We start from the raw sequence: 43,621 nt of genomic DNA on the forward strand, positions 1-43,621 counted from the left end.
GATGATGGCGCCGGTGCGCTCGCGGCGGTTGGATGTGACCGCGCCGCCTGCGCCGCCGCCAACGGCACCGCCGATTACCGCACCGGTCGAGCCGCCGAGCGCGCCACCGACCGCCGCGCCGGCGACACCGCCGAGTGCGCCGCCGAGGGCATTATTCATATCGCCCGCAAACACCGGCAGGGCGGATGCCGCCAGGGCGATGGCCAGGGTGAAACTGCGAACGGGGTGCCGAGACATGTTCTTCTTCCTTGGGTTGAGCAACTGTGACGCAAGTGTAGAGATGTAGCCGCGACCTTGCTGTAACCACGTGTAAGGCGCTGTAACCGCTGCAGAAACGTCAAACGGTCCGCCAGTATTGGCGGACCGTTCTTTAACGGCGTGAAGCGCGGAGTTACTGCGGGGTTAGGATGGTTGTGCGGCTATGCGCACTCACATTCCTGTGTGCGTGCCGCACGCCACGTGCAGATCAGCAACATTTTCCCTGCCCCCCGCCGTAGCGGGCCTCCTGCCGTTCGCGAAAGAATGCCTCGTAGGTCATGGGTTCGCGGTCGGGGTGGGTGGCCTCCATGTGCGCCACATAGGTCTGGTAATCCGGCAAACCCACCATCAGGCGCAGGGACTGGCCCAGGTAGCGTCCCATGGTTCCAAGTTGCTCAAGCATGATGGATCTCCTGTTTCCAAATCCAAGCCCGATATCGGGTTAGCGCTGGCCGGTGGCCAGCGCACCCACTCAATGCTGCGCCGAAGCCGAAGCCGGCATCGCTTCGAACGGCGTTTCGCGGTCGCTCGGGCGGCTCTGCGTGCGAGCCTTCATCGCGGTCTTGAAGCCGTAGAACACGATCGACAGCACCACGAACATGAACAGCGCGCACAGCCCGGCATCCAGGTAGTCGTTGAAGACGATGCGATGCATCTGCTCCATCGACTTGGCCGGAGCCAGCACCTTGCCTTGGGCGATGGCGTCGCTGAACTTGGCCGCGTGGGTCAGGAAGCTGACCTTGGGGTCGGCGTCGAACAGCTTTTGCCAGCCGGCGGTCAGCGTGCAGATCAGCAGCCAGATGGTGGGCACCAGGGTGACCCAGGCGTACTGGCCGCGCTTCATCTTGACCAGCACGCAGGTGCCGAGCACCAGCGCCACCGAAGCCAGCATCTGGTTGGAGATGCCGAACAGCGGCCACAGCGTGTTGATGCCGCCCAGCGGGTCAACCACGCCCTGGTACAGGAAATAGCCCCAGAACGATACGGTCAGCGCGGTGGCGATCAGGTTGGCCGGCAGCGAGTCGGTGCGGCGAAACGACGGCACGAAGCTGCCCAGCAGGTCCTGCAGCATGAAGCGGCCCGCGCGGGTGCCCGCATCTACCGCGGTCAGGATGAACAGCGCCTCGAACAGGATGGCGAAGTGGTACCAGAAGGCCATCATGGCCTGGCCGCCCACCACCTGGTGCAGGATGTGGGCAATGCCCACGGCCAGCGTCGGTGCGCCGCCGGCGCGCGAGATGATGGAGTTCTCGCCAACGTCCTTGGCGGTCTGGATCAGCACGTCGGGCGTGATCACGAAGCCCCAGCCCGAAACCACCTGGGCTACCGTTTCCGGCGAGGTGCCGATCACGGCTGCCGGGCTGTTCATGGCGAAGTAGACGCCCGGCTCGATCACCGAGGCGGCCACCAGCGCCATGATGGCGACGAAGGACTCGGCCAGCATCGCGCCATAGCCGATAAAGCGCATATGCGCTTCGCTCTCAAGCAGCTTGGGCGTGGTGCCCGAGGAGATCAACGCGTGGAAGCCCGACACCGCGCCGCAGGCGATGGTGATGAAGAGGAACGGGAACAGGTTGCCCGACCACACCGGCCCGCCGCCCTTGGCGAACTGTGTGAACGCCGGCATCTTCAGCTCCGGCGCCACGATCAGGATGCCGATGGCCAGCGCGATGATGGTGCCGATCTTCAGGAAAGTGGAGAGATAGTCGCGCGGGGCCAGCAGCAGCCACACCGGCAGCACGGCGGCGATAAAGCCGTAGATGATCAGCATCCACGTCAGCGCCTTGCCGTCGTAGGTGAACAGCGGCGCCAGCACGGCGCTCTCATGCACATACTGGCCGCCGATGATGGCGAGCATCAGCAGCACGAAACCGATCACCGACACCTCGCCGATGCGGCCCGGGCGGATGTAGCGCGTGTAGATACCCATGAAGATGGCGATAGGAATCGTCACCCCCACCGTGAAGGTGCCCCAGGGCGAGTCCGCCAGCGCCTTCACCACGATCAGCGCCAGCACTGCCAGGATGATGATCATGATCATGAAGCAGCCGAACAGCGCGATCATGCCGGGCACCGTGCCCATCTCGGACTTGATCAGGTCGCCCAGCGAGCGGCCGTCGCGGCGCGTGGAGATGAACAGCACCATGAAGTCCTGCACCGCACCGGCAAACACCACGCCCGCCAGAATCCACAGCATGCCGGGCATATAGCCCATCTGCGCGGCCAGCACCGGGCCCACCAGCGGGCCGGCGCCGGCAATGGCGGCGAAGTGGTGGCCGAACAGCACCGCCTTGTTGGTCGGCACGTAGTCCAGCCCGTCGTTATGGCGCCAGGCCGGCGTCATGCGTTTGGGATCGAGCTGCATCACCTTCTCGGCGATGAACTTGCTGTAGTAGCGGTAAGCGATCAGATAGATACAGATCGCGGCGACCACGATCCACAAGGCACTGACGGCTTCGCCGCGAGACAGTGCAACGGTGGCAAAGGCAAAGGCGCCAAGGACGGCGACGGCCAGCCACACCAGGTGTTGCCCGATGCGATTCATGATGAGGGTCTCCTCAGACCATTTTTAGGAATGCCGGCGGCGGCAGGTGCCGGAAGCAAGGGGGGCGCGGGTGGCGTCCCCTGGTGGCGGCGGGCGGAGGGGTGGGCGGCGGGTTGGTTCCTGCCATGTCTCCGTCGACGCCCGGTATGTCTCGCAAGATCCGGATCTGGTCGTCGCAGGCGGGCGATGCAAACAGCTCAGACGCTAGCCGCACCCACTGCGCAGGACGCATGCATTGCGCCGCCTGTGCGGCACTCGCGCGTCCGGCGTGTAGTATTGACACCCGTCCCTGGCGGCACAAGCGCGGAACTACGCAGCGATGCTGCGTGTTACTACGTAGATCGACGCTCGCATGCCGCTTGCGCGTCATCCGTGTTTACCCCGGTCCCGATGAAACTCCGTCAGAAAATCCTGTTACTGGCCGTCGCGCCGCTCGCCGTGGCCATGTTCGGCATCGCGCTGGCCGTGCGTTACCAGGCCACCCAGCTGGCAAGCCACGAGCGCGCGCTGGTCGAGGCGGCCTACCTGCAGAGCAAGGAAGTCGAGCTGCGCCACTACGTAGAACTGGCGCAAAGCGCGATCGCGCCGATGGTGCGCTCGGGCCACAACGATGCGGCCACCCGCGACGCCGCCATGCAGGCCCTGGCGCGCCTGGACTACGGCCCCGACGGCTACTTCTTTCTCTACGACCTGCAGGGCCGCAACCTGATGCACCCGCGCCAGCCCGAGCTGGTCGGCCAGGATTTGTGGAGCTTGCGTGACCCGCAGGGCGCGCTCACCATCCAGAAGCTGATCGCCGCGGCCCGCGCCGGCGGTGGGTCGGTGCGCTATATGTGGAGAAAGCCCTCGTCGCAGCAACTGGCCCCCAAGCTGGGTTACGTGGTCGCCGTGCCGGAGTGGAACTGGATGCTGGGCACCGGCATCTATCTCGACGACGTGGAGCGCACCCTGCGCCAGCTCGATGCGCGGGCGGAGACCGATATCCGCGAGACCATGGCCTGGATCGGCGTGATTGCCGCGATCAGCATCCTGTTGGTGGCCGCCAGCGGCCTGGCGCTCAATGTGAGCGAGCACCGCGAGGCCGACGCCAAGCTGCGGCAGCTGGCGCAGCGCGTGGTGCAGTCGCAGGAAGAAGAACGCGCGCGGCTGTCGCGCGAGCTGCACGACGGCATCAGCCAGTTGCTGGTGTCGGTCAAGCTGCTGCTGGAGACGGCCGCCAACCGCCTGCGCATGGCCCCGGCCGAGGGCGCCTCGGTTGCGCCCGTGCTTGGCACGGCGCTGGTCCGGCTGGATACGGTCTTCAATGAGGTGCGCCGGGTGGCGCGCAACCTGCGCCCTGCCCTGCTTGACGACCTCGGCCTGTTCGCGGCGCTGCAGCACCTGGCACGCGAGATGCAGGAAGGCAGCGGGCTGCAGATTGCGGTGTCGCACACGGGCAAGCCGCGCGAACTCGCCGACGAGCAGGCCACGGCCCTCTACCGCATCGCCCAGGAGGCGCTGACCAATGTGGAGCGGCATGCGCATGCGCGCCATGTCACGCTGGTGCTGGCGTTTGACGTCAACGCTACCCGGCTGACCGTGCAGGACGACGGCGCCGGCTTCGACGTGGCACGCATGCAGCTCGATCCGAAGCGCGGCATCGGCCTGCGCAACCTGCGCGAGCGCGTCGCCGCGCTGGGCGGCGAGTTCGATATCGTCTCCGGGCCGGGCGCGACCAGGCTGAGCGCCGCGGTTCCGGTAGTGCCGGTGCAGTCGAGCATACGCCACAACCCAAATTTGCCAGACTCACCAGGAAACACCCACTCATGACCCCCGCCCCCGCCCGCGTCCTGCTGATCGACGACCACGCGCTGGTGCGCGACGGCATGCGCATGCGTCTTAGCCTGCAGCCCGAGCTCACGGTGGTGGGCGAAGCCGACGACGGCGAGGCCGCGCTGGCCTGGCTGGCGCGGGCCAGCGCCGAGCACATGCCTGAGCTGGTCATCACCGATATCGGCATGCGGGGCATGGGCGGCATCGCACTGGCCGCCGCGTTGCACGAGGACTATCCCGAACTGGCCGTGCTGATCGTGTCGATGCACGACAACCTCGAATACGTGCGCCAGGCGATCCGCGCCGGCGCGCGCGGCTATGTGCTCAAGGATGCGCCCGCCGACGAACTGATGGCCGCCATCGCCGCAGTGCTGGCCGGCCGCGTGTTCTACAGCGCCCGCATCGCCCGCAGCATGGCCGAGCAAAGCCCGGCCGCCGGGCCGCTCGATGCGCTTACTCCGCGCGAGCGCGACATCTTCAACTGCATCGGCCGCGGCCAGGCCAACAAGGACATTGCCGCCGCGCTGGGCGTGTCGGTGCGCACCATCGAGACCCACCGGCTCAACCTGCGGCGCAAGCTGGGCATCGAAGGCCGCGCCGAACTGGTGAAGTTCGCCGTGGAACATGCCGGCGCCGAGGGCGGACCGGGCGGGCCCAAATGAAAAAAGCCCGCCCCGTTTCCGGGGTGGGCTTTCGAGATTGCTGGCAAGGCTGGAGCGACAGCCGTCGTCGTCGCGTGTGGTTTTGGCCTGTTCGACGGCTCCGGCCGATGCATCAGGTTTGTCAGCGAGGCCGGGCCTGCCTGTTATTTAGGCAGCCAGACGCTTGGCCAGCGCGGCCTTGGCATCCACCAGGGCTTGCGGCAGGTTGTGCTTGAGTTGGGTGAACAGCTCCTCATGCAGCGCCAGCTCCTGTTGCCAGGCGGCGTGGTCGATCGAGGTGACTTGCTCGAATTGCTGCCGGGTGAAGTCCAGGCCTTCCCAGTTCAGGTCCTCGAAGCGGGGCGAGGTGCCGAACACGTGGTCGGTGCCCTTGCCGCGGCCTTCGACGCGGTCGATCATCCACGACAGCACGCGCATGTTCTCGCCAAAGCCCGGCCACACGAAGTTGCCGTCCGCGTCCTTGCGGAACCAGTTGACGCAGTAGATGCCCGGCAGCTTGGCGCCGGCAGCTTCCAGCTTCTTGCCCAGCGCCAGCCAGTGGCCGAAGTAGTCGCTCATGTTGTAGCCGCAGAACGGCAGCATGGCGAACGGGTCGCGGCGCACCACCCCTTGCTGGCCGGCAGCGGCGGCGGTGGTTTCCGAGCCCATGGTGGCGGCCATGTAGACGCCTTCGGTCCAGTTGCGGGCTTCCGTCACCAGCGGCACGGTGGTGGAGCGGCGGCCGCCGAAGATGAACGCATCGATGGCGACGCCGGCCGGGTTGTCCCAGTTATCGTCGATCGACGGGCACTGCACGGCCGGGGCGGTGAAGCGGGCGTTCGGGTGGGCAGCCTTGGCGCCGGTTTCCTTGGCGATGGCCGGGGTCCAGTCCTTGCCTTGCCAGTCGGTCAGGTGCGCCGGAGCTTCCTTGGTCATGCCTTCCCACCACACGTCGCCGTCGTCGGTCAGCGCCACGTTGGTGAAGATGACGTTTTCCTTGAGCGTGGCCATCGCGTTGAAGTTGGTCTTCTCGCTGGTGCCCGGGGCCACGCCGAAGTAGCCGGCTTCCGGGTTGATGGCGTACAGGCGGCCGTCCTGGCCCGGCTTGATCCAGGCGATGTCGTCGCCGATGGTGGTGACCTTCCAGCCTTCGAAGCCCTTGGGCGGGATCAGCATGGCGAAGTTGGTCTTGCCGCAGGCCGACGGGAACGCAGCGGCCACGTGGTACTTCTTGCCTTCCGGCGACGTCACGCCCAGGATCAGCATGTGCTCGGCCAGCCAGCCTTCGTCGCGGCCCATGGTGGACGCAATGCGCAGTGCGAAGCACTTCTTGCCCAGCAGCGCGTTGCCGCCGTAGCCCGAGCCGTACGACCAGATTTCGCGCGTTTCCGGGAAATGGACGATGTACTTCGTCGGGTTGCACGGCCACGCCACGTCTTTCTCGCCGGCAGCCAGCGGCTTGCCCACGGTGTGCACGCACGGCACGAACTCGCCGTCGGTGCCCAGCACGTCGAACACGGCGCGGCCCATGCGCGTCATGATGCGCATGTTGACGGCAACGTACGGCGAATCCGACAGTTCCACGCCAATGTGGGCGATCGGCGAGCCCAGCGGGCCCATCGAGAATGGCACCACGTACAGCGTGCGGCCGCGCATGCAGCCGTCGAACAGGCCGGACAGCGTCTGGCGCATTTCAGCCGGGGCGGTCCAGTTGTTGGTGGCGCCGGCGTCTTCCTTCTTCTGCGAGCAGATGAAGGTGCGGTCTTCCACACGCGCCACGTCGGACGGATCGGACAGCGCCAGGAACGAGTTCTTGCGCTTGGCCGGGTTCAGGCGCTTCATGGTGCCGGCGGCGACCATCTGTTCGCACAGGCGGTCGTACTCTTCCTGCGAGCCGTCGCACCAGTAGATATTGTCGGGTTTGGCAAGGGCGGCGAACTCGGCGACCCAGGCGACCAGCTTCTGGTGCTTGACCCAGGCTGGAACGTTGAGTGCGGGCGTGCCCTGCATGGCGGGGTGGTTCATACTGCAACTCCAAAGCGTAAAGGAAAATCTTGCAAAGCCTGGCCGGTTGCCGCGTCGGGAGACGGCTGGCGGCGGCCCCACGACCAGGGCAGACCGCGGCAATTCGCCGCTGGTTCCGCACCGGGCCGGGTAGGATGGCTCAGGCCAGGATCGTCACATCCCGTTACAACTCCACAGCGACCGGAACTGCGCAAAAGGTCGCGACAGGCCCCGCGGCTGCGCTACAGTGGCGCTTCGCCTGTGACAGGGCCGGGCAGGCTTTGTCCGATGTGGCCCGGGTGACGGGAGCAAGGCTCGACCGACAATCTGGGGCGGCATCGGAACCGGCAAGGATACCACCGCCGCACGCCGCTGTTTTTTGCTCCGCAGCAATGTTCGTGCGCGATTCCGGGCCATGCCGTATTGTCTCGTTTGCCTGTCCGTCGGCTCACTTTCGCGTCGCGCGGGATTGTTCCCGCAGCGTGCTGCATCCGGTGCGATGTCGGGCGGCAGATGCTAAAACTATAACGTTGATGGGTGCGCCGCAATGTGGGTGTGCGCACCTTGCGATAGCCAAACTAGAGTTTCCGATGAAGATTGCCGTACTCGACGATTATCAGGATGCCGTTCGCAAGCTGTCATGCTTCAGCCTGCTCGATAGCCATGACGTCAAGGTGTTCAACAACACCGTCAAGGGCGTAGGCCAGCTGGCGGCACGCCTGTCCGACGTGGAAGCCGTGGTGCTTATCCGCGAACGGTCGCGCATCACCCGGCAACTGCTGGAAAAACTCCCCAAGCTCAAGATCATCAGCCAGACCGGGCGCATTGGCGGCCATGTGGATGTCGAGGCCTGTACCGAGCGCGGCGTGGCGGTGCTGGAAGGCGCGGGCTCGCCCGTGGCCCCGGCCGAGCTCACCTGGGCGTTGATCATGGCGGCCCAGCGCCGCATTCCCCAGTACGTGGCCAGCCTCAAGCATGGCGCCTGGCAGCAGTCCGGGCTCAAGTCCACCACCATGCCGCCCAACTTCGGCCTGGGCCAGGTGCTGCGCGGGCAGACGCTCGGGATCTGGGGCTACGGCAAAATCGGCAAGCTGCTGGCGGGCTACGGCCGCGCCTTCGGCATGAACGTGCTGGTATGGGGACGCGAGAACTCGCAAAAAAGCGCGCGCGAAGACGGCCTGGCCGTGGCCGAGTCGCAGGAGCAATTGTTTACCGACAGCGATGTCCTGTCGCTGCACCTGCGCCTGAATGACGAGACCCGCGGGCTGGTCAAGCTGGCCGACTTCTCCCGCATGAAGCCCACCGCGCTGTTCGTCAACACCAGCCGCGCCGAGCTGGTCGAGGAAAACGCCCTGCTGGCCGCGCTCAACCGCGGGCGCCCCGGCATGGCGGCGGTCGACGTGTTCGAGTCCGAGCCCATCCTGCAGGGCCACGCCCTGCTGCGCATGGAAAACTGCATCTGCACGCCGCACCTGGGCTATGTCGAGCGCGAAAGCTATGAGATGTACTTCCGCATTGCCTTCCAGAACATCCTCGATGTGCTGAGCGGCAAGCATGACAGCATCGCCAATCCCAAGGCGCTGACCCCGGCGCTGTCGCGATAAGCGCCAGGCCGTAGACGCTAGCCCCGCCGGCCCCCCTCGGCCGGCGAGTGCGCTACGCTCAACGCGAACAAGGCAAAACCGCTACACTCGGACTTCCCGCGCGGCCTCTGGCCGCGCTTTTCGTCCTTCCCACCTCCTTTTCCCTGCCCCGGTCGCCATGGATCCCAGGCTCGTGATGCTGTGCCTTGGCAATTTTGTCATCGGTACCGGCGCGATGATCGTCACCGGCATGCTCAATGACATTGCCGGCGATTTCCAGCTCGGCGCCGGCACCGCCGGCCAGCTGATCTCCGTGTTTGCGCTGGCGACCTGCGTCGGCGCGCCCTTGTTCGCCACGCTTGGCTCGCGCATCGACCGCCGGCTGCTGCTGGCGGGCGCGCTGCTGGTCTATGCCGCGATGCACCTGGCCGCGGCCTTCGCGCCGAGCTTTGCCAGCCTGATGGCGATTCGCTTCCTGAGCGCGATCGGCGCGGCCATCTACACCCCGCAAGCCGCTGCCACCTTGCCGTTGCTGGTCAACGCGCAGACGCGCGGGCGCGCCATCAGCTTTGTCTTCCTGGGCTGGAGCGTGGCCAGCGTGGTGGGCGTGCCGATGGGGACGTGGATCGCCAGCACGCTGGGCTGGCGCTTCAGCATGGGGCTGGTGGGTTTGCTGGCGCTGGGCGCATCGGTGGGCGTGTGGCGGGCCTTGCCGCCGCGGCTGTATGTGGAGCCGGTGGGGCGGGCGGCCTGGGGCGCGGTGCTGCGGCACACACCGATGGTGCTGGTGGTGGCCACCACCATGATCCAGTCGGCCGGGATGTTTACGCTGTTTACTTATATTGCCCCGCTGCTGCGCGACGTGCATGGCATCAGCGGCGGCACGCTCAGCCTGATGTTCCTGGCTTATGGCGCCTGCGGCGTCAGCGGCAATGTGCTGGCGGCTTCGCGCATGGACCGGGCCACGCCCGCGCGCATCGTCCAGTTCGCCATGCTGACGTCGCTGGCGGCCATGTTGCTGTGGCCGCTGGCCACGCTGGGGCCGGTGGCGCTGGTGCTGATCTTCATGTTGTGGGGCGTGGGCGGCTTTGCTACCAACAGCGCGCAGCAGGCGCGGCTGGTGGCGCTGGCGCCGGAGCGCGCGGCGGTATCGATCTCGCTCAACTCGTCTTCCATCTACCTCGGCCAGGCCCTGGGCGCGATGGGCGGCGCGGCGATCTACGCGACAGCCGGCGCCGACTCCCTGCACTGGGGCGCGGCGGCACTGATGCTGCTGGCGCTGGTCGTATCGCAGCAGGCGCGGGTGCTGGGACGGCGCTGGAGCCTGTGCGAGGCAGCGCGGCAGCAGGCCTGACCCAATCTACCCGGACAAAGCGGCCAGCCGTGCGGCACCACACACGCGGCAGCCGCTTGATACCGCTGTTCGGAAAATCCCGGCGCTAAGATAAAGGACACAGGATCAAGGAGACGGCATGAGCACATCCAATGGCATGCGCCTGCTCGCCATCAGCGTCGGCAAGGCGGTCCCGCTCTTCGTGGCGGCGGTGGGTACCGAAGCGGTGGTGATGTCGGGCATCCGCAAGCACCCGCTCAGCACCTTGCTGCATCCGCTGTCGGTGGCCGTGCGCCCGCTGGGGCTGGCGGGCGACGAACAGGCCGACCTGAGCGTGCACGGCGGCCTGGACAAGGCGGTCTACGCCTACCCGGCCGAACACTACGCCTGGTGGAACGAGCGCCGCCGGGAAGCGCGCCTGCCCGAGGCCGGGAAGCCGCTCGTCCCCGGCGCCATGGGCGAAAACCTGACCCTGGAGGGCGTGCTCGAGACCGACCTGTGGGTGGGGGATCTGCTGCGCATCGGCGACGTGGTGCTCAAGGTGGAGTCGCCCCGCCAGCCCTGCTACAAGCTCAACGCCGTGATGGGCTACCGCCATGCGATCAAGCATATGGTGCAAAGTGGTTATTCAGGCATTTACCTGAGCGTGGTCACCCCGGGCGATCTCCAGGCCGGCGCCGCGGTGGCCGTCGAGCCCGGACCGCGCGATGTGTCGATAGAAAGCATCAACACCCGGCAACGCAATGGCCGCCAGAGCCAGCTTTTCTGATAATGTTTGGCTCTCGATACAAGCAGGTATCCGCTCGCGCTGTAATAGTTTGTAATGGCGCGGATTGCGCGGGCACTGGCCTTCAGCGCCCCTGATCCTGTACTACTAGCGGTCTTCCGCAGCGCGGCACCGGCTTCCCAGAAGGCCGGGCCACGGGGGAGCGGGCGCATTTTGCGCGCACTGTAAGAGAGTCCTCACATGAAAACGAACGGGATCGACCAGGCCAAGGGCTTTGTCGACGCTAAGTGGAGTCCGGCGATGGGTACCGGCAAAGGGGTTTCGCCCTGGTTGCTCGGCGCGGTCTTGATCGCGCTGGCCGCGGGCGGATGGTTCGGCTGGCGTGCCTGGACGGCGCCCAAGCCGGCGGCCAAGGCGCCGCCCGTGGTGGTGGTGGCCACCGCCTTGGTGCAGCAGGGGGACGTGCCGCTGCGGGTGACGGCTAACGGCACGGTGAGCGCGCTCGCCACGGTGGAGATCCGCCCGCAAGTGTCGAGCACCGTGCGCAGCGTGCATATCAAGGAAGGCCAGACCGTCAAGCCGGGCGACCTGCTCTTCACGCTGGACACCCGCATGGACGAGGCCAACCTCGCCAAGGCGCAGGCCCAGCTGATGCGCGACCAGGCCGACCTGTCCGATGCGCGCCGCACCCTGGCGCGCAGCAAGGAGCTGCTGGAGCGCAATTTCATCTCCAAGAGCGCGGTGGATACGGCCCAGGCCAAGGTCGACGGCTTCGAGGCCACCATCCGCGCCGACCAGGCCGCCATCGAGGCCAGCCGCGTGGCGGTCAGCTATGGCGCCATCCGTGCCACCATCGGCGGGCGCACCGGCGTGATCAATATGTTCCCCGGCTCGCTGGTGATGCCCAACAGTGCGCTGCCGATGGTCACCATCGCCCAGGTGCAGCCGATTGCCGTCACCTTCACGCTGCCCGAGCGCCAGCTCGCCGCGCTGCGCGAGGCCCTGCACGCCGGCCCGGTCGCCGTGACCGCGCTGCCCAACGACGGCAGCAAGACCCCGGTCACCGGCAAGATCAGCTTTGTCGACAACACGGTGGACCCGCAGTACGGCAGCATCCGCATCAAGGCGCAGTTCGGCAACGACGAGCAGCGCCTGTGGCCGGGTACCTACGCCAACGTGGACGCGGTGGTACAGACGCTCAAGGATGCGCTGTCCGTGCCGCCGCAGGCGGTGGTGACGGGACCCGAGGGGCGCTTTGTCTACGCCGTGCAGCCTGACAACCGCGTCAAGCCGATGCCGGTCAAGGTGCAGGTCTCGACCGCCAGCGCCGCCGTGATCGAGGGCGTGCCGCCCGGCACGCGCGTGGTGGTGGAAGGCGCGCAGAACCTGCGCACCGGCAGCCTGGTGCGCGAAGCGACGCCCGCCGCCAAGGCAGGCACCGCCAGCGCCGCCGTGGCGCACGCCAAGCATTGAGTCCAGAGCACTAACACCATGACCTTGTCCGAGCTCTGTATTCGCCGTCCGGTGATGACGATACTGCTGTGTCTTGCAGTGATCGTCACCGGCATCGCGCTCTACCCCACCATCCCGATCGCGGCGCTGCCGTCGTTCAACTCGCCGGTGATCCAGGTCACGGCCACCTTGCCCGGGGCCAGCCCCGAGACCATGGCGGCGTCGGTGGCGACCCAGCTGGAAAAGCAGTTTGCCACCATCCCCGGCGTGTCGGTGATCAGCTCATCCAACACGCTCGGCAACTCCAGCATCACCATCGAGTTCAACAACGACCGCGACATCGACGCCGCGGCCGTCGACGTGCAGGCGGCGCTGTTCCGCGCCCAGCGCGCGCTGCCGATCGAGATGACGGTGCCGCCGTCGTACCGCAAGGTCAACCCGGCCGATGCGCCGGTGCTGCTGCTGGCGATCAACTCGCCGGCCATGAGCCTGGCCGAGTTGAATGCGTTCGGCGACAACCTGATCTCGCCCAGCCTGGCCACCCTGCCGGGCGTGGCGCAGGTGCAGGTGTTCGGGCAAAAGCGTTTTGCCGTGCGCGTGCGCGCCCACCCGGACGCCCTCGCCGCGCGCGGCCTCACGCTGGATGAGCTGGCCACGGCGCTCAACCGCGCCAACGCCAATACGCCGGTGGGCACGCTGGACGGCGCGCGCCAGACGCTCACCATCCAGGCCAACCGCCAGCTCGCCAGCGCCGACGCCTTCCGCAACATCATCGTGGCCAGCCAGCCCAGCGGCGCGCTGGTGCGGCTCTCGGACGTGGCCGATGTGGAAGACAGCGTCGAGACCATCAAGACCGGCAGCTGGCTCAACAACGAGCGCTCCATCGTGCTCGCCGTGCTGCGCCAGCCGGATGCCAATACGGTGGCGGTGGTGGACGCCATCAAGAACGCGCTGCCCCGCCTGATCCAGCAGATGCCGGATTCGGTCAACGTGGCCGTGGTCAACGACCGCTCGCAATCGATCCGCGAATCCATCCACGACGTGCAGTTCACGCTGGCCCTGACCGTCGGGCTGGTAGTGATGGTGATTTTCCTGTTCCTGCGTCGCGCTGCCGCCACGCTGATTCCCACTGTGTCGCTGCCGATCTCGCTGATTGGCACGGTGGCGCTGATGAAGGCCTTCGGCTACAGCCTGGACAATGTGTCGCTGCTGGCCATCACGCTTGCCGTGGGCTTGGTGGTGGACGATGCCATCGTGATGCTGGAAAACATCGTGCGCCACATCGAGGAAGGCGTGCCGCCGCTCAAGGCCGCGCTGGTCGGCTCGCGCGAGATGGGCTTCACCATCTTGTCGATCTCGATCTCGCTGGTGGCGGTGTTCATCCCCATCTTCTTCATGCCGGGCGTGATCGGCCTGCTGTTCCACGAGTTCGCGGCCGTGGTGTCGCTGGCCATCCTGGTGTCGGCGCTGGTGTCGCTCACGCTGATCCCGATGCTGTGCGCGCGCTTCCTGTCGGCCGAGAACGTGCCGATCGACGAGTCGCAGCATGCCTACGGCGACCACACGGGTGCCAGCCACGCACCGGCCATCGTGCAGAAGCAGACCATCGGGCTGCGCTCCACCCAGTGGTTCGAGAACCTGTTCGAGTTCACCCTGCATCGCTACGCGCGCGGGCTCGACTGGTGCCTGGCGCACCGCAAGTCGGTGCTGGCGGTGGCCGGCCTGACCTTCGTGCTGACCGCGGTGCTGTTCGTGATCATCCCCAAGGGCTTCTTCCCGGAAGAAGACATCGGGCAGATCCAGGTCAATGCCGAAGGCCCGCAGGATATCTCCTTCGACGCCATGGCCGACCGGCTGCGCGATGCGGCCGAGCGCATGCGCAAGAACCCCGCGGTGCGCAGCATCGTGATCTCGATCGGCGGCGGGCCCTCCCCTGCCATCAACACGGGCCGCATGTTCGTCGAGCTCAAGCCGCTGGGCGAGCGTCCCAAGATGGCCAAGGTGGTGGAGTCCTTGCGCAAGGACGTCTCGGGCATCGCCGGCCTGGCGGTTTACTTCTCGCCGGTGCAGAACCTGCGCCTGGGCGGGCGCCAGAGCAAGAGCCGCTACCAGTACACGCTGCAAAGCGTGAAGGCCGGCCAGCTGCAGGAGTACTCCGACAAGCTGATGGGCAAGATGCGCACCGATCCGCTGTTCCGCGACGTCACCAGCGATTCGCAGCAATCGGGCCTGGAGGCCCAGCTATCGATCGATCGCGACAAGGCCAACGCGCTGGGCGTGCAGATCCAGGACGTGCGCCAGGCGCTGTACTCCGCCTTTGGCGAGCGCCAGGTGTCCACCATCTACACGCCGATCGACAACTACTACGTGATCCTGCAGGCGGCTGATATCGACCGCGCCGACGAGACCGCGTTCTCCAAGATCTACGTGCGCAGCAAGACCGGGCAGATGGTGCCGATCTCCGCCTTCGCCACCACCGAGCGCCGGGTCGGGCCGATTGCCGTGAACCACCAGGGCCAGCTGCCCTCGGTGACGGTGTCGTTCAACCTTGCGCCGGGCGCGGCGCTGGGCGCGGCCTCCACCAAGATCGATGCCTACAAGCAAGAGATCGCCATGCCCACCGCGATCTTCACGAGCTGGGGCGGCGACGCGGCGGTGTTCCAGTCGTCCCAGGCCACGCAGGTGCTGCTGCTGGTGGCGGCGCTCGCCGTGATCTACACGCTGCTGGGCGTGCTGTATGAGAGCTACATCCATCCGCTGACCATCCTGGCCGGCCTGCCCTCGGCGGCCGTCGGCGCGCTGCTCACGCTCTTCATCTTCAATGTGGAGCTGTCGCTGATCGCCACCATCGGCGTGCTGATGCTGATCGGCATCGTCAAGAAGAACGCCATCATGATGATCGACTTCGCGCTGGCGGCGCAGCGCGAGCAGGGCATGGCCCCGGCGCACGCGATCCGGCAGGCCTGCCTGTTGCGCTTCCGCCCGATCATGATGACGACCTTCGCCGCCGTGATGGGCGCGCTGCCGCTGGCGCTCGGCCTCGGCGCGGGCGCCGAGCTGCGCCAGCCGCTGGGCCTGGCGGTGGTGGGCGGCCTGCTGTTCTCGCAGGTGATCACGCTGTTCATCACCCCGGTGATCTACCTCGCGCTCGACCGCTTCTCGGGCACCGGCCCGCTGCAGATCGATGAACAAGGCAATCGTCTGCCGGCCCTGGTGGGCGGCGAGGCTGCGCACTGAGCGTGCCGCCGTAGCAAATCGCGACGCCTCGGGGGCGGTGCCGGATCGGTCGGCACCGCCCTTTTTGTTTCTGCTTCGTTGCGGCATTGCCACCAAGCGCCGCGCTTCGTATGCAGGGGCATGCATTGTGGTGATTCATGCTTTACAAATCGTTACTAATTGATAATAATTCGCATTCTCAATAGTGCGTGGCCGGGTCCGCCGAGCAACGCCTGACCACGCGAGCCAGCCGCCGTTCTTCGCACCAGCCAGCCAGCGTTTCGTTTTTTTTGGGGAAAATCCATGAAACGCCGCTGTCTGGCGCGCTTGCGCGCCTCTGTCCGAGTCACGCCCGTTGCCGCCGTCTGCGCCGCCCTGGGCGGTCCCGCCCTGGCTGCCGAGCCGGCCGCCGATCCGGCCGGCCGCTTGAGCGAGGTAGTGGTCACCGCCACCCGCACCGAGGAGCGCGCCGACGCCGTTGCCTCCACCATCACCGCCATCGACGCCAGCCGGATCGAACGCGCCCAGCCTGTCGACGAGGCCGCCCTGTTCGCCGATGAGCCCGATATCGACGTGCCCCGCGACCGCCGCCGCTTTGGCGCCGGCAGCATCAATGTCCGCGGCATCGAGGGCAACCGCGTGCTGCTGATGGTCGACGGCGTGCGCCTGCCCGACTACTACAACGGCGGCGGCCCTTCCAACCTGTCCAGCGCCACCCGCGACGCGCCCGAATTCTCCTTCCTCAAGCGGATCGAGGTGCTGCGCGGGCCGGCTTCCAGCCTGTACGGCTCGGACGCCATCGGCGGCGTGGTGTCGTACGTCACCAAGGATCCCGAGGACCTGATGCGCGCTCGCGCGGTGGGTGGCGAGGCCGGCCTGTCGTGGAACGGCGTCGACCGCAGCTTCGGCCAGACCGCGGGCGTGGCCGGTGGCAACGAGACCATCAAGGGCTTGTTCATGTACGCGCACCGCAAGGGGCACGAAGTGGAGAGCATGGGCGGCAACGACACCACCTCGACCGGCCGCACCAAGGCCAATCCGCAGAACAGCGAGACCAACGCGTGGCTCGGCAAGATCGTGCTCGATCCCGCCGCCGGCCATCGCTTCAGGCTGACCTACGAGCATCGTGACAACGATACCTTCACCGATATCCGCCGGCTGTCCACCGCGCTGCCGCGCGTGACCTCCGCCAGCGGCACCGAGGACCTGTCGCGCAACCGTGTCAGCCTGGACTACGAATGGAAGCCGGCCAGCCGCGTCATCGACCGCCTGAGCGCGGCAGTGTTCTACCAGCAGAGCGAGTTCAACACCGTGACCAACCAGGTACGCAGCAACACCAGCGCCGGATGCTCGGGCTCCACCGCGGGCGGCAGCCTGTGCGACGTGAACCTGCTGTTCGGCTTCCGCCAGCAGCAGACCGGTTTCAATGTGCAGGCCGACAAGTCGTTCAACACCGGCATCGTTGGCCACCGGCTGATCACGGGCGTGGACTTCCTGCGTACCCAGACCAGCGAGATGCGCGACGGCACCACCTACAACCGCACCACCGGCGTGGTGTCGAAATCGCTGGCCGGCGACAACTTCCCGATCCACGATTTTCCCAAGGGCGAAACGCGCCAGACCGGCATCTTCGTGCAGGATGAACTGCAGTTCGCCGGCGGCCGCTTCACGCTCACGCCCGGCCTGCGCTTTGACCACTACTCGCTCGGCCCGGACGACGACAAGCTCTACAACAGCGTGGCCTCCAAGCCCGCCATCAGCAAGAGTGATTCCGCCCTGTCGCCCAAGCTCTCCGCACTGTGGCAAGCCACCGACCGCATCAACCTGTGGGCGCAGTACGTGTTCGGCTACCGCGCGCCCAACTACCAGGAAATCAACGGCAGCTTTCGCAACACCATCCAGGGCTACGGCGCCGCGCCCAATGGCGACCTGAACCCGGAGAAGAGCCGCTCGTTCGAAATCGGCGCGCGCTATACGGATGAGCGCGTGCAGACCAGCGTCGCGGTGTTCGACAACCGCTACAAGGACTTCATCGAGCAAGTCGCGCTGAGGTGCCCGTCGGACCCCGCCTGCCTCGCCGGCCTGCGCGCGACGTACCAGTACCGCAACCAGAGCAGCGTGCGCATCTACGGTGCCGAGTGGCGCGGCAGCTATCGCTTCCTGCCGCAATGGCGCGTGGACAGCGCCGTGGCCTACGCGCACGGCAACAACGAGCAAACCGGCCAGCCGCTCAACAGCGTCTCCCCGCTGCGCGCCAGCGCGGCGCTGACGTGGGAGCGCGGCAGCAACAGCCAGGGCCAGGGCGCAAGCCTGCGCTGGCGCGGCGCGCGCGCCGTGACGCGCACCGACGACACCTCCTTTGCCTACTTCAAGCCGGGCGGCTATGGCGTGGCCGACCTCCAGGGCTGGTGGCGCTTCAACCGCTACGCCAGCCTGGTGCTGTCGGTGAATAACGTGTTCGACAAGAAGTACTGGCTATGGGGCGATGTGCGCCAGGGCAGCGTGGCCGCCAGCGAGCCGGGCCTGGACTTCTACACGCAGCCTGGACGTACCTTTGCCGCCAGCGTGAAGCTGTCGTTCTGACCGGAAGCGATACGACCCGACATGTCCCCACAAAACAAGATCAAGATGCGGTGGCTGCGCACACTCTGCCTGCTGTGGATAACCTGGCTGATGCTCGGCATGCAGCCAGCGTCGGCCGCGCCGCGCATCGCGGTGCTGACCACCTCGCCGGTGCCCGCCGGCAAGTTCGAGCCGCTGCAGGCCATGGCGCGAGCGCACGGCATGACGCTGGACGCGCGCTATCTCGAGCGCATGAGCGCGCAGGACATCGCGCCGTTCATCGACGGCGCCGGCCTGCTGATCCTGGACGCGCCGCGCGACCATATCGTTACCGAGATGCTGGCCAAGCTCGGGCCGCTGTGGACCCATGCGCGCGTGCCGCGCCTGCTGATCGCCACCGACCGCTTCGAGGCGCACGGCGTGGATAACGCGCTGGGTGCAACGCTGCAGGCGTACTACGTCAACGGCGGCCGCGCCAACTTCGACGCGATGATGCGCACGCTGGCCGCGCAGCAGTTCAAGCTGCGCGCGGACAGCGGCATTCCCGCGCCGGTGGTCTTTCCCAAGGCCGCTTACTACCATCCGCGACTCGCCAGCGTGGTGACTGCCTCGCCGGAAGACGCGCTCAAGGTGTCCGGCCACGCCGGCGAGCCGGTGATCGGCGTCGCCATCCACCAGGCCTACGTGTCCGGTCTCGACAGCGCCTTCATCGACGACCTGATCGCGCGCATCGAAGCGCGCGGCGCGCGTGCCCTGGTCTTCTACAGCGGCGTGATGGATGCGCACGGCGTGCTGCGCATGGCCGCGCCCGGCGCAAAGCGCATCGTCGACGTGCTCATCAACGGCCAGATCATGCTCAACGCGGCGGGCCGCAAAGCGGAGTTCGAAACACTCGGCATCCCGGTGCTGCAGGTCATGCCCTATCGCAAAGGCGACGCGCAAGACTGGGAGCGCGACCCGCACGGCATCAGTCTCACCGACACGCCCTTCTACCTCGTGCGGCCCGAGCTTGCCGGCGCGAGCGATCCCATGCTGGCCGCCGCCACTTCGCACAAGGACGGCAGCATCGTCAGCCTGCCGGCGCAGCTCGATGCCGTAGCCGACAAGGCGCTGGCGCTCACGCTCCTGCAGCGCACGCCGAATGCGGACAAGCGCGTGGCGATCCTGTTCTACAACTATCCGGCCGGTGAGAAGAACCTGTCGGCATCGTTCCTCAACCTGCCGCGCAGCCTGTCGTCCATGCTGGCCGCACTGCATGCGGCTGGCTACCGTACCGACGCTGCGGATGCGCTCACGCTGCAGCGCGACCTGGGTGCATTGCTCGCCCCGTTCTACCGTGATGGACAGCTCGCCGCGCTGCTCGACGCGGATCGCGCGGTGTGGATGCCGATGGCGCAATACCGCCGCTGGTACGACGCGCAGCCCGCCGCGTTCCGCGCCGAGGTCAGCGCGCGCTGGGGCGAGCCCGAATCCTCGTCGATGGCGATCAGGCGCAATGGCGTGGCCGGCTTCGCCATCCCGCGCCTGCAGCTCGGCAACATCGCGCTGATGCCGGTGCCACCGCGCGGCGAGCGTGACGAAGCCGCCGAGAAAGCGCTCTATCACTCCACCAAGACGCCACTCAACCACTTCTACATGGCGGCCTACCTGTGGGCACGCGAAGACCGCGAGGCGCTGGTGCACTACGGCACCCACGGCACGCAGGAATGGACGCCCGGCAAGGAGCGCGGCTTGTCCGTGACCGACCAGCCCTACCTGGTGCTGGGCAGCGTGCCGGTGATCTATCCCTACATCGTCGATGACGTGGGCGAAGCATTGCAGGCCAAGCGCCGCGGCCGCGCCACCATCATCAGCCACCAGACGCCGCCGTTCAAGCCTGCGGGCCTGCACACCGATCTGTCGGTGCTGCACGACCAGTTGCACAACTACCTGCAGCAGGACGACGGCGCGGTCAAGGACACGCTGCGCGAGGACATCCTCAAGCGCAGCGCGCGCATGCACCTGCTCGACGACATGGGCTGGCCGCAGGCCCGCGCGGGCGCGCGGTTCACCGAATACCTCGATGCGCTGCACACGCATCTGCACGAGCTAGCCGGCGCGTTGCAGCCCTATGGCCTGCACACCTTCGGCCAGTCGCAGGATCCCGAACTGCGGCTCTACACGGTGATGGCCATGCTCGGGCAACCGTGGCTCAAGCGCGTGTTTCCCGATGAGCCGGAAGAACTGTTCGCGCTCGACTACAAGCAGCTCGCGCAATCGGCGCCGTATGCCATGCTGCGCAAGTACGTGATCGAGGGCGCGCCGCTGACGAACCTGTCCGATCCCAGGCAGCGCGAAGACATGCAGCGCGCCCGCACGCTTTACGCCAGCCTCGACGCCGCGCCGGAGAGCGAATCCATCCTCAGCGCGCTGGCCGGCCGCTACGTGCTGGCCGGCACCGGCGGCGACCCGGTGCGCAATCCCGATGCGCTGCCGACCGGGCGCAACCTGTATGGGTTCGATCCTTCCAAGGTGCCCAGCCGCGAGGCCTGGACAGCAGGACAAGGTGCGGCCGAAGCGATGATCGCCGACTGGCGCAAGCGCCACGGCAAGTGGCCCGCCAAGCTGGCCTTTTCGCTGTGGAGCGTGGAGACCATGCGCCATCAAGGCATGCTGGAAGCCCAGGCGATGGCCGCCATGGGGATCCGCCCGAAGTGGGACGGCGGTGGCCGCGTGGTCGGCGTGGAAGCGATTCCCGCCGCCGAGCTCAAGCGGCCGCGTGTGGATGTGGTGCTGTCTGCTACCGGCCTCTATCGCGATCACTTCCCCAACCTGATCAAGTGGCTGGCCGAAGCGGTGAAGCTCGCCGCCGCGCAGCCCGAGCCCGACAACGCGGTTGCCGCCAGCACGCGCGCACTCAGCACGCGGCTGGCGCAACGCAAGGCGGCGGACATGACTCCGGAACGCATCGAGTCGCTGGCGCTCACGCGCATCTTTGCCAGCGAGACCGGCAACTATGGCACGGGGCTGAACGACGCTACATTGGCCAGCGACAGCTTCGGCAGCGGCAAGGAAGCGGACGCCAAGCTGGCCAATCTCTATCTCGCGCGCATGCAGTACGGCTACGGGCCCGACGAGAAGACGTGGGGCGAGAAGCTGCCGCAACTCAACCTCTACGCGGAGAACCTCAAGGGCGTGGAAGGCGCGCTGCTGGCCCGCAGCTCCAACCTGTACGGCATGCTGACCACCGACGATCCCTTCCAGTATCTCGGCGGCATCGGCCTGGCCGTGCGCCACTTGACGGGCAAGGCGCCGGAGCTGCTGATCTCCAACCTGCGCGACGCGGGCAATGCGCGCACGCAGACGGCCGCATCGTTCCTCGCCACCGAGCTGCGCACGCGCTATTTCCATCCCGGCTGGATCGAAGGCATGAAGGCCGAAGGCTATAGCGGAGCGCTCAACGTGCTCGACACGGTGAACAACTTCTGGGGCTGGACCGCGGTTGCGCCGGAGATCGTGCGCGACGACCAGTGGACCGAGTTCGCCGAAGTCTATGTCAAGGACAAGCACCAGCTCGGCCTGGACGAATGGTTCGAGAAGAACGCGCCGCAGGCGCAGGCACAGGTGATCGAGCGCATGCTGGAAGCCGCGCGCAAGGGCTACTGGAAAACAGATCGGGAGATGTTGAAGACGCTGGCGGATCGCTGGCAGACGCTGTCGCAGCGGCACGATATCCGCAGCGACAACCGCAGCTTCAATCGCTACATGCAGCAGCAGGCCACGGCGCCCGGCGCCGCAGGCTATGGCATGCAGGCACCGGCGGCACCGCCCGCCGGCGCGCCCAGGGCAGCAGCGCCGCAGGCGGCGCCACGGCCCGCGCCGCAGCAGGCGCAGCCCAAGTCACAACCAGAGCCGCAACCAGAGCCGCAGCCCGAACCCAAGGCACAGCCGCAAACCGTGCCGGTGCAAGGCATGCAACTGGTGGAGAAAAAGCCGCCCACCGCCGCGCTCGTGCCCGTGCTGTCGTGGCTTGCCGCCGGCATCGCACTGGCCGGCGCCATGCTGGGGGGCGCCATCAGCGCGCGCCGCCGCGCCGCCGATCCGGTTCGGCGCCCTTCTTCCAGAAACAATCCAGAACCCACTGAGGCATCATGACTCCCACCCTGCTTGAAACCCTGATGTACGACGTCGGCCAGTTGTTCCTGTTGCCGACGCTGGCCCTGATCGGGCTGTTGTTCCTCTACGCCTTCTGGGCGCTCGGCGAGTTCATCATGCAAGGCTGGCAACGCCGCCGCCACGGCATCGAGACCGGCCGCGGCTATGTGCTGGTGGCGTTCGCGCTGCGCCACCGCATCCAGGACCCGGACACGCTCGACGTGACCGCGCACCGCCTGCTGGAGTGGCCGCGCATTGCCACGCGCGTCGCGCCGATGCTGGGGCTGGTGGCCACCATGATCCCGATGGGCCCGGCGTTGAAGGGCTTGTCCGGCGGCAACCTCGCCAACGTGGGCGAAAACCTCACCATCGCGTTTTCCGCGGTGATTCTTGCGCTGATCGCTGCCAGCATTACCTTCTGGGTGGTCAACGTGCGCCGCCGCTGGCTCGCCGAGGAACTGGTGTGGCTGGGCAAGCATCAACCGCAGTGGGAGGTGGACGCATGAAGTTCCTGGAAGAGAGCGAGGCCGACGACCCCATCCTGTCCGTGGTCAACCTGATCGACGTGTTCCTGGTGGTGATCGCCGCGCTGCTGGTGGCCATCGCGCAGAATCCGATGAACCCGTTTACCCACGCGGACGTCACCGTCATCACCAATCCCGGCAAGCCCGATATGGAGATCGTCTCCAAGCAGGGCGAGAAGGTCGTGCGCTACCAGGCCAGCGGCCAGGTCGGCAGCGGTGATGGCACCAAGGCCGGCGTGGCGTACCGGCTGCAGGACGGATCGATGGTGTATGTGCCGGAAGCGGCGGCTGCGCAGTAAAACTGCGCAATAATGAGCACGAGCGAGCCATCGCAACCAGGATTACTCAGCCATGCAGATTCGTCACAGCTTTGCCCGCCTAGCCAGCTTTGTTCCTGCCCGCGCCGCCGGACTGGCGCTCGCGGCCGCCATGTTCGCCGCGCTCGCCGGCTGCGCGGGCACGCCGCCGGCCGCCGTGGCCGGCGATGTCGCGCATCAGTTCACCGGCAAGACCTACGTGTTGCTGGGCGAGGTCCACGACAACGCCGATGGGCAAAAGCGGCGCCTGCTGGCGTTGTCCGACGCACTGGAAGCCGGTTGGCGCCCGGCCATCGCGATGGAGCAGTTCGACCGCGAACGCCAGGCCGATATCGATCGCGCCCGCCGTGAGCGGCCGGGCGATGCGGCGTATGTCGTGGCGCAGGCGGGTGGCAAGAACTGGCAATGGGAGCTTTACACGCCGGTGGTGGCGCTGGCCTTGCGCTACGACCTGCCGCTGGTGGCGGCCAACCTGTCACGCGCGGATGCGAGCAAGATCGTGCGCGGCGGGCTGGATGGCGTGTTCGATGCGGCAGAGCGTAAGCGCCTCGGCCTCGCCGCGCCCTTGCCCGCGGACGTGGTGACCGAGCAGACCGCGGTGCTCGACCGTGGCCACTGCGGCAATTTCCCCAAGGCCATGCTGCCCGGCATGCTGGACGCGCAGGCCGCGCGCGATGCGGTGATGGCCGCGGCGATGCGCACGTACGCCGAACGCGGCGCCGTGCTGATCGCCGGCAACGGCCATGTGCGGCGCGACGTGGGCGCGCCGCGCTGGCTCGCCGCCCCGCCGGGCGAAATCTACAGCGTGGGTTACCTGGAGCAGGCCAGCGGCCACGAAATCGGTGCCTATGATCGCGTGGTGCTGGTGCCCGTGCACAAGCGGCCCGATCCGTGCGAAGGCGCCAAGCCGGCGGCGATGGCCGAGCCGGCCTGAATCCGGCGGCGCGCTTAGCCGAACAGCTCCTCGGCCACGGTCGGATGCAACTGCACCGTGGTCTGCAGGTGCGCCAGCTTCACCCCGAGCCGCACCGCCACGGCAAATGCCTGCACGATCTCGGGGGCGGCGTTGTCCATCATGTGCGCGCCCAGCACGCGGCCGCTGCGCGCATTTACCACCAGCTTCACCATCGAGGCCTGCTCGCTGCCGGCGAAGCGATTCTCCAACGAGACGAAGCGGCGTACCACGGTGTGGATGCGCTCCGGCTTGCCGGCTTCCTCGATGGCCGCGTGCTCCGTCAGTCCCACGCTGCCGATGGCCGGCTCGCAGAACACCGCCGTTGGCACCAGCTCGAAATCCGCGCGGTCGCCGCGGCGGCCGAACAGGCGGTCGGCCAGCCAGCGGCCCTGCGCCCCAGCGACCGGCGTGAGGTGCTGGCCGTCGATGACATCGCCAATGGCATGGATCGAACGCACCTTGGTGCGAAACGAGCGGTCCACCTGGATGCCGCCCTTCTCCGTGCTTGCGATGCCCAGCGTTTCCAGGCCCAGCCCGCCCCAATGCGGATCGCGCCCGATGGCGGCCAGCGCCGCCTGCGCGCGCACGGTCTGGATGCGGTCGTTGCCATTGCCACGATTCGCGCCATTCGCGTGATTGCCATGCTGCCGGTAGCACACATCGATGGCCCCGTTGGCCTGGTTCAGCAGCGTCACCTCGGTATTGAAATGCAGGCGCACGCCCTTGGCGGCGAGCGCCTCGGCCAGCGCGTCGGACACCTCGTGGTCGAAGCGCGCCAACAGGCGCGCCTCGCGCACCAGCATCTCCACCTTGACGCCGTAGCGCGACAGGATCGAGGCTTGCTCCACCGCCACGTAGCCGCCGCCGATCACCACCAGCGAGGCCGGCAGGCTTTGCCAGGTGAAGATGTCGTCGGAAGTGCAGGCAAGATCAAAGCCGGGTACGGGCAACGCGCGCGGCCGCGCGCCGGTGGCAATCAGGATGCGTTTGGCGCGGATGGTCTCGGCGCCGACCTGTACCTGGTCGGCGGCGCTCACCGTGGCGTCGCCGCGCAGCAGCTCCACGCCGGCTTGCTGCAGCCGGTGCGTGTAGGCCACGTGCAGCCGCGCCATCTCGGCGTTGACGCGTACGATGGCATCGCTCCAGTCCTCCTTGCCGCCGGTATGCGACAGGCAGCCTGACAGGACGGCCGCGAGGCTGGCGCCATACGAGAGCATTTTCTTGGGAACGCAGCCGCGGTTGACGCAGGTGCCGCCGATCGCGTCGCGCTCCACCAGCACCACGCGCGCGCCTAGCGTGGCCGCGCGCCGCGCTGCCGCCACGCCGCCCGAGCCGGCACCGATCACCACGAAATCCGCTTCGCGCTGGGCGCCGGGCTTGCGCTTGCCACGACGGGGGACATGCTCGACCGCTTGCTCGCTGCTAGCCCTGCGGGCGCTCTGACGCTCGGTCGTGGATCTTGCCTGGCGTTTTGTCATCAATGCCTCCTGTAGCGGCGCGAAGGCCGCATTGCACATCGTGATGACGGAGCCGCGAGCACGGCCGGCGCGCTGGAGCGCTATCCGGCGGTGCCAAGCTCCGTCTTCATGACAGACGGCCAATCACGCAAAAAGGTTTCCCCGTCGCGCCGGCCGAGTTCGTAGGCACCGATCATCGCGCCGGGCTGGGTGTAGTCCCAGCTCGAGATCGGAACCCGTTGCGAAGGTTGCAGGTAGAGCCGGCGCTGCGCGCCGTGTTGCAGTACAAAGCGGCGCGGGCGCGGATAGAGCCGCGTCACCAGCACCAGCACGTTGCCGGGCGTGGGGTCGAGCGCGTCGACCGGCACATTGTCGACCATGCCGCCATCCAGCACGGGCCGGCCATCGCGCCGCAGCACCGGCGTGAAGGGCGGCGTCGAGGACGATTGCAGCAGCAGGTCCGCCAGTTGCTCGGGCGAGCCGCAGTCCTGCGCGCGCACGAACTCGGGATGAAAGCCAAGCTTGCGGCCCAGGCGCGGGTGCAAGGTCTTGAGCCAGTGCTTCTCGATGTTGTAGGCGACCAGCCCGGCCATCACCGCCAGGCGCGGGCCGCTCCAGCGCGGGATGTGGGCCACGCCGATGCGGATCTCCGGCGCCGTCTGCAGGTTTGCCAGGCGGCCCTCGCCGAAGATGTTCAACAAGGCGGTGCGGTAGATGCCGTAATGCGGAAACACCCGCTGCTTGCTCAGCAGGTTGCCCCAGTACGCATTGCGCCGGTTGCCGGCGAGCACCTCGCCGTAGTACTCCATCACCTGGCGGGAGTCGTGCGTGTAGATCATGCACGCCGTGGCGGCCCCGGCCGAAATGCCCGCGATCACGCGCGGGCGCAGCCCCAGCTCGGGCGCCACCGTGTCCCACCAGCCCGCCTGCCACCAGCAGCGGTTGCCGCCGCCGGCAAACACCACCTGGTCGAAGGGCGAGGCTGCGGTGGCGGGCCGGATGGGGGCAGGCATCAGGCTGCGGGGCTCATGCATGGAGATGGCTTGGGCGGGTAGCGTGCAATTTGGTGATGCGCCGCTCACAGCAGCGCGTAGGTGGTGGTGGCCTGCACGGCCAGCTTGCCATCGGTGCCGGTCAGCTCGATCTCGCCGAACACCACGGTCTTGCCCAGGCGCAGCACATTGGCGCGCACCAGCACATCGCCCTCGATCACCGGGCGCATGAAGTTGGTGGTGAGCGTGACAGTGGTCATCGGCCTGAAGGCGCCGAGTGCACTGGCGACGGCCACGATCATGGCGGTATCGGCGGCGGACATCAGCACCTGGCCGCACACCACGCCACCCGCGTGGCGAAATGATTCGTCAAAAGGCAGGCGCAGCGTTACGCCCTGTGCATCAACGTGCTCGGCCCGCAGGCCGAGCTGGCGCACCCATGGCGCCAGGACGCGCTGCAAGGTGCGGTCGATATCGGCAAGCGTGAAGCCGGATTCCGGCTTTGGTTCTAGCGTTGGCTCTGGCATGGCACGCCCGTTTGTCTGGGATGAGGCCGGGCCAGGTTGCTATTCCGTCTCCTGCGGCGCGGCACGATGTTTGAGCCAATGATACAGGGGGCCGGTGCACAGCACCACGAAGGCCATCCGGATCACGTGGAAGGCCGTGACCAGCGGCACGCCAAGCTCCAGCACCTTGGCCGTGATGCACATCTCGGCAATGCCGCCTGGCGTGGTGCCGAGGATGGCTGTTGCGGGATGCACGCCGGACAGCGCCGACAGGCCCCAGCCGAACAGCGCGGAGAGCACCAGCGCCACCAGCGTGTACACCGCCACGCCGCCGAGAAAGCGCGGCGCGGTATGGAGGAAGTCGCGCGAGAAACGCGCGCCCAGCGACACGCCGATCATCAACTGCCCGGCGCGGCTCATCCACGTGGGAATGGCGGACAGCTCGAAGCCCGACGCGGTCAGCACGGCGGCCGCCAGCAGCGTGCCGATCACGAAGGGATTGGGCAGGTTGAAGTGCTTGAGCACCAGCGCCACGCTGACCGTGATCGCGATCAGCACGGGCAGCCACAGGTAGTCCACCGTGCGTGGCCCGGGCACGTAAGGGTCAAGCCCGTGGATGCCGCCGTACTGGAACAGCGCGGGCACGGCTACCACCACCACCAGTACGCGCAGCGAATGCGCGGCAGCCACCTGGTCGATGCGCGCGCCGTTGCGCTCGGCCAGGTTGGCCATCTCCGACGCGCCGCCGATGGCTGTTGAGAAGTACGCCGTCTTGAACGCCACGCCGGTGGTCTTGCGCAGCAGCCAGGCGCCGCCGCAGCCAAGCAGCAGCGCAAACAGCGAGCCCGCGACGATATACGGCAGGAACTCGATCAGCCGCGCCACCACGTCGGACGTGAAGTAAAGCCCGAGCGAGGTGCCGATGGCCCACTGCCCGGCATTGCGCGCCTGCGTGGGCGCGCGCAGGTCGGCGCCGCGCATGCGCGCGATGGCGACCGCCAGCAGCGGGCCGATCATCCACGGCAGCGGTGTGTGCAGCAGCGTGCAAAGCAGCGCGGCGGCCAGGCCGAGCAGCAGCGTCGAGAGGACCGGACGCCAGCGGTGAAGGAGAGAGGGCATGTGGCAGCGGCCTGGCGCGCGGGCGCCGGCGCGATGTTCTTGTGATGGAGCGCAATGTAGAGACAAAGGCGCCGATGCCATGACGCCACAAATGAAAAGGCCCGGCACCCTGGAGTGCCGGGCCTTGCCCGCATTTTGCGCTAATCAGGTTGTGGCGTCAGCCACTTTGCCGCGCGCCGAGCGCCGGGCCAGCCAGCCCAGGATGCGCGGGATCAGCACCACCGCCACCGTCATGGCCAGGATGGTGGCCGAGATCGGCTGGGTCACGAAGATCGACCAGTCGCCCTGGCTGATCGACAGCGCATTGCGCAACTGCTTCTCCGCGATGGGGCCGAGGATCATGCCCACGATCACCGGCGCGGTGGGGAAGTCGAAGCGGCGCATGGCCATGCCCAGCACGCCGATGATGAACAGCAGCAGCAGGTCGAACCACGACTGGCGGATGCCGTAGGCACCCAGGCCCGCGAAGATCAGGATGCCGCCGTACAGCAGCGGCGTGGGGATGCGCAGCATGCGCACCCACAGGCCGATGGCCGGTAGGTTCAGCACCAGCAGCATCACGTTGCCGATGTACAGCGAAGCCAGCAAGCCCCACACCAGGTCGCCCGAGGTCTGGAACAACATCGGGCCCGGCTGCAGGTTGTAGTTCTGGAACGCCGCCAGCAGGATCGCGGTGGTGTTCGAGGTGGGGATGCCCAGCGTCAGCAGCGGGGCCAGCGTAGCCGTCACCGCTGCGTTGTTGGCGGCCTCGGGGCCCGCCACGCCTTCGATCGCGCCCACCGTGCCGAACTCATCCTTGTGCTTGGACAGCTTTTTCTCGGTGGCGTACGACAGGAAGGTCGGGATCTCCGCGCCGCCGGCCGGGATCAGGCCGAAGGGGAAGCCGATGATGGTGCCGCGGATCCATGCCGGCACCGAGCGCTTCCAGTCCGACTTGGTCATCATGACCGAGCTGAGCTTGTTGAAGCCGCCTGCGGGCTGCGGGAAGAAGGCGTTGAACAGCGCCTCGCCCACCGCGAACAGGCCGACGGCGACCACCACGATGTCGATGCCGTCGTACAGCTCCTGCACGTTCATCGAGTAGCGCGTCTGGCCCGACAGCGAGTCCATGCCGATCAGGCCGATGCCCAGGCCCAGGAACAGGCTGGTCATGCCGCGCAGCAAGGACGAGCCCAGCACCGCCGACACCGTGGTGAAGGCCAGCAGCATGATCATGAAGTATTCGCCGGGACCGAACTGCAGCGCCACGTCGGCCGCGACCGGCGCGAACATCGACAGCAGCACGGTGGCGATGGTGCCGGCGGCGAACGAGCCGATGGCCGCGGTGGCCAGCGCCGGGCCGGCGCGGCCGCTCTTGGCCATCAGGTTGCCTTCCATGGCCGTGACCATGGTCGACGACTCGCCCGGCGTGTTCATCAGGATGGACGTGGTGGAGCCGCCGTACATGGCGCCGTAGTAGATGCCGGCGAACATGATCAGCGCAGCGGTGGGTTCCACCTTGGCGGTCAGTGGCAGCAGCATCGCTACCGTGAGCGCGGGGCCGATGCCCGGCAGCACGCCGATGGCGGTGCCCAGGAAGCAGCCCACCAGGGCCCACATCAGGTTCATCGGCGTGATCGCGATGGCAAAGCCATGCATCAGCAGGTTAAGAGTATCCATGGATCAGCTCCGTTCAGAACCCGGCGACGGGCAGCAACGGCAAATTGATGCCGAGCAGGAATTCAAACAATGCCCACATTGGCAACGTAATGCACAGGCCAATCAGGCCATCGCGCAGGAAGCGCTTGCTGCCGTAGCCGCGTGCCACGCAGATCATCAGCAAGGTCGACGCCAGCACGAAGCCCAGCGTGCCGATCAGCGCCATATTGGCTACCAGGCCGGCAGCCACCCACAGGAAGCCGCGGAAATTGTGCGGAGCGTTGGGCAGTTCGGCGTCTTCTTCCGGCATGTTGCGAAAGCCGCCGCGAATGCCTTGCCAGGTCAGCGCCGCGCCGCATACGGCCAGGCCGATGGCAACCAGCGTGGGCATGAAGCGCGGCGACAGGCCGGCATAGCCTTCGTCGCCGGAGATGCCCGACAGGCCCACGAAGTAGAAGACGGAGAGCAGCAATACGGCTATGCCGATCGCCAGGTGTGAGGGTTTCATGATTGGAAGTGGCTCCTTCAAGCGGTGCCTGCGGCCGTGCTGTCCGGCCCTTGGCGTCCCGCGGTTTGTCGTCCCCGCTTAAGGCGGGGGCCCGGCGATTTGTAGTTTGGTTTTTGGGTATCGCAGGTGGACACCGGACCCCCGCCTGCCGCATGCGCACCGAGCGTTACGGTGCGCCGCAGGCAGGGCCGACAGGTAAAACGCTGAAACGATCAAGCCGTGAAACGGGGTGGCGGTGTTGCTTACTTCGCCACGCCCAGCTCGCGCAGCGAACCGCCCAGGCGGGCCGACTCGCTGTCCACGAACTTGCCGAACTCGTCGCCGGTAAGCAGGAACGGGGTCCAGTCATTCTTGGCAAGCGTTTCCTTCCACAGCGGGGTTTCGGTCGCCTTGACCACCGCATCGATCAGCGCCTTGCGTTGCTCGGCGGTGATGCCCGGCGCGCCGTACACGCCGCGCCAGTTGTAGATCTCCACGTTGATGCCCTGCTCCTTGAGCGTCGGGATATCGGCGGTGCGCTCCTTGGAGGTCACGGCCAGCGCGCGCATCTTGCCGCTCTTGATGAAGGGCAGGAACTCGGACACGCCAGCAAGGCCGACGGTCACGTGGCCGCCCAGGATCGAGGCCGACGCTTCACCACCGCCCTGGAAGGGCACGTAGTTGATCTTCTTCGGGTCCACGCCGCTTTCCTTGGCTACCAGGCCCGCCAGGATGTGGTCGATCGAACCCTTGGAGCCACCGCCCCAGCTCACGCTGCCCGGGTTGGCCTTGAGCTGCGCGGTCAGGTCCTTCATGGACTTCAGCGGCGAATTCGCCGGCACGGTGATCACCATGGTGTCGGCGAACAGGCGAGCGATCGGGGTGGCGTTCTTCAGCGTGACCGGCGGATGGTTGGTCTCGATCGCGCCGACCATCACCGCGCCGGTGACGATCATCGCGTTGGGGTTGCCCTTGTCGGTATTGACGAACTGCGTCAGGCCGATGGTGCCGCCCGCGCCGCCCTTGTTGTCGTAGGAGGCCGTCTTGGCCACGCCGGCGGAAACCAGCGCCGCGCCCAGCGAGCGGCCGGTCTGGTCGAAGCCGCCGCCCGGATTGGCGCCGATCATGAACTTCACGCTGTCGAGCGCGAATGCGGGCGCGGCAGCCACGGTGGCGGTGATCGCGGCCGAAGCCATGACAATATGGGCAAAGCGATGAATCGAACGACGCATAACGGTCTCCTGTTCTTTTTCAGAGGATTGCCGGTGAACGGTTGCCGACGATGCTGGCGAGGACCGACCCGGAGGTGTCCGGCTGGCACCGAGGCTGGCTGTCGGGGGCGGGAGAGTCGTGCGATGCGTCCGGGCGCTGAGTGCGTCGACCGGCCGGCTAGGCGTTGTCTCCTGTCCCTGGCAGCGCTTGCATGCCGGACTTGTTCTTTGGCTTTCTGACTTGGTCTGGCCAGTACGGCGGCCATGGCGCGATTCTAGGGGGTAGAAACTGTCAAAAGGCTGTCAATTTGCCAGGGAATGGGGTGGGGTTTACGTGGGGCCGGATGTATGGACATTTGACGCTTTTGAATCTTTTGGTCTTTCCAGCGTGCCCTTTCATTCCCCGCTCGGCAGCGCCAGGACCGCCCGAACCCCCTTGCCCTGTACCGCCACCCCCAGTTCCACGGTGCCCCCGAAGCGCGCGGCCATCTCGCGGGAAATGGCCAGGCCCAGGCCCGAGCCCGGCTCCACATTCCCGACCCGCCGGTAGAACCGCGCAAAGACCTTCTCGCGTTCCTCGGCAGGAATGCCCGGCCCATCGTCCTCCACCACCAGGCAGGCGCTATCCGCGACGCGCGCGGCGGAAAGCGTGATGCGGCTGCCGCGCGGCGAATACTGGATCGCGTTGTGGACAAGGTTGGCAAAGGCCTCGCGCAATAGCGCCGCATCCGCGCGTACCGGCAGCGCCAGCCCCTGCGGCCGCTCCCAGCCAAAATCCTGCTGCTTGCCGCGCGCCAGCGGCAGGTAGTCCAGCGCCACCTGCTCGGCCACGGCCACGGCGTCGATCAGCTCCAGCGGTTCGGCGTCGCCTGGCGCGTCGCTGCCCGGGTGTTGCCGTACCCGCGCCAGCGCCAGCAGCTGGTTGGTCAGGCGCGCGGCCTGCTCCAGCTGCGTGACGATGCCGCCGACCGCTTCCTCTGCGGCATCGCGCGCGCGCGCCGAGTCGGTGCCGGCGCAGAGCTGCCGCTGGGCGAATTCGGCTTGCGTCTTGAGAATGGCCAGCGGCGTGCGCAGCTGGTGCGCGGCGTCGGCGATGAATTGCGCCTGGGCCTGCGTCATGGTGGCGGAGCGCGAAACGTGCAGGTTGACCGCATCGACCAGCGGGCGGACTTCCATCGGCACATGGTCGAAGGCCAGCGGCGTGAGGTCGTCGGCGGAGCGCGCCTGCACATCGTCGCGCACGCGCGCGAGCGGGCGCAGCACGTAGGTGATGCCGCCCACCAGGATCCCCGCGCTGATCAGGATCAGCAGCACATCGCGCGCCAGCGCGCCGCGCCACACGGTGGCGATCAGCGCAAAGCGCGGCTCGGCGGTTTCGGCCACCTGCACGATCACGCGCATGTGCGCGTTGGGGCGATACACCGGGTGCGCCAGCACGGCGATGCGCACCGGGTCGCCGCGATAGTCGGCGTCGTAGAAGCGCGGCTGGTTGCTGGCGATCTCTCCCTTGGGCAGCGGCAGGTCGTCGTAGCCGGTGACGGTTTCGATCTTGCCGTTGCGCTCCAGCGAAACGCGGTAGAAGACATGGGTCTGCGCCGCGGTCTCGAACATCTCCATGGCGGCGTCCGGCAGCGCGATCTGCACGCTTTCGCCGGCCATGCCGATGGCATTGTCGATGGCGCGCACCGAGCCGTACAGCGAGCGGTCGTAGGCGGCGTTGGCGGCGTCGCGCAGCGTGCCGTAGGTCAGCCACGTGTCGAGCGCCATCATGGCCGCCAGCGCGGGCACCAGCAGCAGCAGCAACTGGCGGCGCAGGCTGCCCTGCAGCCAGCGCCGCAGCCAGTGCCGGGGCAGGCGGCGCAGCATCAGGGCTGTCCTTCCGGTTCCAGCAGGTAGCCGAAGCCGCGCAGCGTGACGATGGTCACGCCATGGCCCGAGAGCTTCTTGCGCAGCCGGTAGACCAGCACTTCGATGGCATCGGGGCTGACGTCGGCATCGAGCGAGAACACCTTGTCGAGCAGTTGCGCCTTGGTCAGCGGCTGGCCGCTCTTGGCCAGCAGCGCACCCAGCAGGGTCGATTCGCGCGGGGTCAGCGCGAGCGGCGCACCTTCGAGCGTAAAGCTGCGCGTTTCGCCATCGAACACCAGCGTGCCGCACTGCAGGCGCGGATGGGCGCGGCCGCGGCTGCGCCGGATCAGCGCCAGGATGCGCGCTTCCAGCTCGGCAATGGCAAAGGGCTTGGGCAGGTAATCGTCGGCGCCGAGGTTGAGGCCGCGCACGCGCTCGTCGAGCGTGTCCTGCGCGGTCAGGATCAGCACCGGGGTGCGGTCGTCGCGCCCGCGCATGGACTTGAGCACGGCCAGGCCATCCTTGCCGGGCAGGCGCAGGTCCAGCACCACCACGTCGTATTCCTCGGCCATCAGCCGCGCTTCGGCCTGCAGGCCGTCGGCCACGTGCTCGATCACGAAGCCGCCCTGCTCCAGGGCGCGCGCCACCCAGCGCGCCAGTTCAATCTCGTCTTCCACCAGCAATAGGCGCACGGCGGTCCTCCCCTGCTCGATAAGCGTCCGTTTCCAAAAAGCGCGGGTGGCCTTGCCGCCATGGCTGGCAAGGCCGCCGCCGCCGCGAGGACACGCCGCGGGCGCTTATAATACCTCCGCCCCGGGCTGCGCGCGGCGAGCGCGCCATGGCCCCTTTTGGCCACCGATGTCACCACCGATGGTTCCCGCCTTGCGCAAGCTGCCCCCCTTCCCGTCCAGGACCCCCCCTCCCGCCATCGTCGCCGAACCACCCGCGAGCTTGAGCCGGCGGCGCGTCGTGGCCGGTGCGGCCGCCACCGCGGCCACGCTGGCGGCGGGGCTAAGCCATGGCGCGCATGCCCAGGCCGCGCCGCCGGTGCCGGCGGGCTATCCGGCCAGCTACGCGGAAATCATCGCGCGGGCCGTGCAGGAAGGCTCGGTCACCGTCTATGCCTCCACCGACACGGAGGTCGCGCGGCCGCTGCTGGCCGCATTCGAGGCCCGCTATCCCGGCATCAAGGTGCGCTATCAGGACCTCAACACGCTGGAACTGAACGGCCGCTTCCTGGCTGAGAGCGCCGCCCTGGGCGCGGGCCAGGTGGCCGGCCCCGACTACGCCGACGTGCTGTGGAGCACGGCAATGGACCTGCAGATCAAGCTCGTCAACGATGGCCACGCCCTGCGCTACCCTTCGCCCGAGCGGGCCGGCCTGCCGGCGTGGGCCGCCTGGCGCGACGAAGCCTGGGGCACCACCTTCGAGCCCGCCGTGATCGTCTACAACCGCCGCCATTTTGCCGGCATGCGTACGCCGCGCAGCCGCACCGGCCTGGCGCGCCTGCTGCAGGAGAACACGCCGCGCTGGCGCCAGCGGGTGGTGACCTACGATGTGGAAAAGTCCGGGGTGGGTTACCTGCTGGCGCAGCAGGATGCACGCATGGGCGACGAGTTCTGGTACCTGGCCCAGGCGCTGGGGCGCTGCGGCGTGCAGTTGTCGGCGTCCACCGCGAACATGATCGAGCGCATCGCCTCCGGCGAATTCGTGATGGGCTACAACCTGCTGGGTTCGTACGCGCTGTCGCTGATGGAGCGCGGGGCGCAGATCGATGTGATCGCGCCGCGCGACTACACGTTGGTGATGTCGCGCGTGGCGTTCATCGCGCGCCGCGCGCCGCATCCCAACGCGGCGCGGCTCTGGCTGGATTTCCTGCTGTCGCGCGCGGGCCAGACGCTGCTGGGGCAAAGCGCCTCGCAGCTCTACACGATCCGCACCGATACCGACAGCGTGCACACGGCTGCGGCGCTGTCCGAGCGGCTGGGCTACGCGCTCAAGCCGATCAGCGTCGGCCCCGGCCTGCTGGCCGCGCAGGACACGCTGCGCAAGCGGGCTTTCCTGGCGCGCTGGCGCGAGGCCATGCGGGGCTGAGCGTGGGTGAGCGCGGATGAGCGTAGTCCCCGCGCTGCTGCGGGATCAGCCGATCTGCGCTTTGCCCGCCAGTGTTTGCGCGGCCAGTTCGGCGTCGGCCTTCTTTTTCGCTTCCTGGCACATCGACGCGACTTCGTCCTCGAGCTTCGGCACGGGGCGCGCCACATAGCCCTGGCGCAAGGCCGGGGAGAACCTGAGGGTGTCGATGAAGGCATCGGCCACCCGCTCGGCATTGCTCTCCAGATCGAAATCCTCGGGAGCGAACAGCCAGTGCGACAGCATGCCCCCGATCGAGGCGTGGAACACGTTGACCGCCAGGTCCAGGTCGAGGTCGGCCGGCAACTGCCCGCGGTCGACCGCCATGCGCAGGTGCTCGCGCATCTTCACCGTGCCTTCCTGGTGCGACTGGCGCTGGCGCTCGAAGATGGCGCCGTTGTCCGCCACCATCTCGCATTTGTGGAAGACGATCTCGAACACGCGCCGCCACTGCGGGTTTTCCACGGTCTGGCGCATCACAAAGGCGCAGATGTCGCGAATGCTGCCGAGCGGGTCTTCCTGGCTCGCGATGCGGCCCGGCTCGCACAGGGCCTCGAGCGGCAGGTGGACGCGGTCGGACATGGCCGCGAAGACGTCGCTCTTGTTCTTGAAGTGCCAGTAGATGGCGCCGCGCGTTACGCCGGCGGCCTCGGCGATGTCGGCCAGCGACGGGCGGGCCACGCCGCGGGCGTGGAACACGGCCTCGGCCGCGTCGAGAATGCGATGGCGCGTTTCAAGCGCCTCTTCCTTGGTGCGTCTGACCATGATGCTCTCTGGTGCCGGCCACGAAGGACCGGTCTGGTTCTGTCTCCCTGAGTGCTGGCGATGGGACTCGCCGTGCACTATGCGCGCCCTGCTGGCACGTTAGGACGTAGTTATATAGGGCGACGACTGCCGCAATGCAACAAGTTCTTACATACATGCTTGAATGTATATATAATACGCGTTCGCCTGACTTTCGGCCAGCCCATCGGTTGCTGGGGGGCAGACGGCGGCGCCCCGCACGGTTCGCGCTGCCATGTCGGCTTGTCGTTACTAATTTGTTGCCTTTCGTCGCACGTGCCACGTCAGTGCTGCAAATTGTGGCTAGCATTACTCTTTTTGCCTGCCTCTGTGCCATCGCCAGCGGTGGGCCGCGCCGTATCCGGACACGACACCGGGAGCATATGCGGCCGATCTCAAATTGCCATCATGGGGTTATCGATGAGGAAGTCCCAACGTATCACTTGCGTTGCCGCTGCCGTGTTGTCGGCGCTTGCGCTGTCCGCCTGCGGCGAGAAGAAGCCGCAGGGCGGCGCCATGCCGCCGCCGGAAGTGGGTGTCGTCACCGTCACGCCCACGACGATCGCTGTTATCAACGAGCTGCCGGGCCGCCTCGAAGGCGTGCGCACCGCCGAAGTGCGGGCGCGGGTCGCCGGCATCGTGCTGTCCCGCAATTACACGGAAGGTGGCGAGGTCAAGGCAGGCCAGCTGCTGTTCAAGATCGATCCCGCGCCCTACCAGGCGCAGCTCGAATCGGCCAAGGCCAGCCTTGCCCGCGCCGAAGCCAACGCCGTGGCCGCGCGCCAGAAGGCCGAGCGCTACAAGCCGCTGGTCGCCGTCAATGCGGTGAGCAAGCAGGAATATGACGAAGCCGTGGCGGCTGCTGGCCAGGCCACCGCCGACATCGCCTCGGCCAAGGCTGCCGTCAGCACGGCCCAGATCAACCTCGGCTACACCGCCGTCACCGCGCCCATCAGCGGCCGCGTGGGCCGCGCGCTGGTGACCGAAGGCGCGCTGGTCGGCAGCGGCGAAGCCACCAAGCTGGCCACGGTCGAGCAGGTCGACCCGATCTGGGTGACCTTCACCCAGCCCGCCAGCGAAGTGATGAAGCTGCGCCGCGCCATCGAGAGCGGCAAGGTCAAGGGCGTCGACGGCGGCGCCCGCGTCCACCTGTTCATCGAGGACGGCCGCGAGTACGAGCAAACCGGCAAGCTGCTGTTCTCGGACATGACGGTCGACCCGACCACCGGCGCCATCACGCTGCGCGCGCAGTTCCCCAATGCCAAGCGCGAGCTGCTGTCGGGCACCTTCGTGCGCGTCAAGATCGAGCAGGGCATGGACGAAAACGCGCTGACCGTGCCGCAGCGCGCGCTGATCCGCAACGCACAAGGCGCGTCGGTGATGGTGGTGGGCGGCGACGGCAAAGTCGCGGCGGTGCCCGTCAAGGCGCCCCAGGCCATCGGCGAAGACTGGATCGTCACCGAGGGCCTGAAGGGTGGCGAGCAGGTGATCGTCGAGGGCTTGCAGAAGGTCAAGGTTGGCGCGCCGGCCAAGGCCGTGCCGTTTGTCTCGAAGACCGCCGCCGCCTCGGCTCCCGCCGCGCAGCCGGCCGCCAGCGGAGCCCCGGCTCCTGCCGCGGTGACCGCTGACAAGGCCGACGCCAAGCAGGGCTAATCACAGCGCAAATCGAAGGGAGCCAGTGTTATGGCCAAGTTTTTTATTGACCGGCCGGTGTTCGCGTGGGTGCTTGCGCTGATCATCGTGCTGGGGGGCCTGCTGTCGGTCGTGCAACTGCCGATCGCCCAGTACCCCAACATCGCCCCGCCGACGATCTCGGTCACGGCGACCTACCCGGGCGCTTCCGCCAAGACGCTTGAAGACTCGGTCACCTCGGTGATCGAGCAAGAGCTCAACGGCATTCCCGGGCTGCTGTACTACAACTCCACCAGCGAAGCCACCGGCCTGTCGACGATCACGATCGCCTTCCAGCCGGGCTCCAACATCGACCTGAACTCGGTCGAAGTGCAGAACCGCTTGAAGCGCGTGGAAGCGCGCCTGCCGGCCGAAGTGCGCCAGCAAGGCGTGCGCGTGGACAAGGCCGGGAACAACTACATGATGTTCCTGACGGTCACGTCCAAGTCCGGACAGGCCGATGCCATCCAGCTGGGCAACTACATCTCGGCCAGCGTGATCGATTCGATCCGCCGCGTGCCGGGCGTGGGCCAGGCCGACCTGTTCGGCACCGAGTACGCCATGCGCATCTGGGTGGACCCGGCCAAGCTGACCGGCTTCAACCTGACCCCGCAGGACGTCACCGCTGCCATCTCGGAGCAGAACGTCCAGGTCGCCGTGGGCGAGCTGGGCGGCACGCCGTCGCCCAAGGGCACGGAGCTCAACGCCACCGTCACCACCGAAAGCCGCCTCTCCACGCCGGAGCAGTTCGCCAACATCCTGTTGCGCACGAACCGCGACGGCTCGTCGGTGCGCATCAAGGACGTCGGCCGCGTCGAGCTCGGCGGTGCCGACTACTCCACGCTGGCCCGTACCAACGGCAGGGCGTCGGCGGCCATCGCCATCAAGCTGGCCCCGAGCGGCAATGCGCTGGCCACCGCCACCGCGGTGCGCGCCAAGATGGAAGAGCTCTCCAAGTTCTTCCCCGGCGACTACCAGTACACCGTGCCTTACGACACCTCGGCCTTCGTCAAGATCTCGATCGAGGAAGTGATCAAGACCCTGGTCGAAGCCGTGGTGCTGGTGTTCCTGGTGATGTACCTGTTCCTGCAGAACATCCGCGCCACCATCATCCCGACGGTGGTGGTGCCGGTGGCCCTGCTGGGCACCACCGGCATGCTGCTGGCGTTCGGCTTCTCCATCAACGTGCTGACGATGTTCGGCATGGTGCTGGCGATCGGTATCCTGGTGGACGATGCGATCGTGGTGGTGGAAAACGTCGAGCGGATCATGAGCGAGGAAGGACTCTCGCCACGTGACGCCACGCGCAAGGCCATGGGCCAGATCACCGGCGCCATCGTCGGCATCACGCTGGTGCTGACCGCGGTGTTCATCCCGATGGCGTTCTTCTCGGGCTCGGTGGGCAACATCTACCGCCAGTTCTCGCTGTCGCTGATCTCGTCGATCGCGTTCTCGGCGCTGCTGGCGCTGACGCTCACGCCGGCGCTGTGCGCGACGCTGCTCAAGCCGGTCGAGGCCGGGCACCATCACGAGAAGACGGGCTTCTTCGGCTGGTTCAACCGCACCTTCGCGCGTGCCGCCACCGGCTACCAAAGCACGGTGGCGCGCATCCTGGCGCGTGCCGGCCGCTACCTGATCATCTACGCCCTCATCATCGTCGGCATGGTGGTGCTGTTCAAGCGCCTGCCTTCGTCCTTCCTCCCCGAGGAAGACCAGGGCTACATGATCACGGTGGTGCAGCTGCCCAACGGCGCCACGCAGGAACGTACCATCGGCGTGCTCAAGCAGATCGAGGACTACTACCTGCAGAAGGAATCCAAGGTGGTGGACCAGATGATCACCGTGGCGGGCTTCTCCTTCTTCGGCCGCGGCCAGAACGGCGGTATCGCGTTCGTGCGCCTGAAGGACTGGAAGGAGCGCGGCGGCAAGGACGAGACCGCGCAGGCACTGGTTGGCCGGGCGTTTGGTGCGCTGTCCTTCATCAAGGACGCCATCATCTTCCCGCTCAACCCGCCGGCGATCTCCGAGCTGGGCAACTCCTCGGGCTTCGACTTCCGCCTGCAGGACCGCACCGGCCAGGGCCACGCCAAGCTGATGGAAGCACGCAACATGATGCTCGGCATGGCCGCGAAGGAACCTGCCCTGGCAGGCGTGCGCCCCGAAGGCCAGGAAGACGCGCCGCAGCTGCAGATCGACATCGACCGCGAGAAGGCACGCACGCTGGGTGTCTCGGTGGCCAACATCAATGCGACGCTGGCCATCGCGTTCGGCTCCTCCTACGTCAACGACTTCATCTATGAAGGCCGTGTGCGCAAGGTGATCGCCCAGGCGGAAGGCAACGACCGCAAGCTGCCCGACGACCTGACCAAGCTGCGCGTGAAGAACAACAACGGCGACATGGTTGCATTTGCCGCCTTTGCCACTTCCAAGTGGATCATGGGCTCGCCGCGCCTGGAGCGTTACAACGGCTTGCCGGCAGTGAAGATCGCCGGCCAGGCCGCACCGGGCCGCAGCACCGGCGAAGCCATGAAGATCATGGAAGACAACTTCGCCAAGCTGCCGCCGGGCTTCGGCTTCGAGTGGTCGGGCCAGTCCTATGAAGAGCGCCTGGCCGGCTCGCAAGAGCCGATGCTGTACACGCTGTCGCTGATCATCGTGTTCCTGTGCCTGGCTGCGCTCTATGAGAGCTGGTCGATCCCGGTCGCGGTGCTGCTGGTGGTGCCGCTGGGCGTGCTCGGCGCGCTGCTCGGCGTGACCCTGCGCGGCATGCCCAACGACGTGTACTTCAAGGTGGGCCTGATCGCGACGATTGGCTTGTCGGCGAAGAACGCCATCCTGATCGTGGAATTCGCCAAGGATCTGCAGGCCCAGGGCAAGAGTGTCATCGACGCCACGCTCGAAGCCGTGCACCTGCGGTTCCGCCCGATCCTGATGACCTCGATGGCCTTTATCCTGGGCGTGCTGCCGCTGGCGATCGCCACCGGCGCGGGCTCGGGTGGCCAGCGCGCCATCGGTACCAGCGTGATCGGCGGCATGATCACCGCCACGGTGCTGGCGATTTTCCTGGTGCCGGTGTTCTTCGTGGTGATCCGTAGCCGCTTCAAGGGCAGCAAGCGCGAGCAGTTGCTGAACGAGCAAGGGCTCGAACCCAAGGAAGGAATCTGACATGACAAAGACACTGACCACGCTGTTGCTGGTGGCGGGCGTCCTCTCGGGTTGCACACTGGCACCCGTCTATGAGCGCCCTGCCCCGCCGGTGGCCACCAACTACCCGGCCGCACCGGAAGGCTATGCGGCCGCCGAAGTGAAGACCGGCGAAGCCCGCCGGGCGAGCGAGATCGGCTGGCGCGAGTTCTTCCGCGACCCGCGCCTGCAAGTGTTGATCGCCACCTCGCTGGAGAACAACCGCGACCTGCGCACTGCCGCGCTGCGCATCGAGGAAGCGCGCGCGCTGTACCAGGTGCAGCGCGCCGACCTGCTGCCCACGGTGAACGCCACCGGCGGCTTCAACCGTTCGCGTACCCCGGCCTTGCAGTCGGCCACGGGCAAGCCGTTCGTCTCCCAGTACTTCCAGGCGGGCGCCGGAGTGACTTCGTTCGAGCTGGACTTCTTCGGCCGCGTGCGCAGCCTCTCCAACGCGGCGCTGTCGCAGTATTTCGCCACCGAGGAAGCACGCCGTTCCGCGCAGATCTCGCTGGTTTCCGAAGTCGCCCAGGCCTACCTGTCGGAGCGCTCCTTCGCCGAGCAGTATGAGCTCGCGCAGAACACGCTGAAGACGCGCGATTACACGTTGAGCCTGTCCAAGCAGCGCTTCGATGCGGGCGCCACGTCGGCCCTGGACCTGCGCGACAACGAGTCGCTGGTGGCGCAGGCCCGCGTCTCCGCGGCGCAGCTGGCACGCCAGCGCGCGCAGGCGCAGAACGCGCTTGAGGTGCTGGTGGGCAAGCCGCTTGGCACCATCGAGAACCTGCCCGAGGCGATGCGCCTGTCGGACGAGCGCATCATCAGCGACATCCCGGCCGGGCTGCCGTCGGACCTGCTCGAGCAGCGTCCCGATATCCGCCAGGCCGAGCAGTTGCTGCTGTCGGCCAACGCCAATATCGGCGCGGCGCGCGCGGCCTTCTTCCCGCGCATTACGCTCACCGCCAACGCCGGCGCGATCAGCCCGACCTTCTCGAGCCTGTTCGATTCCGGCACCGGCGCGTGGTCGTTCGCACCGCAGCTGGTGCTGCCGATCTTCGACTACGGCCGGAACCTGTCCAACCTGGACCTGAGCAACGTGCGCAAGAACATCCAGATCGCCAACTACGAGAAGACCATCCAGACGGCCTTCGCGGAAGTGGCCGATGCACTGGTTGCGCGCGGCACGCTGGAAGAACAGGTGACCAGCCAGCAGCAGGTGCGCGACGCCGAGTTCGCGCGCTACGAGCTCTCGACGATGCGCTTCAGCAATGGCGTGGCCAGCCAGCTCGACCAGCTCGACTCGCAGCGTCAGCTGTTCGCTGCCGACCAGGCCCTGATCCAGGCGCGGCAACTACGCCTGAACAATGCCATCGACCTGTACCGGTCGCTTGGCGGTGGCCTGACGGAAACCGGACCGGTGGCCCAGGGCAATGGCGTCAAGCCGGCGGTGACGACGCAATAAGACAGTCTTTTCGTCCTGCCATCCGGCGCGGTTACCGGGTGGCCTCGAAGCGAAGCGCCAAAAGCGCTTCGCTTTTTTCTTTCCCGGCTTCGTGCCCGGTGCCATGGCGCAGGTGGCTTTTTTCCGAATCACAATTCCCTGCGTTAGGATGGCGGTGCGCGCCGCGCCAGTTTCACGCCGACCGCCCACCGATCCACTTACCCACTTACCCACTTACCCACTTACCCACTTACCCACTTACCCACTTACCCACAACCCGAAGGAAGCCTGCCATGGAAGTCCGTCCGCTTGGTGCCGATGATGTCGAGCTGGTCTGCCACCATCGCGAATCCATGTTCCGCGAGGCCGGGCGCAGCGAGGAGGTCCTGCAGGCCATGACGCAGCATTTCCGGCCGTGGCTTGTGCCGCGCCTGCGCGATGGCAGTTACTTCGGCTTCGTGCTGGTGGACCAGGGCCAGCCCGTGGGCGGCATCGGCCTGATGGCGATCGACTGGCCGCCGCATCCGGCCCATCCCATGCAGGACAAGCGTGGCTATGTGCTGAACGTGTATGTGGAGGCGACGCATCGCAAGCAGGGGCTGGGGCGCCGCCTCATGCAGCTGGCGCAGGACGAGTTCGCCAGGCGCGACCTCCAGTACGCGATCCTGCACGCCACCGAGATGGGCCGGTCGTTGTATGTGGCACTGGGCTGGCATGCGACGAGCGAGATGGCCAAGGCCATGCGCGTGTAGCGCGGGCTAGTGGCCCGTTCCGCTGATTCGTTCGCAAAGTCTGTTGAGCTTGGAGGAGGAATTGTGGGTTGGGCTCATAAAGAAAAGTGACATCTCACACGTTCCAAAACGGCCAACACCGTACAGCCGCGCCAGCAGCTAGAAGCGCTAAAACATCGCCCACTCACGTTATTCTGCATCAGCAGCTAGAAGCGCTAAAACATCGCCCACTCACGTTATTCTGCATCAGCAGCTAGAAGCGCTAAAACATCGCCCACTCACGTTATTCTGCATCAGCAGCTAGAAGCGCTAAAACATCGCCCACTCACGTTATTCTGCATCAGCAGCTAGAAGCGCTAAA

At 67.1% G+C, this 43,621-nt stretch carries 30 protein-coding genes and 1 pseudogene; 17 read left to right on the forward strand and 14 right to left on the reverse strand.

Annotation, left to right across the window (positions count from 1 at the left end; all coding sequences use genetic code 11):
• From ACGLHR_RS30100 to ACGLHR_RS30110, 3 genes and pseudogenes are all read right to left on the reverse strand, one after another.
• A pseudogene (locus ACGLHR_RS30100) lies at window positions 1-237 on the reverse strand (hypothetical protein); the annotation flags it as partial.
• Between the two features lie 229 nt (window positions 238-466).
• Window positions 467-661, reverse strand: coding sequence for a YbdD/YjiX family protein (locus tag ACGLHR_RS30105; RefSeq protein ID WP_006162283.1), 195 nt, complete (start codon window positions 659-661; stop codon window positions 467-469).
• 69 nt (window positions 662-730) lie between these two features.
• On the reverse strand, window positions 731-2,803 hold the full coding sequence (locus ACGLHR_RS30110; RefSeq protein WP_400098193.1) for a carbon starvation CstA family protein: 2,073 nt from the start codon (window positions 2,801-2,803) through the stop codon (window positions 731-733).
• Window positions 2,804-3,193: 390 nt separating this feature from the next.
• On the opposite strand from ACGLHR_RS30110, the gene ACGLHR_RS30115 reads away from it, so the two are divergent.
• Together ACGLHR_RS30115 and ACGLHR_RS30120 are read left to right on the forward strand one after the other, a co-directional pair.
• Window positions 3,194-4,612, forward strand: coding sequence for a cache domain-containing protein (locus tag ACGLHR_RS30115; protein ID WP_400098195.1), 1,419 nt, complete (start codon window positions 3,194-3,196; stop codon window positions 4,610-4,612).
• Window positions 4,609-5,277 carry a response regulator transcription factor gene (locus tag ACGLHR_RS30120; protein WP_267604851.1) on the forward strand — a complete coding sequence of 223 codons (669 nt, stop codon included), beginning with the start codon at window positions 4,609-4,611 and terminating at the stop codon, window positions 5,275-5,277. Before ACGLHR_RS30115 ends, ACGLHR_RS30120 begins: the two co-directional genes overlap by 4 nt.
• Before the next feature lie 147 nt (window positions 5,278-5,424).
• Here ACGLHR_RS30120 and ACGLHR_RS30125 read toward each other — a convergent pair whose 3' ends face one another.
• Entirely contained in the window at window positions 5,425-7,281 is a 1,857-nt protein-coding gene (locus ACGLHR_RS30125; RefSeq protein ID WP_400098197.1) for a phosphoenolpyruvate carboxykinase (GTP), read from the reverse strand.
• Between the two features lie 569 nt (window positions 7,282-7,850).
• On the opposite strand from ACGLHR_RS30125, the gene ACGLHR_RS30130 reads away from it, so the two are divergent.
• The 10 genes from ACGLHR_RS30130 (at window position 7,851) to ACGLHR_RS30175 (ending at window position 24,042) form a co-directional block, all read left to right on the forward strand.
• On the forward strand, window positions 7,851-8,864 hold the full coding sequence (locus tag ACGLHR_RS30130) for a D-2-hydroxyacid dehydrogenase family protein (RefSeq protein WP_400098199.1): 1,014 nt from the start codon (window positions 7,851-7,853) through the stop codon (window positions 8,862-8,864).
• Between the two features lie 157 nt (window positions 8,865-9,021).
• Window positions 9,022-10,197, forward strand: coding sequence for an MFS transporter (locus ACGLHR_RS30135; RefSeq protein ID WP_400098201.1), 1,176 nt, complete (start codon window positions 9,022-9,024; stop codon window positions 10,195-10,197).
• 118 nt (window positions 10,198-10,315) lie between these two features.
• Entirely contained in the window at window positions 10,316-10,945 is a 630-nt protein-coding gene (locus tag ACGLHR_RS30140; protein WP_318234282.1) for an MOSC domain-containing protein, read from the forward strand.
• A gap of 198 nt (window positions 10,946-11,143) precedes the next feature.
• Window positions 11,144-12,376, forward strand: a complete 1,233-nt coding sequence (locus ACGLHR_RS30145) for an efflux RND transporter periplasmic adaptor subunit (RefSeq protein WP_400098203.1) — start codon at window positions 11,144-11,146, stop codon at window positions 12,374-12,376.
• Between the two features lie 18 nt (window positions 12,377-12,394).
• Entirely contained in the window at window positions 12,395-15,592 is a 3,198-nt protein-coding gene (locus ACGLHR_RS30150) for an efflux RND transporter permease subunit (protein ID WP_400098205.1), read from the forward strand.
• Window positions 15,593-15,874: 282 nt separating this feature from the next.
• On the forward strand, window positions 15,875-18,154 hold the full coding sequence (locus ACGLHR_RS30155; RefSeq protein WP_400098207.1) for a TonB-dependent hemoglobin/transferrin/lactoferrin family receptor: 2,280 nt from the start codon (window positions 15,875-15,877) through the stop codon (window positions 18,152-18,154).
• 21 nt (window positions 18,155-18,175) lie between these two features.
• Window positions 18,176-22,267, forward strand: coding sequence for a cobaltochelatase subunit CobN (gene cobN, locus ACGLHR_RS30160; protein ID WP_400098209.1), 4,092 nt, complete (start codon window positions 18,176-18,178; stop codon window positions 22,265-22,267).
• Window positions 22,264-22,773, forward strand: a complete 510-nt coding sequence (locus ACGLHR_RS30165) for a MotA/TolQ/ExbB proton channel family protein (RefSeq protein ID WP_318234277.1) — start codon at window positions 22,264-22,266, stop codon at window positions 22,771-22,773. Before cobN ends, ACGLHR_RS30165 begins: the two co-directional genes overlap by 4 nt.
• Window positions 22,770-23,090 (forward strand): DUF2149 domain-containing protein, encoded by a 321-nt coding sequence (locus tag ACGLHR_RS30170; RefSeq protein WP_267604860.1) that lies wholly within the window; start codon window positions 22,770-22,772, stop codon window positions 23,088-23,090. Before ACGLHR_RS30165 ends, ACGLHR_RS30170 begins: the two co-directional genes overlap by 4 nt.
• Window positions 23,091-23,142: 52 nt before the next feature.
• Window positions 23,143-24,042 carry a ChaN family lipoprotein gene (locus tag ACGLHR_RS30175; RefSeq protein WP_400098212.1) on the forward strand — a complete coding sequence of 300 codons (900 nt, stop codon included), beginning with the start codon at window positions 23,143-23,145 and terminating at the stop codon, window positions 24,040-24,042.
• Between the two features lie 14 nt (window positions 24,043-24,056).
• Here the strand turns inward: ACGLHR_RS30175 and ACGLHR_RS30180 are convergent, their stop codons facing one another.
• The 9 genes from ACGLHR_RS30180 to ACGLHR_RS30220 form a co-directional block, all read right to left on the reverse strand.
• The gene (locus ACGLHR_RS30180; protein ID WP_400098213.1) at window positions 24,057-25,541 is read right to left on the reverse strand and encodes a dihydrolipoyl dehydrogenase family protein; all 1,485 of its coding nucleotides are present in this window, start codon (window positions 25,539-25,541) and stop codon (window positions 24,057-24,059) included.
• A gap of 80 nt (window positions 25,542-25,621) precedes the next feature.
• On the reverse strand, window positions 25,622-26,533 hold the full coding sequence (locus tag ACGLHR_RS30185) for a patatin-like phospholipase family protein (protein WP_400098215.1): 912 nt from the start codon (window positions 26,531-26,533) through the stop codon (window positions 25,622-25,624).
• A 65-nt stretch (window positions 26,534-26,598) separates the two neighbouring features.
• Window positions 26,599-27,039: a PaaI family thioesterase gene (locus ACGLHR_RS30190; RefSeq protein ID WP_318234273.1), complete on the reverse strand. Its 441-nt coding sequence runs from the start codon at window positions 27,037-27,039 to the stop codon at window positions 26,599-26,601.
• Window positions 27,040-27,078: 39 nt separating this feature from the next.
• Window positions 27,079-28,137 carry an AbrB family transcriptional regulator gene (locus ACGLHR_RS30195; protein WP_400098217.1) on the reverse strand — a complete coding sequence of 353 codons (1,059 nt, stop codon included), beginning with the start codon at window positions 28,135-28,137 and terminating at the stop codon, window positions 27,079-27,081.
• A gap of 144 nt (window positions 28,138-28,281) precedes the next feature.
• Complete coding sequence (locus tag ACGLHR_RS30200) at window positions 28,282-29,796, reverse strand: tripartite tricarboxylate transporter permease (RefSeq protein ID WP_267604865.1); 1,515 nt, start codon at window positions 29,794-29,796, stop codon at window positions 28,282-28,284.
• Between the two features lie 13 nt (window positions 29,797-29,809).
• Window positions 29,810-30,283 (reverse strand): tripartite tricarboxylate transporter TctB family protein, encoded by a 474-nt coding sequence (locus tag ACGLHR_RS30205; RefSeq protein ID WP_318234270.1) that lies wholly within the window; start codon window positions 30,281-30,283, stop codon window positions 29,810-29,812.
• 242 nt (window positions 30,284-30,525) lie between these two features.
• Complete coding sequence (locus tag ACGLHR_RS30210; protein ID WP_400098219.1) at window positions 30,526-31,494, reverse strand: tripartite tricarboxylate transporter substrate binding protein; 969 nt, start codon at window positions 31,492-31,494, stop codon at window positions 30,526-30,528.
• A 375-nt stretch (window positions 31,495-31,869) separates the two neighbouring features.
• Window positions 31,870-33,339 carry a sensor histidine kinase gene (locus ACGLHR_RS30215; RefSeq protein WP_400098221.1) on the reverse strand — a complete coding sequence of 490 codons (1,470 nt, stop codon included), beginning with the start codon at window positions 33,337-33,339 and terminating at the stop codon, window positions 31,870-31,872.
• The gene (locus ACGLHR_RS30220) at window positions 33,339-34,013 is read right to left on the reverse strand and encodes a response regulator (protein WP_043352486.1); all 675 of its coding nucleotides are present in this window, start codon (window positions 34,011-34,013) and stop codon (window positions 33,339-33,341) included. Before ACGLHR_RS30220 ends, ACGLHR_RS30215 begins: the two co-directional genes overlap by 1 nt.
• Before the next feature lie 277 nt (window positions 34,014-34,290).
• On the opposite strand from ACGLHR_RS30220, the gene ACGLHR_RS30225 reads away from it, so the two are divergent.
• Window positions 34,291-35,415, forward strand: a complete 1,125-nt coding sequence (locus ACGLHR_RS30225) for an ABC transporter substrate-binding protein (RefSeq protein ID WP_400098229.1) — start codon at window positions 34,291-34,293, stop codon at window positions 35,413-35,415.
• Between the two features lie 45 nt (window positions 35,416-35,460).
• Here ACGLHR_RS30225 and ACGLHR_RS30230 read toward each other — a convergent pair whose 3' ends face one another.
• Window positions 35,461-36,216 (reverse strand): TetR family transcriptional regulator, encoded by a 756-nt coding sequence (locus ACGLHR_RS30230; protein ID WP_400098223.1) that lies wholly within the window; start codon window positions 36,214-36,216, stop codon window positions 35,461-35,463.
• 438 nt (window positions 36,217-36,654) lie between these two features.
• Between ACGLHR_RS30230 and ACGLHR_RS30235 the strand changes: the two genes are divergently transcribed.
• From ACGLHR_RS30235 to ACGLHR_RS30250, 4 genes are all read left to right on the forward strand, one after another.
• Window positions 36,655-37,887 carry an efflux RND transporter periplasmic adaptor subunit gene (locus ACGLHR_RS30235; RefSeq protein ID WP_267604871.1) on the forward strand — a complete coding sequence of 411 codons (1,233 nt, stop codon included), beginning with the start codon at window positions 36,655-36,657 and terminating at the stop codon, window positions 37,885-37,887.
• A 30-nt stretch (window positions 37,888-37,917) separates the two neighbouring features.
• Window positions 37,918-41,070 (forward strand): efflux RND transporter permease subunit, encoded by a 3,153-nt coding sequence (locus tag ACGLHR_RS30240; protein WP_318234266.1) that lies wholly within the window; start codon window positions 37,918-37,920, stop codon window positions 41,068-41,070.
• Window position 41,071: 1 nt separating this feature from the next.
• Entirely contained in the window at window positions 41,072-42,550 is a 1,479-nt protein-coding gene (locus tag ACGLHR_RS30245; RefSeq protein WP_400098225.1) for an efflux transporter outer membrane subunit, read from the forward strand.
• Window positions 42,551-42,822: 272 nt separating this feature from the next.
• Window positions 42,823-43,281 (forward strand): GNAT family N-acetyltransferase, encoded by a 459-nt coding sequence (locus ACGLHR_RS30250; RefSeq protein ID WP_400098227.1) that lies wholly within the window; start codon window positions 42,823-42,825, stop codon window positions 43,279-43,281.
• Window positions 43,282-43,621: the final 340 nt, after the last annotated feature.

The organism is Cupriavidus sp. CuC1, assembly GCF_044627735.1.
Taxonomy (GTDB): domain Bacteria; phylum Pseudomonadota; class Gammaproteobacteria; order Burkholderiales; family Burkholderiaceae; genus Cupriavidus; species Cupriavidus ulmosensis.

Coding starts and splice junctions, on each gene's coding strand:
- ACGLHR_RS30105 (WP_006162283.1), bottom strand. CDS start 661: ATGCTTGAGCAACTTGGAACCATGGGACGCTACCTGGGCCAGTCCCTG.
- ACGLHR_RS30110 (WP_400098193.1), bottom strand. CDS start 2,803: ATGAATCGCATCGGGCAACACCTGGTGTGGCTGGCCGTCGCCGTCCTT.
- ACGLHR_RS30115 (WP_400098195.1), top strand. CDS start 3,194: ATGAAACTCCGTCAGAAAATCCTGTTACTGGCCGTCGCGCCGCTCGCC.
- ACGLHR_RS30120 (WP_267604851.1), top strand. CDS start 4,609: ATGACCCCCGCCCCCGCCCGCGTCCTGCTGATCGACGACCACGCGCTG.
- ACGLHR_RS30125 (WP_400098197.1), bottom strand. CDS start 7,281: ATGAACCACCCCGCCATGCAGGGCACGCCCGCACTCAACGTTCCAGCC.
- ACGLHR_RS30130 (WP_400098199.1), top strand. CDS start 7,851: ATGAAGATTGCCGTACTCGACGATTATCAGGATGCCGTTCGCAAGCTG.
- ACGLHR_RS30135 (WP_400098201.1), top strand. CDS start 9,022: ATGGATCCCAGGCTCGTGATGCTGTGCCTTGGCAATTTTGTCATCGGT.
- ACGLHR_RS30140 (WP_318234282.1), top strand. CDS start 10,316: ATGAGCACATCCAATGGCATGCGCCTGCTCGCCATCAGCGTCGGCAAG.
- ACGLHR_RS30145 (WP_400098203.1), top strand. CDS start 11,144: ATGAAAACGAACGGGATCGACCAGGCCAAGGGCTTTGTCGACGCTAAG.
- ACGLHR_RS30150 (WP_400098205.1), top strand. CDS start 12,395: ATGACCTTGTCCGAGCTCTGTATTCGCCGTCCGGTGATGACGATACTG.
- ACGLHR_RS30155 (WP_400098207.1), top strand. CDS start 15,875: ATGAAACGCCGCTGTCTGGCGCGCTTGCGCGCCTCTGTCCGAGTCACG.
- cobN (WP_400098209.1), top strand. CDS start 18,176: ATGTCCCCACAAAACAAGATCAAGATGCGGTGGCTGCGCACACTCTGC.
- ACGLHR_RS30165 (WP_318234277.1), top strand. CDS start 22,264: ATGACTCCCACCCTGCTTGAAACCCTGATGTACGACGTCGGCCAGTTG.
- ACGLHR_RS30170 (WP_267604860.1), top strand. CDS start 22,770: ATGAAGTTCCTGGAAGAGAGCGAGGCCGACGACCCCATCCTGTCCGTG.
- ACGLHR_RS30175 (WP_400098212.1), top strand. CDS start 23,143: ATGCAGATTCGTCACAGCTTTGCCCGCCTAGCCAGCTTTGTTCCTGCC.
- ACGLHR_RS30180 (WP_400098213.1), bottom strand. CDS start 25,541: ATGACAAAACGCCAGGCAAGATCCACGACCGAGCGTCAGAGCGCCCGC.
- ACGLHR_RS30185 (WP_400098215.1), bottom strand. CDS start 26,533: ATGCCTGCCCCCATCCGGCCCGCCACCGCAGCCTCGCCCTTCGACCAG.
- ACGLHR_RS30190 (WP_318234273.1), bottom strand. CDS start 27,039: ATGCCAGAGCCAACGCTAGAACCAAAGCCGGAATCCGGCTTCACGCTT.
- ACGLHR_RS30195 (WP_400098217.1), bottom strand. CDS start 28,137: ATGCCCTCTCTCCTTCACCGCTGGCGTCCGGTCCTCTCGACGCTGCTG.
- ACGLHR_RS30200 (WP_267604865.1), bottom strand. CDS start 29,796: ATGGATACTCTTAACCTGCTGATGCATGGCTTTGCCATCGCGATCACG.
- ACGLHR_RS30205 (WP_318234270.1), bottom strand. CDS start 30,283: ATGAAACCCTCACACCTGGCGATCGGCATAGCCGTATTGCTGCTCTCC.
- ACGLHR_RS30210 (WP_400098219.1), bottom strand. CDS start 31,494: ATGCGTCGTTCGATTCATCGCTTTGCCCATATTGTCATGGCTTCGGCC.
- ACGLHR_RS30215 (WP_400098221.1), bottom strand. CDS start 33,339: ATGCTGCGCCGCCTGCCCCGGCACTGGCTGCGGCGCTGGCTGCAGGGC.
- ACGLHR_RS30230 (WP_400098223.1), bottom strand. CDS start 36,216: ATGGTCAGACGCACCAAGGAAGAGGCGCTTGAAACGCGCCATCGCATT.
- ACGLHR_RS30235 (WP_267604871.1), top strand. CDS start 36,655: ATGAGGAAGTCCCAACGTATCACTTGCGTTGCCGCTGCCGTGTTGTCG.
- ACGLHR_RS30240 (WP_318234266.1), top strand. CDS start 37,918: ATGGCCAAGTTTTTTATTGACCGGCCGGTGTTCGCGTGGGTGCTTGCG.
- ACGLHR_RS30245 (WP_400098225.1), top strand. CDS start 41,072: ATGACAAAGACACTGACCACGCTGTTGCTGGTGGCGGGCGTCCTCTCG.
- ACGLHR_RS30250 (WP_400098227.1), top strand. CDS start 42,823: ATGGAAGTCCGTCCGCTTGGTGCCGATGATGTCGAGCTGGTCTGCCAC.